The sequence below is a fragment of the Dehalobacter sp. DCA genome, from assembly GCF_000305775.1.
Taxonomy (GTDB): Bacteria; Bacillota; Desulfitobacteriia; order Desulfitobacteriales; family Syntrophobotulaceae; genus Dehalobacter; species Dehalobacter alkaniphilus.
The window spans coordinates 575,236-632,906 of the sequence record NC_018866.1 but is presented as its reverse complement, the minus strand read 5'-3'; the positions used below and the strand labels follow the sequence as shown (position 1 = coordinate 632,906).

Annotated in this window: 53 protein-coding genes (2 of these 53 only partly in view); 10 read left to right on the top strand and 43 right to left on the bottom strand. The window is 44.2% G+C overall.

Features of this window, described 5'->3' with window-relative positions:
• From DHBDCA_RS03100 to DHBDCA_RS03085, 3 genes are all read right to left on the bottom strand, one after another.
• Positions 1 to 121: the 5' end (the start) of an FMN-binding glutamate synthase family protein gene (locus DHBDCA_RS03100; protein ID WP_015042702.1), read on the bottom strand. The gene continues 1,370 nt to the left of window position 1, outside the view; 121 of the gene's 1,491 nt are visible here — the first part of the coding sequence; it begins with the start codon at positions 119 to 121; its stop codon lies beyond the left edge, outside the window.
• A 379-nt stretch (positions 122 to 500) separates the two neighbouring features.
• A protein-coding gene (locus DHBDCA_RS03095; RefSeq protein WP_144020267.1) for an IS3 family transposase occupies positions 501 to 1,621 on the bottom strand; the annotation gives its coding sequence in 2 pieces (ribosomal slippage) (positions 501 to 1,372 and positions 1,372 to 1,621; 1,122 coding nt in all).
• A gap of 270 nt (positions 1,622 to 1,891) precedes the next feature.
• The gene (locus DHBDCA_RS03085) at positions 1,892 to 2,089 is read right to left on the bottom strand and encodes a cold-shock protein (RefSeq protein ID WP_015042698.1); all 198 of its coding nucleotides are present in this window, start codon (positions 2,087 to 2,089) and stop codon (positions 1,892 to 1,894) included.
• Between the two features lie 111 nt (positions 2,090 to 2,200).
• Here DHBDCA_RS03085 and truA point away from each other — a divergent pair, with 111 nt between their 5' ends.
• The 4 genes from truA (at position 2,201) to DHBDCA_RS03065 (ending at position 5,963) form a co-directional block, all read left to right on the top strand.
• Positions 2,201 to 2,935, top strand: a complete 735-nt coding sequence (gene truA / locus DHBDCA_RS03080; RefSeq protein WP_193352134.1) for a tRNA pseudouridine(38-40) synthase TruA — start codon at positions 2,201 to 2,203, stop codon at positions 2,933 to 2,935.
• A gap of 296 nt (positions 2,936 to 3,231) precedes the next feature.
• On the top strand, positions 3,232 to 4,122 hold the full coding sequence (locus tag DHBDCA_RS03075; protein WP_015042696.1) for an efflux RND transporter periplasmic adaptor subunit: 891 nt from the start codon (positions 3,232 to 3,234) through the stop codon (positions 4,120 to 4,122).
• Complete coding sequence (locus DHBDCA_RS03070; protein WP_015042695.1) at positions 4,106 to 4,789, top strand: ABC transporter ATP-binding protein; 684 nt, start codon at positions 4,106 to 4,108, stop codon at positions 4,787 to 4,789. Before DHBDCA_RS03075 ends, DHBDCA_RS03070 begins: the two co-directional genes overlap by 17 nt.
• Before the next feature lies 1 nt (position 4,790).
• Positions 4,791 to 5,963 (top strand): ABC transporter permease, encoded by a 1,173-nt coding sequence (locus tag DHBDCA_RS03065; RefSeq protein WP_015042694.1) that lies wholly within the window; start codon positions 4,791 to 4,793, stop codon positions 5,961 to 5,963.
• On the opposite strand, the gene DHBDCA_RS03060 is transcribed toward DHBDCA_RS03065, so the two are convergent.
• Positions 5,964 to 6,896, bottom strand: a complete 933-nt coding sequence (locus tag DHBDCA_RS03060) for an arginine deiminase family protein (protein WP_015042693.1) — start codon at positions 6,894 to 6,896, stop codon at positions 5,964 to 5,966.
• A gap of 173 nt (positions 6,897 to 7,069) precedes the next feature.
• Between DHBDCA_RS03060 and DHBDCA_RS03055 the strand changes: the two genes are divergently transcribed.
• Positions 7,070 to 7,927 carry a DegV family protein gene (locus DHBDCA_RS03055; RefSeq protein WP_015042692.1) on the top strand — a complete coding sequence of 286 codons (858 nt, stop codon included), beginning with the start codon at positions 7,070 to 7,072 and terminating at the stop codon, positions 7,925 to 7,927.
• Positions 7,928 to 7,968: 41 nt separating this feature from the next.
• Here DHBDCA_RS03055 and DHBDCA_RS15375 read toward each other — a convergent pair whose 3' ends face one another.
• From DHBDCA_RS15375 to DHBDCA_RS03045, 3 genes are all read right to left on the bottom strand, one after another.
• Entirely contained in the window at positions 7,969 to 8,115 is a 147-nt protein-coding gene (locus DHBDCA_RS15375) for a hypothetical protein (protein ID WP_015042691.1), read from the bottom strand.
• A 676-nt stretch (positions 8,116 to 8,791) separates the two neighbouring features.
• Positions 8,792 to 9,019, bottom strand: a complete 228-nt coding sequence (locus DHBDCA_RS03050; RefSeq protein WP_015042690.1) for a hypothetical protein — start codon at positions 9,017 to 9,019, stop codon at positions 8,792 to 8,794.
• 2 nt (positions 9,020 to 9,021) lie between these two features.
• A complete protein-coding gene (locus tag DHBDCA_RS03045; RefSeq protein ID WP_015045119.1) occupies positions 9,022 to 9,441 on the bottom strand; it encodes an exoribonuclease R in 420 nt (139 codons plus the stop codon).
• 257 nt (positions 9,442 to 9,698) lie between these two features.
• Between DHBDCA_RS03045 and DHBDCA_RS03040 the strand changes: the two genes are divergently transcribed.
• Complete coding sequence (locus DHBDCA_RS03040; RefSeq protein WP_015042688.1) at positions 9,699 to 10,340, top strand: hypothetical protein; 642 nt, start codon at positions 9,699 to 9,701, stop codon at positions 10,338 to 10,340.
• 1,524 nt (positions 10,341 to 11,864) lie between these two features.
• Complete coding sequence (locus DHBDCA_RS03035; protein ID WP_015042687.1) at positions 11,865 to 12,410, top strand: DUF2284 domain-containing protein; 546 nt, start codon at positions 11,865 to 11,867, stop codon at positions 12,408 to 12,410.
• On the opposite strand, the gene DHBDCA_RS03030 is transcribed toward DHBDCA_RS03035, so the two are convergent.
• Together DHBDCA_RS03030 and DHBDCA_RS15185 are read right to left on the bottom strand one after the other, a co-directional pair.
• Positions 12,383 to 13,195 (bottom strand): M23 family metallopeptidase, encoded by an 813-nt coding sequence (locus tag DHBDCA_RS03030; RefSeq protein WP_015042686.1) that lies wholly within the window; start codon positions 13,193 to 13,195, stop codon positions 12,383 to 12,385. The two genes, DHBDCA_RS03035 and DHBDCA_RS03030, sit on opposite strands and share 28 nt — an antisense overlap.
• A 135-nt stretch (positions 13,196 to 13,330) precedes the next feature.
• Complete coding sequence (locus DHBDCA_RS15185; RefSeq protein ID WP_034378295.1) at positions 13,331 to 13,648, bottom strand: cell division suppressor protein YneA; 318 nt, start codon at positions 13,646 to 13,648, stop codon at positions 13,331 to 13,333.
• Positions 13,649 to 13,821: 173 nt separating this feature from the next.
• Between DHBDCA_RS15185 and lexA the strand changes: the two genes are divergently transcribed.
• A complete protein-coding gene (gene lexA / locus DHBDCA_RS03020) occupies positions 13,822 to 14,448 on the top strand; it encodes a transcriptional repressor LexA (protein ID WP_015042684.1) in 627 nt (208 codons plus the stop codon).
• Between the two features lie 190 nt (positions 14,449 to 14,638).
• Here lexA and DHBDCA_RS03015 read toward each other — a convergent pair whose 3' ends face one another.
• The 28 genes from DHBDCA_RS03015 to trxB all read right to left on the bottom strand — a co-directional run bounded on the left by DHBDCA_RS03015 (position 14,639) and on the right by trxB (position 48,918).
• The gene (locus DHBDCA_RS03015) at positions 14,639 to 15,733 is read right to left on the bottom strand and encodes a D-alanine--D-alanine ligase family protein (protein ID WP_015042683.1); all 1,095 of its coding nucleotides are present in this window, start codon (positions 15,731 to 15,733) and stop codon (positions 14,639 to 14,641) included.
• 187 nt (positions 15,734 to 15,920) lie between these two features.
• On the bottom strand, positions 15,921 to 16,454 hold the full coding sequence (gene lepB, locus DHBDCA_RS03010) for a signal peptidase I (protein WP_015042682.1): 534 nt from the start codon (positions 16,452 to 16,454) through the stop codon (positions 15,921 to 15,923).
• A gap of 41 nt (positions 16,455 to 16,495) precedes the next feature.
• Positions 16,496 to 17,770: a methionine gamma-lyase family protein gene (locus DHBDCA_RS03005; protein ID WP_015042681.1), complete on the bottom strand. Its 1,275-nt coding sequence runs from the start codon at positions 17,768 to 17,770 to the stop codon at positions 16,496 to 16,498.
• Between the two features lie 363 nt (positions 17,771 to 18,133).
• A complete protein-coding gene (locus tag DHBDCA_RS03000; protein ID WP_015042679.1) occupies positions 18,134 to 19,036 on the bottom strand; it encodes an AAA family ATPase in 903 nt (300 codons plus the stop codon).
• A 221-nt stretch (positions 19,037 to 19,257) separates the two neighbouring features.
• Positions 19,258 to 19,503, bottom strand: coding sequence for an RNA chaperone Hfq (hfq, locus tag DHBDCA_RS02995; RefSeq protein ID WP_015045117.1), 246 nt, complete (start codon positions 19,501 to 19,503; stop codon positions 19,258 to 19,260).
• 47 nt (positions 19,504 to 19,550) lie between these two features.
• A complete protein-coding gene (gene miaA / locus DHBDCA_RS02990; RefSeq protein WP_015042677.1) occupies positions 19,551 to 20,492 on the bottom strand; it encodes a tRNA (adenosine(37)-N6)-dimethylallyltransferase MiaA in 942 nt (313 codons plus the stop codon).
• Positions 20,489 to 21,319, bottom strand: a complete 831-nt coding sequence (locus DHBDCA_RS02985; protein WP_015042676.1) for a class I SAM-dependent methyltransferase — start codon at positions 21,317 to 21,319, stop codon at positions 20,489 to 20,491. The genes miaA and DHBDCA_RS02985 overlap by 4 nt, the downstream gene beginning before the upstream one ends.
• Before the next feature lie 91 nt (positions 21,320 to 21,410).
• Positions 21,411 to 23,456, bottom strand: a complete 2,046-nt coding sequence (gene mutL / locus DHBDCA_RS02980) for a DNA mismatch repair endonuclease MutL (RefSeq protein ID WP_015042675.1) — start codon at positions 23,454 to 23,456, stop codon at positions 21,411 to 21,413.
• Positions 23,446 to 24,777, bottom strand: coding sequence for a histone deacetylase family protein (locus DHBDCA_RS02975; RefSeq protein WP_015042674.1), 1,332 nt, complete (start codon positions 24,775 to 24,777; stop codon positions 23,446 to 23,448). The genes mutL and DHBDCA_RS02975 overlap by 11 nt, the downstream gene beginning before the upstream one ends.
• Positions 24,774 to 26,444: a hydantoinase/oxoprolinase family protein gene (locus DHBDCA_RS02970; protein WP_015042673.1), complete on the bottom strand. Its 1,671-nt coding sequence runs from the start codon at positions 26,442 to 26,444 to the stop codon at positions 24,774 to 24,776. The genes DHBDCA_RS02975 and DHBDCA_RS02970 overlap by 4 nt, the downstream gene beginning before the upstream one ends.
• A gap of 573 nt (positions 26,445 to 27,017) precedes the next feature.
• Positions 27,018 to 29,570, bottom strand: coding sequence for a DNA mismatch repair protein MutS (mutS, locus tag DHBDCA_RS02965; protein WP_015042672.1), 2,553 nt, complete (start codon positions 29,568 to 29,570; stop codon positions 27,018 to 27,020).
• Complete coding sequence (miaB, locus tag DHBDCA_RS02960) at positions 29,567 to 30,901, bottom strand: tRNA (N6-isopentenyl adenosine(37)-C2)-methylthiotransferase MiaB (RefSeq protein WP_015042671.1); 1,335 nt, start codon at positions 30,899 to 30,901, stop codon at positions 29,567 to 29,569. The genes mutS and miaB overlap by 4 nt, the downstream gene beginning before the upstream one ends.
• 212 nt (positions 30,902 to 31,113) lie before the next feature.
• Complete coding sequence (locus DHBDCA_RS02955; protein ID WP_015042670.1) at positions 31,114 to 31,971, bottom strand: DegV family protein; 858 nt, start codon at positions 31,969 to 31,971, stop codon at positions 31,114 to 31,116.
• Positions 31,972 to 32,101: 130 nt separating this feature from the next.
• Positions 32,102 to 33,637 (bottom strand): peptidoglycan DD-metalloendopeptidase family protein, encoded by a 1,536-nt coding sequence (locus tag DHBDCA_RS02950; RefSeq protein WP_015042669.1) that lies wholly within the window; start codon positions 33,635 to 33,637, stop codon positions 32,102 to 32,104.
• 125 nt (positions 33,638 to 33,762) lie between these two features.
• Entirely contained in the window at positions 33,763 to 34,848 is a 1,086-nt protein-coding gene (locus DHBDCA_RS02945; RefSeq protein ID WP_015042668.1) for a MinD/ParA family protein, read from the bottom strand.
• A 155-nt stretch (positions 34,849 to 35,003) separates the two neighbouring features.
• Positions 35,004 to 35,780 carry a DeoR/GlpR family DNA-binding transcription regulator gene (locus DHBDCA_RS02940; RefSeq protein WP_015042667.1) on the bottom strand — a complete coding sequence of 259 codons (777 nt, stop codon included), beginning with the start codon at positions 35,778 to 35,780 and terminating at the stop codon, positions 35,004 to 35,006.
• A 96-nt stretch (positions 35,781 to 35,876) separates the two neighbouring features.
• On the bottom strand, positions 35,877 to 37,604 hold the full coding sequence (gene pyk, locus DHBDCA_RS02935) for a pyruvate kinase (RefSeq protein ID WP_034378302.1): 1,728 nt from the start codon (positions 37,602 to 37,604) through the stop codon (positions 35,877 to 35,879).
• A 247-nt stretch (positions 37,605 to 37,851) separates the two neighbouring features.
• Positions 37,852 to 38,862 carry a type I glyceraldehyde-3-phosphate dehydrogenase gene (gene gap, locus DHBDCA_RS02930; protein WP_015042665.1) on the bottom strand — a complete coding sequence of 337 codons (1,011 nt, stop codon included), beginning with the start codon at positions 38,860 to 38,862 and terminating at the stop codon, positions 37,852 to 37,854.
• A 207-nt stretch (positions 38,863 to 39,069) separates the two neighbouring features.
• Positions 39,070 to 39,615, bottom strand: coding sequence for an HD domain-containing protein (locus tag DHBDCA_RS02925; protein ID WP_015042664.1), 546 nt, complete (start codon positions 39,613 to 39,615; stop codon positions 39,070 to 39,072).
• A complete protein-coding gene (locus DHBDCA_RS02920; protein ID WP_015042663.1) occupies positions 39,566 to 40,291 on the bottom strand; it encodes a putative ABC transporter permease in 726 nt (241 codons plus the stop codon). The genes DHBDCA_RS02925 and DHBDCA_RS02920 overlap by 50 nt, the downstream gene beginning before the upstream one ends.
• A gap of 77 nt (positions 40,292 to 40,368) precedes the next feature.
• Positions 40,369 to 41,118 (bottom strand): nickel pincer cofactor biosynthesis protein LarB, encoded by a 750-nt coding sequence (gene larB, locus DHBDCA_RS02915; protein WP_015042662.1) that lies wholly within the window; start codon positions 41,116 to 41,118, stop codon positions 40,369 to 40,371.
• Positions 41,119 to 41,135: 17 nt separating this feature from the next.
• Positions 41,136 to 42,140: a M42 family metallopeptidase gene (locus DHBDCA_RS02910; protein ID WP_015042661.1), complete on the bottom strand. Its 1,005-nt coding sequence runs from the start codon at positions 42,138 to 42,140 to the stop codon at positions 41,136 to 41,138.
• A 213-nt stretch (positions 42,141 to 42,353) separates the two neighbouring features.
• Positions 42,354 to 43,409, bottom strand: a complete 1,056-nt coding sequence (locus tag DHBDCA_RS02905; RefSeq protein ID WP_015042660.1) for a M42 family metallopeptidase — start codon at positions 43,407 to 43,409, stop codon at positions 42,354 to 42,356.
• A 1-nt stretch (position 43,410) separates the two neighbouring features.
• Positions 43,411 to 44,469, bottom strand: coding sequence for a M20/M25/M40 family metallo-hydrolase (locus DHBDCA_RS02900; protein WP_034378292.1), 1,059 nt, complete (start codon positions 44,467 to 44,469; stop codon positions 43,411 to 43,413).
• 38 nt (positions 44,470 to 44,507) lie between these two features.
• The gene (locus DHBDCA_RS02895; RefSeq protein ID WP_015042658.1) at positions 44,508 to 46,535 is read right to left on the bottom strand and encodes a penicillin-binding protein; all 2,028 of its coding nucleotides are present in this window, start codon (positions 46,533 to 46,535) and stop codon (positions 44,508 to 44,510) included.
• Positions 46,536 to 46,713: 178 nt separating this feature from the next.
• Positions 46,714 to 47,313: a rhomboid family intramembrane serine protease gene (locus tag DHBDCA_RS02890; RefSeq protein WP_021315403.1), complete on the bottom strand. Its 600-nt coding sequence runs from the start codon at positions 47,311 to 47,313 to the stop codon at positions 46,714 to 46,716.
• 165 nt (positions 47,314 to 47,478) lie between these two features.
• Positions 47,479 to 47,913, bottom strand: coding sequence for a LysM peptidoglycan-binding domain-containing protein (locus DHBDCA_RS02885; RefSeq protein WP_015042655.1), 435 nt, complete (start codon positions 47,911 to 47,913; stop codon positions 47,479 to 47,481).
• A 90-nt stretch (positions 47,914 to 48,003) separates the two neighbouring features.
• Positions 48,004 to 48,918 (bottom strand): thioredoxin-disulfide reductase, encoded by a 915-nt coding sequence (trxB, locus tag DHBDCA_RS02880; RefSeq protein WP_015042654.1) that lies wholly within the window; start codon positions 48,916 to 48,918, stop codon positions 48,004 to 48,006.
• A gap of 196 nt (positions 48,919 to 49,114) precedes the next feature.
• On the opposite strand from trxB, the gene DHBDCA_RS02875 reads away from it, so the two are divergent.
• Positions 49,115 to 51,985, top strand: a complete 2,871-nt coding sequence (locus DHBDCA_RS02875) for a UPF0182 family membrane protein (RefSeq protein ID WP_015042653.1) — start codon at positions 49,115 to 49,117, stop codon at positions 51,983 to 51,985.
• Positions 51,986 to 52,013: 28 nt separating this feature from the next.
• A complete protein-coding gene (locus DHBDCA_RS02870) occupies positions 52,014 to 53,246 on the top strand; it encodes a mechanosensitive ion channel family protein (protein ID WP_015042652.1) in 1,233 nt (410 codons plus the stop codon).
• A 7-nt stretch (positions 53,247 to 53,253) separates the two neighbouring features.
• Here the strand turns inward: DHBDCA_RS02870 and DHBDCA_RS02865 are convergent, their stop codons facing one another.
• The 6 genes from DHBDCA_RS02865 to DHBDCA_RS02840 all read right to left on the bottom strand — a co-directional run.
• Complete coding sequence (locus DHBDCA_RS02865; protein WP_015042651.1) at positions 53,254 to 53,658, bottom strand: ferritin family protein; 405 nt, start codon at positions 53,656 to 53,658, stop codon at positions 53,254 to 53,256.
• 112 nt (positions 53,659 to 53,770) lie between these two features.
• Entirely contained in the window at positions 53,771 to 54,469 is a 699-nt protein-coding gene (locus DHBDCA_RS02860) for a hypothetical protein (protein WP_015042650.1), read from the bottom strand.
• Positions 54,470 to 54,506: 37 nt separating this feature from the next.
• Positions 54,507 to 55,577 carry a hypothetical protein gene (locus tag DHBDCA_RS02855; protein ID WP_242824955.1) on the bottom strand — a complete coding sequence of 357 codons (1,071 nt, stop codon included), beginning with the start codon at positions 55,575 to 55,577 and terminating at the stop codon, positions 54,507 to 54,509.
• Positions 55,574 to 56,578 (bottom strand): phosphodiester glycosidase family protein, encoded by a 1,005-nt coding sequence (locus DHBDCA_RS02850; protein ID WP_015042648.1) that lies wholly within the window; start codon positions 56,576 to 56,578, stop codon positions 55,574 to 55,576. Before DHBDCA_RS02850 ends, DHBDCA_RS02855 begins: the two co-directional genes overlap by 4 nt.
• Entirely contained in the window at positions 56,575 to 57,141 is a 567-nt protein-coding gene (locus DHBDCA_RS02845; RefSeq protein ID WP_015042647.1) for an ANTAR domain-containing response regulator, read from the bottom strand. The genes DHBDCA_RS02850 and DHBDCA_RS02845 overlap by 4 nt, the downstream gene beginning before the upstream one ends.
• A 198-nt stretch (positions 57,142 to 57,339) precedes the next feature.
• Positions 57,340 to 57,671: the 3' portion of a hypothetical protein gene (locus DHBDCA_RS02840; RefSeq protein WP_015042646.1), read on the bottom strand. The gene runs 223 nt beyond the window's last position; only the last 332 of its 555 coding nucleotides appear in the window; its start codon lies off the right edge, out of view — the gene reads right to left on this strand; it ends in the stop codon at positions 57,340 to 57,342.

Here is a 57,671-nt window from a genome sequence, read left to right as displayed (position 1 = left end):
GGCGGATTTTTAGGGACTTTTGTTCTTTGTGATGGCCAATTGCGTAACCGGCTGTTAAAATGGCTGCAATGGAGCAGAGACTCTTAAATGAAAAATTGAAATCTCGCGAATCTTTATTCATGTAATGTTACCTCACGTGTAATGCTTAGTTCGAAGAGTTCGAATACCTTTTTATTATGTTTCATTGATTGATGAGAGCCCGGCTGTTATAGTAAAGAAAGTATTTTTATGTTATAATGAACTTAGTTTAATAAAGCAAAACTAAGAGGTTCGATTCCGAACCCTTTTTCTTTTCCCTTATTAAAGAACTTGGATTCTGGACAACATAACATTAACTTTTTTGTGGAAGTGAAAAAAATGAGACATCAAAAATTAAGACGCAGTAATGCTCAAGGCTATCTTAAAGGTCATCAGGATGCTGAATTTCAACGATGTGAATTCTGTAATGTGCCGATATTCCGTAACGCTTGTAGTGATGAAAGTGGATTGTCAACAGTAAACTAGACAGATTTGTTAAGGTAAATGGTTTTATACTCCAGAGGACTAAGGTAGCCTAGTGTTGAATGAATTCGCTTTTCATTGAACCACTTAATATAAGACTTCAATTCATTCTCTAGGTGTTCCAGTGATACAAAGCGTCGGTTTTTCACAAACTCTGTCTTAACTAGTTTGAAGGTAGCCTCGGATACGGCGTTATCATAAGGACAGCCCTTCATACTCAAAGAACGCTGAATATTAAAGGTTGAAATTACTTCATCAATTAGCTGGTTTTTAAACTCGCTGCCACGGTCTGTATGAAACATCCTAATATTATGTAGATTGGACTTCACGCTAGCAAAAGCCCGATATACCAGGGCAGCGTCTTTCGCTTTGCCACAGCTCTGTCCAATTATCTCCCGATTAAATAAATCAACGAGAAGGCAGATATAATGCCATTTGGTTCCTACTCGAACATATGTCAGGTCGCTAACAACGGTCTCCAATGGCACCGCTTTTTCAAATTCCCGATTCAATTCATTCTTGATTTCAGCTTCGTTGCATTTGGTTTTGAATGGCTTATATTGAGCTACTGTGTATGTTGAAACTAAGCCATTTTTCTTCATCAATCGACCGATTCGGCGACGAGAGACTGTTAAATTCTTCTTTTGAAGCTCAATCTTAATCTTTCTGGTACCATAGACCCGTTGATTTGATTCAAAAATCTCGATAACGTGCTGCTCAACATCGTCTTCAACTTCCTGATAGGTTGATTTGTAGTAATAACTACTGCGATTCACTTGTAGGACTTTACACATTGCTGATACCGAGTATTTGTGGGCATTTTGCCTTATCACGTCTACTTTCGTCCCATGATCAGCGCGGCTTGCTTTAAAATATCATTTTCCATCAACAAGCGCTGGTTTTCTTTGCGAAGTTTTATGAGTTCTTTCTGTTCATCACTAAGATTATCTTTTTCACGAAATGAACCTGTTTTCTCATGTTGTTTCGTCCATCTGTCAAAGGTTGAACCACCTATATCATATTCCTTCAGAATTTCGGCTCTCGGTTTGCCGTTCAGATATAACTGAACCATTTGATTCTTGAATTCATCGGTAAAAGATCTTCGTTCTCTTTTGGTCATTGTCTTTTGCTCCTTTGATTATTACTTTTAATTTACAAGACCTTAAGAAAACTGTCCAGTTTAGTGTAGCCTATTCAAAGAAGTATTAGTGCTTTTCAAGGTAAAGGAAAGATACTATGTAACAAATGTGCTGACATAATTGGAAATATGCCTGAAGAACAAGCACTTCAGGCTTTGAATAACGCATCTGAGACTTACCCCAAAAGAGTACCATAACCGGAAAAATAGCACCGTATAAAAAATAAACAGTGCTATTATAAAGATATATTTTTAAGAAAGAGTTACATTTGTTGCCTGGAGCCCGCGTTGTCCTTTTTCTACATCAAATTGTACTTTTTGACCTTCATTGAGTGATTTATATCCTTGGGATTTAATAGATGAAAAATGAACAAACACATCCTGTCCGCCATCTCCTTCGATAAATCCGAATCCCTTTTCAGAGTTGAACCACTTAACAGTCCCATACATGGAACACACCTCCAAATTGTTTTTATTTCATTATTATTATGTTGATCGTTGTAGTAAGTTATTCTAGGGATAATTAAGACATTTAAAAAAATATAGAAAGGCAGACTCTAAATGAGAAATTTAAGAATGACAATCGCCTATGATGGGACCAAATATAAAGGTTGGCAAAAACAAAAAGATACCGATCTGACGATTCAAGGTAAAATTGAAACTGTCTTAGCAAAAATGGCAGAGGAGAAGATTCAGGTTATCGGCTGTGGAAGGACAGATGCCGGGGTACACGCCGAAAATTACATTGCTAATTTCCATACAACATCTACCTTCAAGACCAAGAAGATCTTAGCCTATTTGTATGAATTTTTACCGGAAGATATTGTTGTAAAATCAATGGAAGAAGTATCTGAAAGATTTCATGCCAGATATAACGTCAAAGCAAAAACGTATGTTTATACCATCAATAATAATAAATTCAGGGATGTATTTAACAGAAAATATACCTATCACTTAGCGGATAAGCTGGATCTGGAACAAATGAGGACTGCTGCCGAACTGCTCATTGGAACGCATGATTTTCAGAGCTTTACAAATGAGCGCAGTGCTAAATCCACTGTTAAAACGATCAATTCTATTTTGATTAACGAAAATAAAGGCCTTATTAAAATTGAATTTAACGGTAATAGCTTTCTATGGAATATGCTAAGAATTATCGTTGGAACGCTGCTCGAAGTAGGAAAAGGCACGCTGCAGCCGAACGATGTCGAAAAAATCTTACAGGAAAAGAAACGTTGGGAAGCACGGCCCTTGGCTCAAGCCAAAGGTTTATGCTTAGTCGATGTACAGTACTAACTATTATTATAGTAAAGAGGATAAAATTTAAGATTTACAAATATAAACTGAGGAAACAAATATAAACCGAGTAAGCAAAAGGCAAGAATCAACTGTATGGTTCTTACCTTTTTTATTTGCCTACAGATGGCCTTATACCTCACTCCATGGATGGTAAGGAGCGGAGATTATGTAATCATAATGAATTAATTGAATTGAACTTTTTCGCTCATACTAAGCTAATGAACAAAAAAATATTTAAATATTTGAATGCTTCTAAATAAATGGAGGCACTTGCTAAACGGGAGGCACCTGAAATGAAAACAAAAAGAAAATCAAAAATCCGCAAATGGATGATTTATAGCTTGATCACCCTTGGCGTTATTAGTGCTGCGTCGGCTTACCTCTTACGACCAGAACCTTTTTCCTATGATAGTGTAACTGCCCAAAAGAGGGATATCACGACCAATTATACATTTTCTGGAAATATCGAAACCCAAAACCGTCAAACCGTCATGTCAGAAAAAATAATGCAGGTTACAAAGCTTAATTTTCAAGAAGGAGATACGGTTAAAGAAGGAGATATCTTACTTAAAACAACAACCGGTGAGGCGATAAAAGCCAAAATTAATGGTGAAATAACAAACCTGACCGTGGAAGAGGGGTCCCAGGTCATGGCCGGTACAATTCTCATGGACATCGTTGATTATGACAACCTTCAAATTAGTATCAAAGTCGATGAATATGATCTCCCTGCCATAAAGACAGGCAACGAAGCAAATATTGAAATTGCCGCTATTCAAAAAAAACTGAAGGGAACAATCTGCAGTATTTCCAGAGAAGGTACGGTTGCAGGTGGTGTGACCTACTTTACGGCAGCTGTAGACATTAATAAAGATCCAAGTCTACGCATCGGCATGACGGCAGAAGTAACCATCCAAAATCAAAAAGCAGTCGGAGTGGTTACCTTGCCCATGTCCGCGATCCAGTTTGACGCTAACAACACGCCCTTCGTCTTCAAAGAAGGGGAACGCAATACCGTCGTGCATACGGAGATTACTACCGGTGTTAATGACGGCCAAACCGTAGAAATCAAAAAAGGGGTAGCCGTAGGAGAAACTATCTATTATCCCAAAACAACGACAGCAAATAATTTGACCTTTGGCGGCAGAATGCAAGGAGGCCAGATCAATGACGGAAATCTTTAAGATGCAAGATGTTTGTAAAAGCTACTTCATGGGAGAAGAAGAACTTGAAGTTTTGCATCATGTCAATCTTACTGTTCGTTCAGGCGAATCCTTATCCATTCTTGGTCCCTCCGGTTCAGGAAAAACTACGCTGATGAATATCATCGGCTGTTTGGATGTCCCGTCAACCGGCAAATATTTTCTATCCGGCAACGATATCGACGATTTGAATGAGATTGAATTGGCCAGAGTACGGAACAAAGAGATTGGCTTCGTTTTTCAAAACTTTCAACTTTTGCCGCGCATGACTGCCCAGCAAAATGTTGAGCTTCCACTCATTTATAGCGGTCTGTCTCCCGTGGAACGCCTAAAACGCTCCAAGGCTATTCTCACGCGTGTTGGGCTTCAAGACAAGCTAGAAAGCCTCCCCAATCAACTTTCCGGCGGACAACAACAACGGGTGGCCATCGCCCGGGCGATCGTTACCGACCCGACTATTCTGCTTGCGGATGAACCAACCGGAGCCTTGGACCAAAAAACCGGCAATCAGGTCATGGATCTTTTCGAAAAATTAAATCATGAAGGCAGAACCATCATTATGATAACCCATGATCAAAATATTGCGCGTCACGCCAAACGCCTTGTTCATATTTTGGATGGAAACTTAACAGAGGGGGAGGGAGCTTGATATGCTGTGGGAAAGTATCAGGATGTCCTGGAAAAACATCGTCACCAATAAACTTCGCTCGTTCTTAACCATGCTGGGAATTATCATTGGCGTGGCCTCAATCATTGCCCTTATAACCATTGTTCAGGGTGCGACCAACAGCATCAGTCAACAAGTGACCTCCCTCGGCGCTAATAAAATTACGGTCAATGCAATGGGTACTCCGCTGAAACAAGGACTAAACGAGGAAGATATGAAAAATATTGCTCACCTTAAAAATATCAAAGGCGTATCACCGACTGTGTTAACCAAAACCAATATTGTTTACCAGGACCAAGTCAAAGAAGATATCAATGTTCAGGGAAAAAATGAGGTGTACTTTCAATCGAATAAAAGTCTGCTCCAATCAGGCAGAGCCATCAATATCCTGGATATTCAGAGTAAAAACCAGGTTGCCGTTATCGGGCAGGAACTTGTAACCGCACTCTTTTATGGTGTCGACCCCCTTGGAAAAAACCTGATCATCAATGGAACAACTTATCAGATCATTGGTACAATGGCTCCATCAAGCGGTTTTAGCGCCACCTCCACAAATGACACAATCGTGATCCCGTATACGACTGCACTTCGCAGTCTGGGTGTAAAAAACATCACTGCTCTTGATGTCTTTTTAGTGGATACAAGCTTAGCCGATGATACGGTATTGGACATTAAAGGGGTTTTAAACGCTGCTTTTAACTATAACGATCAGGCTTACTCTGTGTTTAACATGGGAGATATTATTGCTTCTTTTCAGTCTATGATGGGGATGATGTCACTGCTCTTAGGAGGAATTGCCGCTATTTCCCTGGTTGTAGGCGGGATTGGGATCATGAATATGATGCTGGTATCGATTACCGAGCGCACGACGGAAATCGGTTTGCGCAAAGCCCTGGGAGCCACCCCGAATAGAATCCAGGTGCAATTTTTAATCGAATCGATCTTTCTCTCCATTTTTGGCGGGCTCATCGGCTTGATTTTGGGAAGTGTCATCGCCTTTATTGCTTCCACCCTGATTGGTGTCGGTTACACCATGCAATTATCCACCGTTATCTTAGCGGTAGGGTTTTCAGCTGTCGTCGGAATTATCTTTGGCTATATGCCTGCGAGAAGAGCCAGTAAATTAAACCCGATTGACGCTCTGAGAAGTCTTTAGTTAAAGATTAGAGTCTCGCCAAACACGCAAAGTCAGGCAGCGGAGACTTCCGCCCCCAGCTAATAAGGCCTCAGGATGGAAGGGGATCATTTCCACCCCTCTGCGGCTCAGCTCATTTTGAGTTCTAAGATTTAAGGCAATATCATAATGGATGAGAATATTGGCATCCACAGAAACAAAACTGCAGCCCCATAACTGCTGTTCCTGGTCGGAAATATCAATAAGTTCCATTTCCCGGCGAGCAAGATAATCCCGTATATTAATTTCCGTGCGCTGCTTTTCGGTAATCAGATATGTTTTCAAAAAAGCCGGCAAATAAGCTAAGGCCAGACTTTCACTGATTCTGCCAAAAATCATATCAGGGTGCATATACCGTCTTTCCTGGGGAATCTCCGCATAGATGATCTGCGGAAAAAGATGGAGTGCTTTATTAAAAAATTCTTCGAGTGTTTTTTGAGCATGCCGCTCGGTATCCGCTAAAAAAAGAATTTCAGGCGAAATTGCCAGACACCCTTCAAATTGATCCTCACCCTCAAAGGCATGAAAGATGGGAATGCCGAGATTCTCCAGAGCTTCTCCGACAACCGTTTCTTCGCCTGCGCGGCTGCCAGGGCACATCTTGGAGAGGATAGCTCCTTGACTTGTAATCAGGCAAGTATCATTAAGATAGGGTAAATTCGGTAGAGAATCCATGAGCGTTCTATTCTTCTGTACATAATCCTGAAGGTTAAGTACCTCAATTCCTTGAGAGCGCAGAAGGTCAGCATACCGGTCATGTTCCAACTGATATTGAAAAATATCAGGGACAAAATTAAATAAGCATTCCTGATAATTCGCCGGATTGACTAAATTCAGAGACTGTTGGGGCTTATGAAGAATGACTTTACGTAAACGAGCTAATTTTTCGGTACCAAATACTTTAATATGTTTCAAACGGAATTCCCCCTTAAAAAGCAAAATTATATGGATGTAGTATTCACAATAATAGGTATTTTAGAAGTGTATTTTGAACAATAATAGACAAGTGGTGTTTAACATTATATGATAAAAAAGAAAAATAATTGTCGAAATAGAAAATAGGCCAATAAAGAAAGTGAGATAAACAGATGGCAGTACAGGTTCTAACTGACAGTACAAGCTATATAAGTAAGGAAATCAAAGAAGAACTAAATATTAGAATGGTATCTTTGAGCCTTTCATTTGGGAGTGACAGTATACGAGAAGTAGATATCGATAACGATCTGTTTTATAAAAAAATGGCTTCTTATGGAATTCCGACATCTTCACAGCCTTCTATTGGCGAGTTATATAATGAAATGCTTGCGGTAATCGAGAAGGGAGATAGCCTCTGCTGTATTTTCTTATCTTCAGAAATGAGCGGGACCTTTTCGACAGGTCAATTAGTGAAAGAGATGGTATTAGAGAAGCATAAACATGCCAGGATAGAGATCATTGATTCTAGGTCAAATTCTATGCAGTTAGGGTTAGCGGTCATTATGGCTGCAAGAGAAGCAAAAGCGGATAAAACGCTAGAGGAAGTTAAAGAAGCAGCGTTAGAAAATATTCAAAGAAGTAGGTTCTTATTTATTCCTGAAAATCTCAAATACCTGAAAAAAGGCGGCAGAATTGGCGGGGCCAGTGCTTTAATTGGTGATTTATTTGGGATTATTCCGATTCTGACTGTGGAAAACGGCATAACAACCGTTGTGACAAAAGTAAGAACGAAGAAAAAGGCAGTATTATCGATGATTAATATCATGCTGGATAACATAAGCAAATATGGTTTAGGAGAGATCATTATTCATCATATCGATTGTCTGGACGAAGCAAAGGAACTTGCACAACTGATTAAAGATAAGTTGAAAGTTAACATAGATATCATAGCTATCGGACCGGTCATTGGCCTGCATGTTGGTCCAGGTACCATTGGCATTGTTTATTACACGCAAAAAGCATTAAGGTAATAAAAATAGCTAACTAAAGCCAAAAGATTCTTGAAAGAGCATTATTTACTCTTTTCATGTTTGCCATCATGTACACCAATTTTATTGCCGTCAATAATTCCTACATCTGCGTTATCTTTTGGTTTCATTTTTCTTAATTCAGCATTGCTTTTTTCTCTGTCTTTGATTCTATTTTTATTATTATCCATAATAATCCCTTCCTTTCACTGAATGAGACTAAGTCAATTTAATATTTGTATAAAAGAAATGAATTATTCAAAGAAAAATAACAAGGAATTTGATGAGAAAGAAAATCGAAAGTCTTAAATCCCCTTACAGGTGATTCAGGAAGGGGACGTAGTAAAAATACAAATGCTCAAAAGGGAGACGCCGAATGGCTGGAATCCATAACGGATGAAGAATATTACAATTTAAAATAACCTGCAAAGTATATTAATTGATTATAAACCGCTAACAAGTTAGCGGTTTATGTTTTGCCGAAAAAGGAGCATAAAAAATATATGAGAGAGAAGGAAAACTATGGAAAAATGTCGAATGAATGAAAATATATAATATGTTAGGAAGTGATTGGGAAGACCTGGACGTTAGTGCGCCATGCAAAGCTTGGTACTTCTTGCAAGGTGAAAGTCCTTGCTGGGAAAGGTCTAGCCAACCACCCATATTGCGTGTTGCGCCGAAGCTGGAAACAGCAAGGTGAAGCGTACACAGAGAACCATATAGGCCATAGGGAGAACCGTAACTCCTGAAGCACATGTCCCCAGCCCCGTTAACAAGATAAATGCAGATGGCGACGTGTTTAACGTCACGGAAGCCAACACAGAGGAATCGACAAACGGCAAAAAAAAACCTATTGGGCTTGGGCCATTATTTGAGGCCCTGCCAAAAGGAAGTTTCACTTATTTGAAGTTGTTTTTGCCTGATTCTTTCCCATAAATTCTTTGGAATTTCTTTACTAATGGCATGGCTTATCTTCGTTCTTAGAACGGTCCCATCAATCAATACCTTTTCATAATACCAATGGTCAGTATTTCGAATCATCACCCAACCATTTTTATCGCAGTAACATTTTAAATCTCCAAATTTTGGTGCCATATTTATAAACCTAAGAGTTTACGAATTTCATCATCATTGTCACAAAGCAAAACTTTTAAAACATAGGGAAAGTGATATTTACGGTTCGGTGATTGAAGAAAAAGTTGAGAGCGATCCATGTAATCTTTAGAATATAATTTGAGGTCTTCAATTAAATCGCTGGCAGCTAAATCTAAAGTTAAGTTATTTGAGTACAGTTCCATAGAATCCAAGGCAAGAGTAATTGAATCATCGTCTTCCTGAATAATTTCAGGGTTTAATTTATAATCTTCTAAGACCATCTTTAAAAGATCTACTCTGAGCAAGGCAACTTGTTCTGTCTGTTTTCTATTTATAATAGTAGGATTAAAAGAGTTAAATACAGAATCATAAAGAGTAGAAAATTGGTTTCTAGCCTCAGTGAATTGTAGTTCCGATAACATTGTCATTCCTCCTTCACCTCCAATATATCATATGATGTACATTGTGTATAGTATGACCATTATGTACATAATATATAAATTTTTTGGAGGGACACTTACATAATAGCGCATTCCCAAAATCCAGGAGAATAGGCAGTAGTAACCAGACTTCGGGAATACGCGGGACGTTCTACGATTGTGCAAAGACCGCGCCGTCCATGGTGCGGTGAATGAATAGCACAGGTGCTTCGTATACATAGAACAAGGAGAAAGAGAAAATGAAAAATGCATTTCATATATTTTTAATAACATTGATAATAGCAGGTTTACTGTTAGGCTGCAGCAGCAAAAACATCACCAGTGTAGATAATTCCAAGCCTTCAGTGCTTGCGGAACCATTAGAACAGGCTTTAAAATTACCAGATGATAAACTGATAGATAAGTTCTGTGCTGGCGTAGATCTCTGCCTGGGTGATAGCTTATTATTTGACAACGGCAAAGATATTTCTTCCGAAACATTATTTACCTTTTTCTGCTATATAACCTCTAGCCAAGAATATGGACAGGATTACCAAAATAAATGGGAAAACAAAGCTGATAACAATTACAGAGTGCCAGTGGCTGATATCAAAGAAATTTTGAACCGATATTTTGATGGCATTAATTTTGACTCTACTCAAGTTGATGGTTATCAGGCGCAAACGGAAGAGATTGTCATCGGTGGCCTTGGAGGATTCGGCGGAGGGCGATTCCCGGAACTTATTAAGAAAGAACAACTGAATAATGATACTTTGAAGCTAACGGTTGATTATTATGATGATCAGTATAAAACTGTTTTTTACACTAAAGCATATACCATTCGATTTACTGCTAATGGCTATCAGTATCTAGCCATTAAAAAGGTATTTGCGAAGGAATAAAGATCACAGAAGATATTTATCCTAAAGGTGAACTTCATATTAACTATATTCTCCAAATATAGGAGGCACCTGAGTGAACACTAATAAACATATGATTTTGAAAAATGGCGAGGATATTACCTGTGATGTAACTTTTTGCAAGTACAATTCATGTGAAATTATTAAAACGGCGTATGTGAGCTTTAAATACTGACGGCCTGTCGGGTCTAAAATAAGAATACACCTGATTCTTCTTAAAAAATCAAACACTTTGTAAAGATTGATCATAGAGTCTTGATAGGGCAGGGGCTTTAAATTATTTTATTTTGATAATCCAGTTTTTATATAGATTCGAAAATAAAGATATCAGAGAAAATAAAATAAAGAGACATATCAGAATTTAGTTGAAAAGGAGGTATTAGTAAAAGATAAGGCCATGTGAAATAAATCACTTGAATAAAGAGGGGAAACTTAAAACATTGAGATCTTTTAATAAAATGTATGTGTCACTTTTAGTTAGTAAATATTTTATCTTATTGACCTATAAACGATGAAATAATCTTATCAACTGAGTGTCCGATTGAAAATCCTATAACTCATTTTCCATTTATATTTATATTTATATAATTGACTGCATCTAAATAATTCTAACAATTTATGAGGATAAAATTACTTCAGGTTAAATATAACGAAAATTCGTTGTCAAACTATATACTAAAGTTTAAGCGATGCAATTAAACAAAATCTGGTTATAATTCGTAAGAGAACTAAAATTGCCTGGAAATTGATTAACTCAAATAAGAGTACAAAAATCCCAAGGTACAAATACCTTACCCAATATATTTTAACGCCTTACAGGGCAAATATGGGACTGCTATTCAGAAGCATTTTTAGGCAAATACAATAAAAAAACAGAACAGCAATTAATACGATAAAATTACGATAAAAGATTAAAAAAATGACCGATAAAGTAAAATAGGCCAGGCAGATAAAGCGGAGATAGAAATAAAAAAATACAAGCGCCATGAAAAAGATATGCGAGCGACAATAATGTAGGTTATATAAATAAGAAAGCCACAAAATAAACAGAAGCTTAGTGAAACAAGAATCCAAACAAGCGCAAATAAGATAATTTATGACAAACAATAAATCAAAAACACTTGAACAGCGCGATGACAACAGATTTATTGCTGATTACAAACCGCAACGCATAATCCCATCTTTGTATTACACTTTAGTTTACATAATATTTATTATCGGACGCAATGATCAAAAAGCTATTCAACTCAATTCATTTTTATAGATAATTAAAACCATACAATTCTTTTATAATAAAATGTAAATAGTATTTCATACCAATTAGATTAACAGTGTACTGCTTTAAGTTCCCTAACCTTTTGTATCTTTTTAAGTTTAACTTATAAAAGCATAATGGCAATAATTCCATTACTTACTTTTACTTGGATTTATGGTACATTATAAATTGCTTGTAATTCTTTTGTAATTCTTTATGATATATTTAAAGCAAGGAGATCCGTAATATCGATGAATACTATTGACTATAATGAACTTAAGGAAAAAGCCCTGGAATTCGGCTTCAGTCATGTTGGCAACCTCGATGCAGATACGATCGTCGTCAGAGAAGAGGTTCGCTCAGACTGCGCCAAAAATAAATGCAAGGTGTATGACAAGAATTGGTCTTGTCCGCCGGCTTGCGGTCCTTTGGAAGAATGCGCGAGTGATATCAAGAAATATAAAAACGGTCTGATTCTGCAAACGACCGGCCAGTTGGAAGATTCCTTCGACATTGAGGCCATGGCAGAAACACAGGAATTGCACAACGAACACTGCAATAAATTTTCTGAATATATTCATAAAAATTTCCCTGACAGCCTTTTTCTGGTCGCCGGCGCATGTACCCGCTGTAAAGAATGTACCTATCCAGATAAGCCTTGCAGATTCCCCGATAAGATGAATTCGTCCATGGAAGCTTACGGGCTTGTGGTCAGTGATGTGTGTGCAGCAAATAATATTCCTTATTATTACGGACCCAATACCATCACCTATGTTGGATGTGCGCTTATCGAATAGGTGTGATATTCCCACACCTTAAGCCAAACATAGGGATTGACCCATTCCCCATTAGGAAGTTCTATGCCAAAATGCAGATGATCCGGTGTTGTCAATGCATCACCTGTGTTCCCCATCGTACCGATCAGTTCCCCCTTTTGGACAGGATTACCGACAGTCAGTTCATTATTTATCGTATCAAGATGAGCATAGTAATAATAATTACCGTCTTCCCCGCGAATGCCGACCCGTTCCCCGCCCAACCGGTTCCATCCTGCTTTTTCAACATTGCCATCGCAGACACTAAAGATGGGTGTACCTTTTTTATTAAATATGTCTGTGCCTTCATGCTTTCGCTGTCCTCCCTCCCTATCGGCACCATAGGTATCTGTATAATGCGAAGGTTCCTGAAGTGGGAACTGATATTCTCCCGGCGTAAAGAACAGATACTGATCAAGTAAATGACGGTAGTATTTTACTTGTTTGAATTCTTCGCTATTCAGTCCGGACCAGTCAAGATTATTGAAGTTAATTCCATTATCCAGCTGCTGAACAAGGCGATTTGCTGTTGGACCGCAAACATGAATAACAGCCACATAGTCCTTCCATGAGTCCGGTTTTACTTTCTGAAAATGAATAACAACTTCCGAAGATATAAGTGAAAGATCGCTATAGTCGTCTGATTTTGATTCATCATGGATAACTACTTGCTTGACAATAATGGCGGTGATAGCAATCATCACAAAAATGATCAATATGATAGAATTAGGCCATATTGTCTTTCTGAATTGTTTAATGAGTTTCATATGACAATAACCTCCATAGTTGTATATATGGAGGTTATATTAAAATATAGACTAAAACATAGGCAATATAGAAACATAATTAAAGTTCGTAAGAATTGAAAGATCGTTATCGTTAATGATAAACTAAATTCTAAATTATGACCGAACCGGAATATAGATCACCTGTCCTGGTTCAATATACGTGCTGCGTAGGTTATTATAGCGCATGGTTTTATCCACCAGTGCACTGATATCACTGCTGTAGTTGGATTCTGCAGCAAGTTCCCACAACGTATCTCCCTGTTGTATTGTGATCGCCTTATATGATGTAGGGTTGGAATTTTCAGCAGTTAGATAATTTACCACCAGAGACATTAAAAGTGCAGCAATAATTGTTAGGCACAGCCCCAATACAAATACAATTTTAGTTGAATTTCTTCTATAACGCATATAGGATCTGGATACTGCAATCATGATCATCAACCTCCATTAGATCAAACGTATGTTCTATTTATGTTTTGATTATAATACGAACAAATGTTCGTGTCAAGAAAAATCACGAACATTTGTTTGCTTTTTTCCAATTTTTATGTTACGATCTAGCTAGACCAAATATTGATTCAAAATAAATAATCAGGAGGGATGTCATGACTTCGGATCTGTCCTCACGTCAGATGCAGATTTTGGATATTATCAAGAAGGAGATTGCCTTAAAAGGTTATCCCCCTTCGGTCCGTGAAATAGGCGAAGCTGTTGGGCTCTCATCAAGTTCGACTGTGCATAATCATCTGAACATTCTCGAAGAAAAAGGATATATCAGACGAGACCCTACGAAGCCAAGGGCCATAGAAGTCCTCGATTCCTTCGGCGAATATAATTCCAGAAAAATCGTTCACGTTCCGGTAGTTGGACATGTTGCCGCCGGTGAACCGATCCTGGCCATAGAAAACATTGAGGATTCCTTCCCTGTTCCGTATGATATGGTAAAATCAGACACGGTCTTTATGCTCAAGGTTCAGGGCGAAAGCATGATCGATGCCGGTATTTTTGACGATGATTTAATTCTGGTCAGACAACAGCAGAATGCCAGTAACGGCGATATTGTTGTTGCTTTAGTCTCAGACGGCCCCGAAGACGGCGCTACAGTCAAGCGTTTCTACAAAGAAAAGAACCAGATCCGGCTCCAGCCGGAGAATCAGTATATGGAGCCGATATATTCCGATCACGTAACCATTCTCGGCAAAGTGATCGGACTGTTCCGAGATATCCACTGATACATAATATGCGGGAGAAAGCGAGGGCGCAGCAGAAATATTTATCTGCTGCGCCCTTTTTGGCGGGTAGACTTGAAGTATTACCTGTATATCATTTTATATGATTATCTTAATTTCAGATAAGAAGAAATTCTTGTTTGAGGTCACCTGATTAAGGATAGACTCCCTTAACTCCCTTTAGAAGATGTACTCAGGAAAGTCTTCTTTCGGCATCATCTCTGAATTTTTCAAATCCAAGTCTGATCAGTTCATCAAGCAGCAGGCTGTAACTTAAGCCGCTGGCTTCCCACAGTTTTGGGTACATCGAAATTTGCGTAAAGCCAGGCATTGTATTGATTTCATTAATAAAGATTTGCTCGTCTTCAGTAACGAAGAAATCAACTCTACTTAGCCCCGAAGCGCCGACGGCCTCAAAAGCAATCACTGCATAGGACTGAAGCTGTTCAATCAATTTCTGGCTCAATATGGCTGGAATAATCAATTCTGAGCTATTATCCAGGTATTTAGCTTCATAATCATAAAAATCTTTGGCCGGTTTAATTTCACCGGGGATGGAGGCTTTGGCACTTTCATTGCCAAGGACGCTCAGTTCAACTTCCCTTGCCTTCACACCTTTTTCGATCACAATTTTCCGGTCAAATTTTGCTGCGTAGATCAAAGCTTCCAGCAGTTGCTTACCGTCTTCAGCTTTGGAAATACCGACACTGGAACCGAGATTGGCTGGTTTGATAAAACATGGAAAACCAATGCTGTCTGAGATGCGTTTCACCGCTGCTTCGGGTGCAGCATTGATTTCACTTCGAAGCAAGGTAAGGTGCGGCACTATCGGCAGCCCGGCTTCTTTGAAAACGGCCTTCATCCGGTCTTTGTCCATTCCGAGAGAAGAACCCAGCACACCTGAACCTACATAGGGGAACCCCGCCATTTCGAAAAGCCCCTGAATCGTACCATCTTCCCCTTTGGGGCCATGCATGACCGGGAAAATAATATCACATCTGCCCTGATCCGGCAGTTCACTTCCGTCTATAGCCTGAAAGTAAGGTTTTTGCGGGTTTAAAACGACTGCGACCTGTTTGGCGCCGTCCGTGATATCTTCTTTGGCTTCCTTCCACGCTTCCGGTCTTGCCCCCCAATACCAGCTTCCTTCCTTGGTGATCCCGATGGTCTGAATCTCATACCGGTCAGCATGTAGCGCTTTGATGACTGACGCTGCAGAAATGACCGAAACTTCATGTTCCCCCGATTGACCGCCAAAGATAACAAGCACTTTCGTTTTGTTGTTCATTTTGATTGTACTCCCTTCAACTCATACCGTGTCTAAATTCCCGGTTATTTTTTACGATAGATTCCAGGTAAAATTAAGATTCCAGGTAAAATTACCCTTAATCATTCTTATTCATATGTTCCGTTCCTTACATCTTGTTAAGTAAAAATAGTACCTTGTCAATCTAAAATGATGGATTGACATGGCCCTACAGGATTTGAACACTGCTCAGCGGCCAGTAGCAGAACAGGGCTTTGCCTTCTATGCTCTGAATCGGGACACTGCCGAATGAACGGGAATCATTCTTACTCGCCCGATTGTCATTCAACGCAAAAACATGGTCTTCCGGCACAACAACCATTGAAAATGTATATGCCTTTGGTGTATTGGCATAAGGTTCGTAAATTGGTTTGTTATTAATATACGTATAACCGTTTTTAATTTCTACTTTCTCACCTGGTAAGCCGATTACCCGTTTGATGCTTTCTACACCGTTATCTGAATAGAGAATGACATCTCCCCTGTCCAAAGCGTCAATGCTGCGGTAAAAATATTTTTCAACCAGCACCTGGCTGTCCAGTGAAAGTGTCGGCATCATTTCCGCTCCTTCAAGATGGGCAAACCCGATCAGATAAGTTTTTAGCAGCCAGGACAAGGCAAAAACGATCAGAATAATCTCAATGATTTCCTGAAGAAATTGGCTATACGGATTGTTCATCATATCGCGTCTTATTCTTACCATATTGACGATCCCTGCTTCCGGCGCATTATTGGCTTAGACCGTTATAACAGATGATTTTGTTCAAGCATTTGCGCAGCTGAAATATTAGCGTTTTTCACATAGATATGAGAAATCGCGCCCTGCATATATACGGCATAAGGGGCTCTAATCGGACCATCGGCAGAAAATTCGCTCGTGGCTCCCTGAATGAAAGTTCCTCCGGCCATGATCACTTCGTCCGTATAGCCTGGCATCTCCGAAGGCAGCGGCAGAACATGCGAATCGATCGGCGAACCTTTCTGGAGACCCTGGCAAAAGGCCAGCATCTTTTCTTTGGAATTCAATTTTACCGCCTGAATGATATCCGTCCGCAGATCCTCCGGACCCGGATGGACTTCAAAACCCAGTCTGGACCAAAAGGCCGAGGAAAAAACTGCAGCTTTGATCGCTTCACTGACCGTCAGCGGGCTGAAGTACAGTCCCTGGTACATGAGCCGAAGATTATCGAGGGTTGCTCCCACATCGGCATTGATGCCGGGTGCGGTAAACCTGGCCGCGGCTTTCGTGACCAAATCTTCTCTGCCGGCAATGTAGCCGCCTGTCGGGGCCAGCGTGCCTCCGAGATTCTTGATTAGTGATCCTGCCAGCAGGTCTACCCCCACATGTCCGGGTTCCTGGTCTTCAACAAGCTCGCCGTAGCAATTATCGACGAAGATATCGATCTCCGGAAAATGCGTTTTGGCATAGCCAACAAATTCACTGATCTGGGCAATGGAAACAGAGTTTCTCCATTCATAACCCTTGGAACGCTGGATGATAAACAGCTTCGTTTGCGGAGTCACCATCGCAGCCAGTTTTTCCATTTGAATCTGACTATCAGCATCCAAAGGCAGGATATCAAAAGACACGCCCCAGTCAGCCAGGCTGCCGGAAATGTTGTTTTTAATTCCGATCACCTGCTGAAGCGTATCATACGGCATCCCGGTAACAGAAATAAAATGATCTCCAGGCCGGAGAACACCAAAGAGCGCTGATGCAATCGCATGGGTACCCGATACAAACTGGTGCCTGATGATGGCTTTTTCAGTACCCATGATGGATGCGGTCACCGTATCAAGTTTTTCTCTCCCGGAATCGCCAAGTCCGTAGCCGGTTGTTCCGTTCAGATTATAAGCTGAGACTCTGGCCTCCTGGAAAGCTTTGAGGACACGTTGATGGTTCTTCTCAATGATTGGATTTATGATACAGGTTTGTTTTGTCAAAGCCTGTTCAGCATAGCACAGCGCGTCTGTAATTTTCGCGGATAAATTCAAATCGGACAAAAAACGATCCTCCATACAAAAAACGATCCTCCATTAAAAGGTCTTCTAAAATACTACATCGAATTGGCTTACTTTTCAATATACGAAAAAATATTACTTGACGATCAAGGCAAAGACACATAAGACTTCATATTCACGCTGCATTTGAGCTCCAGTATTTTTTCTTCGATGATTTTGGCCGTCTTAATATATTCTTGGCGATGGCCTCTGCCATTTGTGAGCGGAGGAGTTGTGAACACAGACAAAGGCTACTTTTATCTTTTCCGGCATTGGTTAAGTCTCTCCTTTATGTCTACGTGGCCCACCTTTTTGTTTATGCGGCTATAGGCATATTGTATCTTCTTCTCGTTGATATGTAAAAGGGCAAACGCCCCCCGATCAAGAAATATCCACTTCTTTGATACACATTAAATCTTCCCTGGACAGATTCGCCTGCCTGTAGAGTCTGACGGCTTGCTTGCGAATCGCTTTTTCCACGAAATTGCGCACCATCCGGGCATTACCGGAATAAGGCTGCATGTCATTCATATCCTGCAGGTTTCTTCGAAACACAATTTTTGCCTGCGGAGAAAATGTATATTGCCTGTCTGTCAGCATCTGCTCACCAATAGACATCAGTTCATCCAGAGAGTAGTCCGGGAAATCGATATGGAGCGGAAAGCGCGACCGCAAACCAGGGTTTGTCTTTATAAATGCATCCATTTCAACCTTATATCCGGCAAGGATAAGGATGAGGTTATCCTTATGGTCTTCCATTGCTTTGACTAAGGCATCAATTGCTTCCTTGCCAAAATCCTTTTCCCCACCCCTTGCCAGGGAATAGGCTTCATCAATAAACAGGATCCCGCCGAGCGCCTTTTTAACCAATTCTCTGGTCTTATTGGCTGTATGTCCGACATACTCCCCAACAAGATCTGCTCTTTCACATTCGATAATATGTCCTTTCGGCAAGACGCCCATTTCCTTGAATAATCTTCCGATCAGCCTTGCGACCGTGGTTTTTCCTGTACCCGGATTGCCGCTGAAAACCGTATGTAAGACTAAAGGTTCCGTATTCAGTTTTTCTTTTTCCCGTCGTTTGCAGATTTCTACAAAAGCATACAACTCATGAATCAGTTTTTTTACTGACTCTAAGCCAATTAAACTATCGAGTTCCGTGATGATTTCTTCAGTCATTTTGTTACTGCTGCCGGCATAGTCCGGCAACTCAGGTTCTGATGTCATTGGCTGGGTTTGGAGCACCGGCGGAAGATTTGATCTGAAGGTTATCTTAATGGACACAAAAGAAGCACCCCCCATAAGAACGTCATTATATATATATAGCGCAGTGCAAAAAATGTGAATCATTAATCTGGGAAAAATATAAATAATAAGAAAAATAAACATCGTGCTATGTAGGGTACACAACACGATGTTCTATTTTATTTCATTCTGTTCTGTTCGATGTCTCAGTGCTATCTGTCAGCTATATGTCCCAGTCCAATGATGGCCACAGCAGGAAATTACTCAGTCATTTCCCCGACTAAGGCATTTAAATTGACTTGTCTCATTGGCATTATGGTAGAAATGGCATGTTTATATACCATTTGTTGTTTGCCTTCGTAGTCCAGAACAACCGTAAAATTATCAAAGCCTTTGACTAATCCTTTAAGCTGGAATCCATTGACCAAATAGATCGTAACAGGTATGTTATCCTTGCGGATTTGGTTCAAGAAAACATCCTGCAAGTTAATCGGTGATTTATTCATTTTATTTTTTACCTCCATCACCATTTTTCTTATTGTCTAATTTTACCTTAGTTTCCATCACTTCGCAAGTCAAGAGAATCGCAAATTTCGTCAAGAATTTGTTGAGACGAACATTCTGTCAAGTCATACCATTTGATTCTGGGATCCCTCCTAAACCAGGTTAATTGTCTTTTAGCAAAGTGTCTTGTATCTCTCTGAAGCAGACGCAGCATTTCTTTTTGGGTGACCAAACCTCTCAAAAAATAAACGACATGACGGTAGCCGATGGTTTGAAGAGATTTTAGCCTTGGTGAATAGCCCTCCTGGAGTAAACATAAAGTTTCTCCGATTATACCACAATCTACCATTTTATGGCAACGTTCATTGATTCGTTCATAAATCACATCTCTTGGAGCCGTCAGCCCTAAATAAATGACCGATTCATCCAATTCAGCGTACATTTTTTCCTTGTATGACCTTTGTTCAGATAATGGTTTACCGGTTAATTCAAAGATCTCCAGGGCCCTGACGATTCTTGCCGTATCGTTCACATGAAGTTTTTCGGCAGAAGCCCGATCACATTCCGCGAGTCTTTGATGCAGCTCCTTATTGCCATACTGATTGGCATAAGCCAGCCACTTTTGCTTGATTGGGTCCGATCCTTCTTCAGGAAATTCAAACTCATCCAAAATTGAACGTATGTAAAGTCCCGTTCCGCCAACGACAATCGGGATTTTCCCTTTGGCTTGAATATTCTCAATCCATTTTCTGGCCTGAGACTGAAATCCTGCCACTGTAAATGGTTCAGCCGGGTCAAGCAGATCGATCAGATGATGCGGCACACCCTTCTGTTCAGCCTTCGATGGTTTTGCTGATCCGATATCAAGCTTTCGGTAAACCTGAACGGAATCTCCGGAAATGATTTCTCCGTTCAGCCTGAGTGCCAGTTCGACGCCAAGAGCACTCTTGCCGACTGCTGTTGGTCCGATAATAACGATCAGGGGCTTCATTGGAAACCCTCCCCCACCCTGGCTAAATCAATGATACCAAAATCCACAGGGCTGTATTTATTCTTCTCTTCAACATAAAAACCAAGCCGGGCAAATTCACTGCTGCCTTTTCGTTCTTTCAACACAACTCTTTTCCTGGCCACGCGGCATGCCTCTCGGATTGTGCCTTTGTCCAAAGGATTCGGATCGGACCATTTCTTCAGCGGCCGGATCGAGGAAGATTCTCTAACCGTAACACGGAACATTGGGTCAAAATAGACGACATCCACAGATGCATCCGGCTGCTCTTCCAATATCCTGGTATGATCTGCCCAGACCGTTTCAATGTGGGAAGCGGCCCGGCTCAATTCTGTCCAGGCCTGAGTTTTTTCCTGAGATATTTTCTTGGCAGGTTTAAACTGGTTGACCTGATCCAGACCATCCTGAACCAGAAAATGGATTAACGGCGAGCTTTCCACAGCAATCACTCTGCCTTTGCCGCCTGCCGCATACGCAGCAATCAGTGTATCCGAGGCAAGACCCATGGTCGCATCAAGAAAAATATCCCCAGCCTCAAGATTCACTGCCTGAAGAAAACGGTCCGGCACGCCGCGTAAGATATTGATCATCCTTAACAACGCCATACTTGGATGGAAAAAGAGTCTTTCTCCATCATCTTCAAGGCAGAGCTTCTGTTTAACGTAACGAAGTATCGGGAGACCATCAGCTTCTGATAAGGCATCCATCGGAACAATTTTTATCCCGGATTGCATACTGAGCTTTTCAAGCCGCAGTTTAAGTTTTTCATCTGACCGTTTATAGGCAATCACATTATCTGTTTGATCCATTCTATTATCCTATCAATCTATTTTCCTGTCTGCGCTCATTGATCTTATTTGATCACCTTTAATTGATTATTATTTCGAAATTAAATTCTTTTCATTCCCTCTCAAACTTATGATTGAGTTCTTTCTCGGATATCTGAATGATCGTAGGGCGGCCATGGGGACAGGAGTAAGGATTATCTGCTCTGCCCAACTTTTGTATGATCTCATCCATCTCCTGAACCATTAAGCGCTCTTTGCCTTTGACAGCCGACCTGCAGGCCAGCATCATGATCCACTCTTCCAGAAGCTTCTCCAAGGATGGAGAAAAAGATGTGTTCAGGATTTCATCGATAAAGGCCTTGAACATCTTCCCCGGTGATTCCAGGTTCTCCAGCAGCGGAACCCCCCGCAAAAAGTACGTCCTGTCTCCGAAGTGTTCAAAAATGAAGCCCATTCCATGTAGTTCGTCAAAATGCGCAAGCAGGATCTGCTCCTCCTGAACTGTAAGTTCTACCGTTTCCGGAATCAAAAGGAGCTGGCTTGCCGCTTCGCTTCGTTTGGCAAGTCGGAGCAGGCTTTCGTATCTGATCCGTTCATGGGCTGCGTGCTGGTCTATAATATACAGATTCTTGTCGTCTGCAGCAAGAATATACATATGAAAGACTTGTCCAACAGCTTTCAGTTCCAGGAATTTCGAGACGGTTTCCTTATCCTGCTGCGAAGTGTGAGATACTTCAGTCATTTCGTCCGGGAAGATCTTCGAAATATTGTCGGTGATGCGCCCACGATCGCGGTCTGAGGCAATCTCTGGATTACGATCAGAAATCGTGTCGGGAGTGCGCTCTGGAACCCGATCAGGTATACTTTCTGGTATACCCCCGGATAATCTGTCAGAAATGTAGTCCGTCTGGTCTGACTGTGGTTCAGACAGTTGTTCTTTAAGGTATGGGTAATGATGTTCTTTTATCTTCTCTACATCTCTGAAAGACTGAGTTTTGGGGATGATTGGTATATCACTATCGTACGCCGGAGAGCTTTGATCTGACCTATTCGGTTCCAGCGGCCGGTATAATATCTTGAGTTGTTCCCAGTGAGACGGACTGGATTCAGACGGAGCCGATTCTGAGGCCCTTGTTTTTCCCGTAAAGGAATATTTCCGCATTGGAAAACTGTCCAGAAGGTTTTTCTGGATAACCTCCGTAATCTTCCTGCTCAATTCTTTTTCTTCTTTAAATTTGATTTCCAGTTTGGCGGGATGGACATTCACGTCATAATCCGAAGGAGGCAGGTTCAGCGAAATAACACATACCGGATAGGTATTGGCGGGAATCAGCGTATGATAACCGTCTTTAATGGCCTGATTCATTAACTGGGAACGGATCACCCTGCCGTTAACAAAAAAGGTAAGACCGCTGCGTGACGACCTGACATGCTCCGGCATGCTGACATAACCGAAAATCTCAAGGCTTTCATCCTGGTAGGATATCGGCAGCATTTTACGGGCAGCATCATTGCCACTGACGGCTGCTATGGCCTCGATAAGACTGCCGTTTCCAGGCGTATGCAGTAAGATATTATTCGGGTGACGCAGGGAAAAAGCAACATCAGGTCTGGCTAGGGAAAGTCTGCCGACCATGTCGGAAATCCAGCCAAACTCCGTAACGGCTGAACGCAGGAACTTGTGTCTGGCCGGTGTATTATAAAACAAGTCTTTGACAGTTACGACTGTACCCGGCGGGCATCCGATTTCCGTCATGGAAAGGAACGTGCCGCCCTCAACTTTTAATTCCTGACCTGCAACATCATCCGGTGTCCGCGTCATAATACTCAATTTGGATACCGAGGCGATGCTCGGCAGCGCTTCTCCGCGAAATCCCAATGTTCTGAGGTCATCGAGGTCTGTAATTGCTGATATTTTACTGGTAGCATGCGGAAGAACTGCCAGACGCAAATCTTCGGCCAGAATTCCGGCGCCGTCGTCTTTCACTCTGATTAGCGCTGTACCTCCACCCTCTATACTGATATCTATTTTTCGGGCACCGGCATCCAGTGCGTTTTCAACCAGTTCTTTGACTACGGAAAGAGGCCTTTCCACAACCTCGCCGGCTGCAATTTGATTGATGCAATGCTCCTCAAGGAGCTTAATTCTAGCCGCCAAATGGATTCACCTCCCTGCCGTCCCTCCATAAATGGACTTGATCTCTCAATTGATTTTGCAGTAGAACGGTCTTTTCCAATTTCTTAAAAGTCTCTGCCAGATCGTATCCAGCCTGTTCGCAATCGGGACATGCTTCAAACGGAATTCTGGCAAGCACCGCTTTTTGAAAAGCCGACGTTTTTTGGGATATCATCAGCACCGTTCCCCCGCAATGACTGCATTTGCGGATGTATTCCTTGCGGTTTTCTTTAAATCCATCCGTATCATAATAAATACTTTTTTCGGAATATACCCAGTCACCTGCCGGCAGAAACTGTTCTTTACGGAAAACCCAGGAAGGCCGGACAGCCTTATTCGTTCTTTTCAGATCGGTCAGAAAAGAGCGGATCGTATCACCGCCAATTTCAGTATTCTGAGGTTTCTGCGACTCCACCACCCCGGAATAATCTTCTCCGGCCAGCGCCAGGAAAATAGCCATATTGATATAAGGCAGCGCACCTTCAATCGCGTATCCGCCTTCCAATACTGCAAGATCGGGCTTGATCATTTCAGTGATTTTGCCATAGCCTCTGGCCGTTACATTCATCGAAGCCAACGGATCCGTGAAATGGTTGTCCTGTCCGGCGGAATTGATGATCAGATCCGGTTTAAATGCTTCCACTGCAGGCATAATCCAGTTTTCCAGCGCATAGAGGAAACCTTCATCACCAACTCCCGGCAGAAGCGGGATATTCAGTACCGATCCCCAGGCATTCGGCCCGCCTTTTTCTTCCGTAAATCCGGTTCCGGGAAATATGGTTCTGCCGTCCTGATGGATCGATATATATAAGACATTCGGATCATGATAAAAAATATCCTGCGTCCCGTCACCGTGATGAACATCCGTATCAATGACGGCAATCTTTTTGATGCCGTATTTGGCCCGAAGGACATTAATTAAAATAGCTTCATTATTCAGGGTGCAGAATCCTCTGTTTCCCCAGACTGTCGCTCCGGAATGATGGCCAGGCGGGCGCACCAGCGCAAAGCCGTTCGTAATTTCCTTTTTCATCAGCGCGTTGCCCAGAACCAGCGAACTTCCAACAGCGATCAGATGGGCATCGAGATTATGCTGCTGGAGATCCGGAAAAATCGCCTGGGTTCGTAAAACATCAAAGAGATCCGCCACCCCGGGAGAGTATTGCCTGACCTGGGGAAGATCCATGATCCCTTCTTCAAAGATCTGTTCCTGGGTATAAAGCAAGCGTTCTTCCCGTTCCGGATGGAATTCCCCAAGAGACCAGTCAAAAGCCGGAAAAAAGATAATTCCTGTCTTGTTCATGACCGTATCCTCCCAATGACTCCCGGCGGAACATGCATCGCACCTTTGACAATCTGGCCGACCGTATGATAATTCTCAACCAGCGGAAAGTAATCAAAGATCTCTTTCTCCAGGTCGTCTGTTTCTATTCCAAGACCGACTGCCTGTTTTTGCGCTAATTCTTTCAAAAAATCTTCTACTTCCCGATGGGGTTTTTTGGGTCCGGTCCAAATACCCTGCTCCCCGGTTTCCTCTATCCTGTAAATGGAGAACTTCGTATCCAGGTGGAGCGTCCAGGAAAAGGTTGGTTTAGCCATCGCTGCTCCGATCGCATTCGAGACTTCCGAGAATTCTGTCAGAACCGTCCGCAGCTTCATCCGGTCCTCCAGCGCTGCTTCAAGCCCCGGTGCTCCTCCTCCGCTGAGCTGGATATAGAATTTAAAATCATCATGATGATGGATGACTTCCCAGACCTTATAGGCCGGCTCGGTTTTCCATTCCTCTAGCAGCTGCTCAATGGCCCGAGCAATTTTTTCAACCATTTTCTCAACGATGATCTCTGCTGTCCGGCGCAGATCAGATGCTGTTCTTTGGTTCTCGGGCAGGAGCATGCCAAGCGCTTCTTCAGCCCGCTGCAGATCACCGTAATCCGTCAGATTCAGGTAGCGCAGCGCATCCGTAGGTGTCGGGCTGATTCCTCCTATGCAGTAGGCAGGACCTAAGCGGTACTCGGCCAGCATAACCTCTCCCTGATCCAGACAGACAGCTGAATCCCCTCCAATCGAGACTGAACGTACAGCCAGCGAGCGGACATTCGTCAGGAAGGGTCCGATCTGCGCGCCGTGGGTGCTGATTAACGGAGATCCGGATAATACCAGCCCTATATCAGTCGTGGTTCCGCCGATATCGACAACGACATAGGATTCCTCCGGATTGCTCTGGGCGAGCGTTCCAAGTACACTTGCCGCCGGTCCGGAGTAAATCGACTCAACCGGTCTGATCTTTGCCAGCGGCAAGACCCCGCCATCCGCCTTTAGCACCCGGATCGGCGCCCGGCATCCCCTTGCCTCAACCGCCATCTTCAACTGATAAGCAAAATTCTGAAACAATTCTGTTGCGGCCAGGTTCAGATAAGTCGTCAGACTTCTGCGGTAGAAATTGGCCTGCCCGGACTGACTTCCCAGAGCCGTTGTAATTCCGGGCACCTCTCGATGCAAATATGCCGCCAGCTGCTCCTCAAAGACATTGTTGCGATGGGAGAATTTGCTGACAATGGCCGTAAGTGGCTTAACAGACTGTTTGTTCAATTTTTCAGCAAGCGTCTGCCACTCTGATTGATCCGCTGGCACAACGACCCTTCCCCGATAATCCAAAACACCGGTCAAAACACTGTAATCCACCGGCCATGGCAATGAGGAAAGCTTCATGCCGGTCCCCGGGAAAAGGATCAGTTCGACCTCAGGCAGGTCTTTTTGCATAATCGCGTTCGTTACAAGCGTCGTACTGACGGTGATCGTTTCGATGTTTTTAGCCTTGGAAATTTGGAGATAATCCAGGGCGCTGATGATTGTATTCAGAATGTCATCCTGATTGGTCGGGATTTTACCCTTGCGCTCGATCACGCCATTTGTGATCATGACAGCATCGGTAAATGTTCCGCCCACATCGATGCCAATAAGGCTGGCCATTGTTATCTCCTCCTTCTAAAAAGCATTAATCTGTGTCATTTATTCGATACATGTTTGTGTAAATAGTTTATATATGTGTTTATTGCTCAAATCATTTTTGTATGGGGTTGGTCTGCGCAATCAGTATTATTATCAAATTATGTATTGTTTCAAGTTTTTGCATGCTATCCTTTCTAATGAGACTTGAAGAGCTGGGTTCTGGGTTTGAGCAAACATTATCAGATGCGTCAGGATATATTCGTGTATGTATCACGATAGATTATGTATAAGGCTATTATGCATATCTCAAAGCTAAGATATTATTCATAAAAGGAAATCTACATTAAAGCATATTCTGATAAGCGTACGACCCTAACATGCTTATAATCAGTCTGTGGGCCACAGTTCCGCGACAAGCGGAGCATGGAGTGCGCAGCGCGGCCTTTTGCGCCACGGAGGGCGCAACGGCCGAAAGCGGTATTGTGGCCCACAGACAGGCCACATACAGGGATTTTTCGTTTTCGAAAAGGCCACATAACATTAGAATGCAGAAGGTCTCATTAAGATATCACACAATAACACACAGAAATACTGTTAAATAATCTTGGTCGCCTTAACGCGGCTGACCAGATCATAGAGGTAATCCATCGCCTGACGCGGTGCAAGATTATCCAGATCGAGTTCTTCAAGCTCCTTGAAGATCGGATGCGTGCTCTGGGTATCAAACAGTGATGGCTGCAGCATATTGGCGTCAACAGCTTTCACTATCTTGCGCTGGGTCGGGGAATTTTCGAGCTCACCGAGAATGATAGCCGCCCTTTTTAAGAGATGAGGCGGAAGGCCGGCAATTTTCGCCACATGAAGGCCATAGCTCCGGTCAGCTTTGCCGGGAAGTATTTTATGCAGGAAAACAACATCGTCCCCCTGTTCCCTAACAGCCACATGCAGATTAAAAACTTCAGGATAACGTTCTTCTAATTCGGTTAGCTCGTGGTAATGTGTCGCAAATAATGTTTTGGCTTTAATGTTGGTGTTTTCAACCAGATATTCGGCAATGGCCCAGGCCAGACTGAGACCGTCAAACGTGGCTGTTCCCCTACCGACTTCGTCCAGAATAATCAGACTGTCCGCCGTGGCATTTTTGAGGATATGGGCGACTTCGTTCATTTCGACCATAAATGTACTTTGCCCTGCTGCCAGGTTATCGGCGGCTCCTACCCGGGTAAAAATACAGTCGGCGATCGAAATGGCGGCCTTCTGAGCCGGCACGAAGCTGCCGATCTGGGCCATTAAAACGATCAGTGCTACCTGGCGCATATAGGTCGATTTCCCGGCCATATTGGGGCCGGTAATCAGTGCAAGGTGTTTATTACGGGTAAGATAGGTATCATTCGGAACAAACGTATCACAGATTCTTTCCACAACCGGATGCCGTCCCTCAACAATATGAATGATCCCATCGGAACGTATTTCCGGTTTGACATAATTGTTCTGAATAGCGGTTCCGGCCAAGGATACAAAAACATCGATTTCGGCCAGCGACTGGGCCGCGTTAATGATCAGCAGCGAACAAGCTAGAACCTTGTCCCGAAGCACAGAAAACAGCTGATATTCGAGATCGCTGAGTTTGTCCTGCGCAGTCAGGACGCGCTGCTCGTATTCCTTTAATTCCGGGGTGATGAATCGCTCGGCATTAACCAGCGTCTGTTTTCGCTGATAATCATCCGGAATCAAATGAGCATTCGCATTGGTGATTTCAATAAAGTACCCAAAGTTCTTATTAAAGCCGATCTTCAACGAACGGATTTTGGTGCGTTCTCTTTCCTGGTTTTCGAGGCGGGCAATCCATTCTTTGCCACCGGACGATATCGCCCTTAAACTATCAATTTCTGCGGAATAGCCGTTCTGAATAATATTTCCATCTTTCGGTGAGTACGGTGCTTCAGGGTTTATGGCCGCAAGCAGTTCCTGCGCAAGGTCATCAAGTCCTGCCAGGGACGGCAGATATTTAGCCAATTTTTGAGAATCGTTGTCAGTGATGCAATCTCTGACCTTGGGCAGGCAGGATAACGTGCTGCCCAGCGCCAGCAGATCCCGGGGACTTGCTTTGCCGAGGGACAGCTTTCCAAGCAGCCTTTCCAGGTCATACACTGTTGTCAAAGCTTTTTGTATATCTTGGCGTAAAAAAGTATTCCGTGTTAACTCTTCGACGGAAGCCAGCCGTTCATTAATGCTTTCAGGATCGCGTAAGGGTTGCTGCACCCAATTTCTGAGCAGTCTAGCACCAAAGGCCGTTTTGGTTAAATTCAGGGTGGAAAATAAGGTCCCCTTCTCATCGCTGGTCCGCAGTGATTCAACAAGCTCAAGATTTCTTCTGGTCCATTTGTCGAGAACCATTGCCGTGCTGCTTTGGCTCACTGAAATGCGCAGGATATGTTCCTGTCCCGAGTTGGGGATATTCTGACTGATATACTGCCAGAGTCCGGCGGCAGCTTTACAGGCAACCGGCATTTGCTGCAAAAGCTCTGCCTGCTCCTTAAATCTTTCACGAAGTTCAGCCGTCCTCAGGAACAAATTTTTTTCGATCGCTGTCAGATAATAATCCGTAAATAGCTTGGACAGCATCGCAATGTCCTTGGGCAGGATAAGTTCTGAGGGTGCAATACGGTTTAATTCTGCCTGCAGTATTTGAATGGACGGCGTTTCCATGATCCGGAAATCACCCGTTGTGATGTCGAGATAAGCGAGCGCCCACGTTTTCTCCTTATAGACACACGCTAAATAGTTGTTCTTTGTTTCCGAACTGATATTGTCCAGCGTACCCGGCGTCACAATCCGGACAATATCTCTTTTGACAATCCCTTTACTGGCTTGAGGATCTTCCATTTGTTCACAAATGGCAACTTTAAATCCAGCAGCGACCAATTTCAGAAGATAACCGTCCACCGCATGATGCGGAACTCCGCACATGGGTATTTTCTGGCCCTTGCCTGCGTCCCGTGCCGTTAGCACAATTTCCAGAACTGGAGCAGCGGTCTCGGCATCCTGGCCAAACATTTCATAAAAATCGCCAAGCCTGAAAAACAGGATCGTATCCGGTACCCTGTTCTTTATCTTTTGATATTGCTGCAGCATGGGTGTATTCATGGTTCACTTAGCTCCCCAAAAAGCGTCCAGGAATTTGCAGATCTGATTGTAACCGAAACAAGTGAACCAACCAAGTCCTCCCTGCTTTCAAATACAACAATCTCATTTCCTCTGGTACGGCCTGTTAAATATTTAGAATCCGACTTGCTGGGTCCTTCCACCAGAATTTCATAGCGGTTGCCAATCATTTTCTGGCGCCAACTCAGACTCTGAGAATTTTGAAGCACCATCAGGCGCTGCAGACGGTTCTTCTTGATGTCGAGCGGAACCTGATCCGGAAGCAACGCCCCCGCCGTCCCGGATCGTTTGGAAAACATAAAGGTAAAGGCCTGGTTGAAAGGCACTGTATTGACAAGCTCAAGCGTCAGTTCAAAATCTTCTTCCGTTTCCCCGGGAAACCCAACAATAATATCGGTTGTCAATCGGGCCTCGGGTACAATTTCCAGAATACGCGCAATTCTTTCCAGGTAATATTCCCTGGTATACCCTCTATTCATCGCCGTCAGCACTTGATTGCTTCCGGCCTGGAATGGCAGATGGAAGTGTTCACAGATATGCTCGCCGCGGGCTACCGTTTCGATCAGCTTATCACTGAAATCTTTGGGATGAGAGGTCATAAACCGGATTCGGTAAAGCCCTTCAATTTTATCGATTTCATTCAGTAAATCGGAAAAATCATAGGCAAAACCGTCTTTTTTCCCGTAGGAATTGACATTCTGGCCAAGCAAGGTAACATCACGGCAGCCATTTTCGACAAGTGTCCTGATTTCGTCCAGAATGACGTCCATCGGACGGCTGCGTTCTCTTCCCCTGACATAAGGAACAATGCAATAGGCACAATAATTGTCACAGCCATACATGATGTTGACATTGGTACGAAGCTTTCCTTTTTCAGCTAAAGGAACAACCTCAGTGGTTTCACAGGCAGCCTCGGAAACAAGTGAGGCTTTGCCGCCCTGATCCGCTGTTTTCAGCAAATCTTCAAATTGATGATGATCAAAGGTCCCTGTCCAGATATCAACATGAGAGGCCTTTTTTTGCAGTTTTTCCAGCAGGCCGGGCTGTTGGATCATGCATCCGGCAACCGCAATCTTAAGCTGCGGTTTTTTTTCTTTTAGATTTTTTAATTGACCGATTTTGCCAATAATTTTATTTTCTGCGCTTTCTCTGACACAACAGGTATTAATGATAACCAAATCGGCCTGTTCAGGGTTGTCGGTACGCTCGTACCCGTTTTTTTCCGAAATGGCCGTCAAGGTCTCGGCATCCCGCTCGGACATTTGACAGCCATACGAAATCGTACACACTTTCTTATTCATTTTGTTCGACATATATTCAATCAATCCTCTGCTTGAAAGCGTTCATATAATATTTATGCAGATAAAAACTGTTGCTATGAAGACTTACTTATAAAACTTATGATCAGTCTGAAGGCCACAGTTCCGCTGTGAGCGTAGCAGTATTGCGAAGCGCGGCCTTTTGCGTCAAGGAGGACGCAAAAGGCCGGAAAGTGGTATTGTGGCCTTTAGACCTACCCGGTTTATTACATCTTCGAAACGGACTGATAATACAGCGCCAGAGTTCCCGGTCCGACATGACTGCCTACAACACAGCCAATATCACTAATAATTACGTCTTTGACCTGCAGTGTATTTTTAATTTCTTCAGCCAGGGCTTCGGCTTCTTCCAGACATGCCGAATGAGAAATCCCGATCACTTGCTTTTCTGCTTCGACTATTTCATTTTTCATGATTTCGATGAGCTTGCGGATCGCCGCTTTTCTGGATCTGACTTTGTTGAATACGTCAATTTTTCCTTCCGTATTCATGTGCAGGATCGGTTTGACATCCAAAAGTCCGGCGACGAATCCGGCGGTTTTGCTTAATCTTCCGCCTTTCACAAGGTACTCCAGCGTATCAATGGTAAAAATGTACCGCATTCTATTTTTAATCTCCATGATTTGCGGTTCAATCTCCTGCCAGGTATCGGTATGCTTCAGTATTTCTGACGCAAGTATGGCCTGCAGCCCAAATCCCAAAGATGCACCAAGGCTGTCGATGATATGTATTCTCTCCGAAACGCTGCACATTTCCCGCACCATCACTGCCGTTTGACAAGTTGAACTTAAGCCGGAAGACAGGTGTATGGCAATAACTTCTTTACCTTCAGCCAACACTTTTTCGTAGGCACCCTTTAAGAGATTCAAATTAGGCTGCGAAGTCTTCGGGAGTTCTTTATAGTCTTTGAAGTCAGCATAGAATTTTTCCGGAAAAATATCGATTCCTTCTGCATAGGTGACCCCATCAATATTAACCGGCATCGGGACAACAACAATCCCAAGCTTTTCAGCTAGATCTCTCGGAATATCTGAAGCGCTGTCTACTACGATCTGAAATGGCATGCTATCACTCCATCCAAAAAATGATACTATAAATAATCCTACCAATTACATCCTGTTTGTCAAGTTTTTCTGATAGACTTAGACAGTTTAAAAAAAATAGCGCTTGTCCAAGCGCTATTTTATTCCTGTTTTAGAGATAGTTCAAAGGATTTACAGTACTGCCGTTAATGATTACTTCAAAATGCAGGTGTGATCCTGTTGAATTGCCGGTTGAGCCTACATTACCGATGTTTTGGCCTTTCGATACAGTTTGTCCGACACTGACAAACAGTTTGGATGAGTGACCATACCGGGTAGATACGCCATTACCATGATCGATCATGATGCAGTATCCATATCCGCCATCCCATCCTGCTTCCACAACGGTGCCGGAAGCTGCTGCATAATAGGGCTGGCCGGTAACTCCATCAATGTCGATTCCAGTATGGAAGCTTCCATGTCGAGAACCATAATAGGAGGTAATGCCTCCGCTGATGGGCCAGCTTAAACCGGAGATACTGCCCGATCCGCGGGATGTCCCCACATAGACAATTGAGCGGCCAGGACCTTTGGCAACAATCTGATTTACAGGTTTACTGACGACTTCTTCCTTGACAACCTGCTTTTCGATCATTTTACCATTTTCCTCAACATACGAATATGTAACGGCCTTTTCACCATCTTTACCAGCCTGCTTAATGATACTCTTGCCGTAGCCGATACTGCTGTCCGTCTTGGAAACCACATCAAACGGAACAATCTCACTGACTACTTTCGTACCTTCACTTCGTACTGTAAGGTAAGGCTTTGTTTGAACCAGCTTGATTTTCTGTCCCGGCTGAATTACTGAGTCTTCAGTAAATCCCGGGTTAGCAGCAATCACTTCGTCTGTCAGCATATTGTTCTTACGGGCAATCAGCCATAAAGAATCATCTTCTTGAATGGTATACGTGGTTTCTGCCACATCGCCTTTAACCAAGATTTCCAAAGCAGCATCAACTGTCTTGACTTCACTCGGATGAACCTTTGATGCAATTTTGGAGACCGGTTCGACAATTTTGACTAAAGAAACAGTATTATTTTTCGAAGGCTTCGTCTGATAATCCTCATACTTTTTCAACAAAGTATTGATATCTTGTTCGTTGGCTAAAGCAACCACGACTTTGCCATTCACCTGTAACCCAAAGCCATCGACATACGGCTTAATGGCATTTGCCAAAACATCTTTAGACACCGGCCCGGTATAATCTTCATTCTTTAATCTTAGACTTTTATATTCTATGGTATCGCTGGTCTGAGCAACGGTTCCAGCTGCGCTCCCCTGCTGGGTAAGAATCTCTTGAACCAGTTGTTTAGCCTCAGACTTACTTGCTGCATAACCAATGTTTTTACCGTTTACAACAATACCTACTGCCGGAGTTGTCGCGCTAAAATAAAAACAACCACTGAAAATCACTGCCAAAGCCAGCGCGGTGATCCCGATCGTCTTTGGAGATTTCCAGGAAATATTTTTAATCTTTGCTGCTGTCTTCGAAAAAATTTCTTTATATTCGATTTTATTTGCTAAGTTCACGACGCCAAATTTTATTCTTTTCGCTTGCTTAGCCAAAGCCTCTGCAGTATTCACTTTTTTAAATTTTTGTATGATTTTGTCCAGATAATTTTTGTTTATCTTTCTACTAATCATTCTCGCCCCCCTTGGCTTGTCATTCGTACACTGCTATATCATACCATTAATTAAGCCTTAAGAAAATACAGGAATTTTCCAATTCATTGACGCACACGTTTATTCCTTGAGAAATTCCTTATATTCTAGGCAAAATTTCTTTTAATTTTATTGATAAAGGACAAGATTCCCGTGGACCTTTCATGGGTGACTCTTTTCCCAAGAAGCGTTTTGGCGATACTGAGGACCTGAACTGCATATTCCGAATTAGGCTGGGATAAAAATAAGGGGTTTTGACTCTTTAAGGATTTTGTGACTTTTTTGTCATCATAAATCCAGCCAAGCAGTTCCGGCTGCAGCTTGAGATACTTGGACGAAGCTTTCTTAAATGTTTCACAGCACTTTATCGCTTCGGCTTCATCTTCACAGCGATTGATCACCAGGTAAGGACGGATATTCGAATTGCGGTACGCCAGCGCTTTGGTCAGTCCGTATGTATCCATCATCGCGTGCGGTTCTGTGGTGGTAATCAGCAACAGGTCATCCGCCGCCTCCAAAAATTTAAGTACGACTTCCGAAATACCCGCTCCGGTATCGATCAGAAAGATATCACATTCACCTTCCAGATCCGCAAATCCGGATATGATACGGTTAAACTGAAGAGGACTGAGATTTGTTAACGATGAAATACCGCTTGAACCCGGCAGAAGCTTAATTCCTCCCGGGCCGGGAGTCAGAATGTCCTTTAAGGTGCACTCTCCTTTCAGGACATGGGTAAGGTTCAGCGGATTATTCAATTTCAACAATAATTCGACATTGGCCATCCCAATATCGGCATCAAGGATAATAACTCTTTTACCAAGCTGGCTTAAAGCCATACTCAAATTGATGGTGAGTGAAGTTTTACCAACTCCGCCCTTACCGCTGCCGATCGCAATGACTCTGGATTTTTTTTGCTGTCTCTGGACAGTTGGAATCGTAACGCACCAGCTCTGCTGAGCAGGCTGCCGGGAAATCACTTCGGATGTAAGGACGGTTCTCGAATCGGAAACCAGCCAGCGTATCACGGTACCAATCGGGATCAGCAGCAGATAACCTTTATGTAAAGTGATTGCCAATTCCAAGCGGTCAGGGAATACATTCTTTATTTCTGCAGTATAGATGTCGTGAAACAATTCGGAGTTTGTCGTAAAATTAAGTTTTTGTCCTGCAAAGAATTGTGGCTGATTCATTAATTTCCTCCCGAATTCTGAACTGCTATATAATTTTCTACAACGAAGGACAAGTTCCCTTCTGGCTTATAAAAAAAAATGACTGCAATGGGCAATCATTTTATATTACCATAAGCAATTTTCAGGGCCAACGTGTAAAGAACGCTAAGGCTGAATTATGGAAGCAATACTTTAGGAGAAGCAATAATGACTTCTACACCGTATTGCTCGATTTTATCAATTTGCTCCGGAGATGCCCCGGCATCGGTGATAAACTTATTTACCTTTTCCCATTTGGCAAACGTATGGTAGAGAATGTGACCGAGTTTCGCGCTGTGAGCGACAAGAATAACTTCCCTGGCCGAAGTAATCATGGCCTGTTTGACTTCGGATTCGATCATGCTCGATGTCGAAAGACCTTTTTCCGTGCTGATGCCTGTCGCCGACAGAAACAGTTTATCCGCGTAGAAACCATCCAGGTTTTCCCTAGTCATCGGACCCAGCAGCGAATAGGTCGTGCTTTGCACTTCCCCGCCTGTTAGGACAGTCGTGATATCTTCACGCATACTGAGAATTTCGGCAACGGCAAGGGAATTCGTTACAACCGTGCATTTTATGTCAAGGGCGAGCGCAATCGACAGCGTCGTCGTTCCAGAATCCAGAATCACGGATTCTCCTTCATTAATCAGAGCAGCCGCTACTCGGCCAATGCTAAGCTTTTCACTTTGGGCTTCGCCAAGCCGGGTGGTAAAAACGGTATTTTTAATTTGAGGGTTTTGAGGATAAACGGCTTTGCCGTGTTCCCGCTGAATCAAGCCCATCAAAGCAAGTTGTTTAAGATCACGGCGTATGGTCATTTCGGAAACATTAAACTCAGCAGCCAGTTCCGCTACCGTCAAATGCCCGTGTTTTTGGAGCAAATATCTGATTTTTTCCTGTCTGCCTGCTGTCAACTACCCACCTCCAGCTTTACATATGCATTTCATGCTATATTGCCATATTAAAGTTTATTTAAGTATGACAAGGTATTAGATCTGCCAGTTCTTTGTTTATAGTATTGCAACGGAACCCTCATAGACAACACCAGACAAGGCGTCTACAGTAATTAAAACACCTTCCTGAATCTTCTGTACAGCGTCATCCGCTCCGACGATTGCCGGAATTCCATATTCCAAAGCGACAATAGCCGCATGTGAAGTCAGTCCTCCGCGTTCAATCACAACTGCACCGGCTTTCGCCATAACCGGAAGCTGCTCGGCATCCGTGAAAGGGGCTATAAGAATATCTCCTTGGCTGAATTTTTCCGGATCGCTAACTTTGCTTGCTTTTCCCGAATAAGCTCTTCGTCCGATCCCGGTACCTCTTACCAGCACATTCCCGACCGCCTGGACTTTGATCAGATTGGTCGTGCCAACTTTGCCGACTGGGACACCCGCAGTCAGCACCACAACATCGCCGGTTTGAATCAATTTCTGATCCAAAGATCTTGTCACGGCAACGGAAAGCAGTTGGTCCGTTCCTGTACTTTCCGAGACAATGATGGTATGAACACCCCAGCTGAGGGTCAGGCTTCTCGCTACTTCGGGATAAGGCGTTGTTGCGATGATCAGAGACTTCGGCCGGTAACGGGAAATCATTCTGGCTGTTTTGCCGGACTGGGTCGGCGTAATGATTGCGGCCGCGTTCAGATCCGCTGCTATGGTATAACTGGCATGACCGATCGCGTCGGCAATATTGCGTCCTTTTTCCAACGGGGCACTGGTCTTAAAAAATATCCCTTCAGCCTTGTGCGCTATTTTATCCATTGTTTGTACCGCTTCGACCGGAAATTCACCGGCTGCAGTCTCACCAGAGAGCATGATCGCGTCCGTGCCGTCTAAAATGGCATTGGCGACATCACTTGCTTCTGCTCTGGTCGGACGCGGTTGGTGCGTCATCGATTCCAGCATCTGCGTCGCTACGATGACTGTTTTGCCCAACGCATTGCATTTGCAAATAATCTCTTTTTGATAAATTGGGACTTCTTCCACCGGGATTTCCACGCCAAGGTCTCCCCGGGCTACCATAATACCGTCGGCAACTTCCAAAATACTGTCGATATTACGTATACCTTCATGACTTTCGATCTTGGCGATAATCTTTACCGCAGCGTTCGCTTCCTCGACGACTTTCCGCACTTCCAGAATATCCGAAGCCTTGCGGGTAAAGGAAGCCGCGATAAAATCAATCCCGTTTCGCAGCCCGAACTGAATATCTTCGATATCTTTCAGTGTGAGGGCCGGCAGCTGAATGCTGGCGCCGGGAACATTGACCCCTTTTTGGGATTTTAGCAGGCCCCCGTTTCTGACGATCGTCGTGATTTGTCCATTTGCAGCTGAGGCGACTTCCAGGTCAAGCAGCCCATCACTCAGCAGAATATGATTTCCGGGCACAACCTCGGTCCAGAGATCCGGATAGGTCACAAAGACCCGCTCCGCAGAACCAAGGCTTTCATCCTGATCAAGCATAAAGTTGCTTCCATTTTCCAGATGGACCCCTTGCTCAGGAACCAAGCCTGTACGAATCTCCGGACCTTTGGTATCCAGCAGGATCCCCAGATTAACACCGGTTTGTTCTGCAGCAGTCTTGAGGTTCACAATTGTTTTTCCATGCGTCTCATGACTGCCGTGAGAAAAGTTAAGTCTGGCCACATTCATGCCGGACTGAATCAGCTGTCTAATCTTTTCCGGATGCTCACTGGCGGGACCGATCGTACAAATGATCTTGGTTCTTCGCATCATATCGCCCTCTCTTGCTGAATTTGGCTAACAGCGACATACTTAATTTGCCTACGAAAAATAACTGTCATGCAAAGATTCATCTACATTACTCCAGATTTTGTCTGCGTGCCACAATTCCAGCGTCAAGCGAAGCAGGATGCGTAGCGCAGCCTTTTGTGTCAAGGAGGACACAACGGCTGGAAGCGGAATTGTGGCATGCAGACAGGCCCGAGATACTAAAAATGTTATTTACCCAAGATATTAATTAAAGCCCACGGGCAGCCATCATCTTGATCACATCGACCACCCTGTTCGAATAGCCGGATTCATTGTCATACCAGGCCAGGACTTTGACCATCTTATCGCCGATAACCATTGTGGACAGTCCGTCAACGATCGAACTGGCGTTATTGCCGTTATAATCGCTCGAAACAAGGGGCAGTTCGTTATAGGAAAGGATTCCTTTAAGCTCACCTTCTGCAGCCTGTTTAAGCTTGGCATTGACTTCTTCCTTCGTCGTCACTTTGCTGACATTCACAACAAAATCGACCAAAGACACATTCGGTGTCGGGACTCTTACTGCCAGACCATTCAGCTTTCCTTTGAGTTCTGGCAAAACAAGGGCCACGGCTTTTGCCGCTCCTGTGGTTGTCGGGATCATTGATTGGAATGCAGCTCTGGCTCTGCGCCAGTCGGAATGCTCAAAGTCTAGAATTCTCTGGTCATTGGTTACGGAGTGCGTTGTTGTCATCATTCCCTGCTCGATGCCAAATTCTTTCATAATCACTTTCGCAACAGGAGCCAGGCAGTTGGTGGTACAAGAAGCGTTGGAAATGATATGATGTTTGGCCGGATCATATTTATCGTCATTGACACCCATCACAATCGTGATATCTTCATCTTTACCGGGTGCCGAAATCACAACCTTTTTAGCGCCTGCTTTCAGGTGTTTACCTGCGCCTTCCCTGTCCACAAATCTTCCGGTCGATTCAATCACGACATCGATGCCCATTTCTTTCCAGGGTAGCTCTTCCGGGTTCTTTTCGGCCAGAAGTTTTATGGTGCTTCCTTTGACCTTCATCACACCATCTTCGACGATAACATCGTAAGGCAGTGTACCGTGGGTAGAATCATATTTCAGCAAATGCGCCAGCATATCTGCTTTGCCAAGATCATTGACTGCAACGACTTCCAAATCCCCTGAAGATTCAAGGAGAGCTCTCATACAAAGCCTTCCGATTCTGCCAAAACCATTGATTGCTACTTTAACGGACATAAATATCATCCTCCAAATGTTTATTTAAACATATATATTCCGTGTAAATGAACATATTCCTGCTTCAAAATGTTAATTCGCACATTTTTGTTTTGAAAATTTGCATATGAACATAGCGTCCCCAGAAAAAAACAAATCTTTCAGGAAATTTCAAGGATTACTGCATAAAAAAACCAGGATAGCTTAATGAGATACTATCCTGGTTTATCATTTTCTTTCTAATTGTGGTTGCTGATCATCAGCGTTTTTAAATGATCCTTCCTTGCTATCGCCGATTTTTGGAATAACGATTTCAAACAGTGCGCAGTATTTATCTGCGAAGGCGACAACAAACGATTCCGTATAGCGCGGCGGTTTCACAGTTAAGGGCCACATATGCTTGACAATAATGTCCTTTTCCACATCATTCAAAATAAAATACTTGCCGGCATTTTCCAGGGCAGCTGACGGATGCGTAAATCCGTGCAACCCCTTTTCCGGTTTCGTCGTATGCCAGTCATACAGAAAAAAGTCGTGCAGGAGTCCGCCCCGCGCCGCAGACCGGAAGTCGAGCCCCAGTCTACGGCAAAGCATAAAACTGGTGTAGGACACGGAAAAGCTGTGTTCCAGACAGGTAATATGCTTATGATGAATATACTTCTCCATGACATACAGTTTTTCGTTAATGATCAATTCCTGAATACAGTCCCGGTATTCATCGAAATCACTGGAATCTGTCTTTAAGTTCGATCTTAATTTTGTTAAGCCTTTCATTCAGGATGCTCCTTACATCACGGTTAATGATACCCGCATTCAAAACCATCAGGCGTGGAAAAGCCAGGAAAAACCGTTTGTATTTCAATACCTTTTCTCGATATTTGATTACGGGGACGTTGGCATAATTCAGAATGACTTCCCTGAGATTCAGCGCATCGCCGACAGATTTCACTGTATCTGCGAAAAAGTAGACAATAAACGCAATGACCAGATACACCTTGACTTCCGCCGGTATCAAGAATACCCTTGCCGAAATGACCGGATGAACATACTGGAGCAGCACAAAGGCCAGCAAACCCCAGAGTACAGAATATTCCAGACAGATATACCCCTTTAGATTGGCGGTTTTATTGCTGTAGTCCCACCATTTGTAGTGAAATATTTTTTCCAGAAGAAACCCTGTCAGATATTCCAATCCGGTAACAACCAGGGCAGCCATCAAAATACTGATCAGTACTGCGGCTGGTGAGCTTTCAAAGACGGAACTCGCCCATTGGGAAGAAAGAAGCACTAAAACAGCGCTAAAACCATAAAGCGGGCAAAAGAATCCGGCTAAAAAGCCCCTGTTGACAAATTTTCCATGGACGATGCAGGCAAACCCCGATTCCAGCATCCAGCCTAAAAAAGAATAGATTGTAAAGAATAACAGAATATCCATTTCGCTGCTTCCCATGATTCCCCCTCCTCTCCTCCATTTAAAACTAAGATTAATCACAATTATTAATAAATTCTTTTAATTTTTTAGCCTCGTTATATTCCCGCCTGATTAATCAGCGAAGCCAGATACCCGGCTCCAAAGCCGTTGTCAATATTTACAACGCCGATTCCTTCCGAGCAGCTGTTCAGCATGGTAAGCAAAGGGGCGAGTCCGCCAAAATTTGCGCCATAACCGACACTTGTTGGGACCGCGATGACCGGACTGGCGACCAGTCCACCGACAACACTTGGCAGCACGCCGTCCATCCCGGCGACAACAATCAGCACCTTGGCCTGCTGCAGCCGCTCCGACTGGGACAATAGTCGGTGAAGACCTGCTACGCCTGTATCATACATGCGTTCGACCTTATTGCCCATAGCTTCCGCGGTTACAGCCGCCTCTTCGGCAACCGGCAAATCTGAAGTACCTGCACTCACAACGAGGATATTGCCAACAGACCGTTGAACCCCTTTTCTGATCACAATCGTGCGGGAGGTTTCATTGAACTCAGCCGACGGGATCTCCCGGCAGACGACCTCATAGACTTCCCTGCTGGCTCTCGTTGCGAGTACGTTCTGATCGGAAACCTCATGCAGTTTTTTGGCAATCTGAACAATTTGGTCTGTCGTTTTGCCCGGACAAAAGATTGCTTCCGGAAAACCCTTACGATACTGACGGTGAGTATCCAAACGCGCATAGCCCATGTCACAGCTGTACATCTGCTCAAGCTGCTGCAAGCCTTCATCGATTGAAATCTGACTGTCCTGAACCTGATTCAGGATTTGTTTAATTTTATCTTTCATGTTATTCCTACTCTCTCTTATTCAAGTAAGGCAAGCAACAGCGATATACCGGATCTAATATCGTTTTTAGACGCAATTTCACCTGGCGTATGCAGATGCCGGACTGGAACAGCCAGGCCCCCGGTAGGGATCCCGCCTTTGGTCAGGTGAACCGGGCCGGAATCGGTACCTCCGTTTGTAATGATTTCCCATTGATAGGGTATCTCGTGCTGTTCGGCGATTTCGGCCATCCAGTTTTTAATTTGGGGAGATACGACGATCGATCTGTCCATCACTTTAATCGCAATACCTTTATTCAGAGAAGTCCGCGGCACCTCGTATTCCCTGGGCATATCAAAACTGAACGTCGTATCGATATTCAAAGCGAGATCCGGTTCCAGCGCGTAGGCAGCTGTTTTTGCTCCGCGCGCGCCTACTTCTTCCTGGGCAGTAAACACAAAGTACAAGTCATCCTGGCTGCTGACTCTTTTCAATACTTCCAAGGCGATAAAACAGCCTGCCCGGTTATCCAGCGCTTTGGAGATCATACAGTCTTTGGTCTCCTGATAAGCTCCGGAGAATACGGCCATATCGCCTTCCCGGACCATCGTTCTGGCCTCTTGCTCACTGGTTGCTCCAAGATCGAGGAACAGCCGTTCCGGTGAATTTTCATCCGGCTTCTTTTTCTCTTCACGGCTGACGACACCTACTGCTCCGTTGGCAAAAACAAAGCGCTGCGCGAGCAGAACATGATCTCGTAAACCGCCAACCGGTGCAAAATACAGATAGCCCTGCTTATTGATATGGGTCACCATGATGCCGACTTCATCCATATGGCAGGCAATCATCATTTTCCTTCCCTGGCCTTTTTTTCTGACAATCAGATTACCCAGTGTATCCGTATAAGCGGTATCCGCATAATTTTTTGTCTGGTCTAAAATCAGCGCCGCAACGTTGTGTTCTTGGCCTGAAGGACCAAAAGTCTGGGTGAGCTGCTGAAGTAAGGTGAAATCTAAAGGGTCTAAAGGTTTTGTATCTGTCATAAAGAGCCTCCTACTTCTTATCAGGGATTCCATTAGGCGTATTTTCTCGGGTAAGTCTGAGGTCCACAATACCGCTTTTCGGCTCTTGTGCCATCCTTGGCGCGTCGCTCCTTGCCATCCATGGCATCGCGACATTAGGCCATCCGTGGCCGTCAAAAAGCCGCGCTCCGCATCCAGCTTCGCTTTTCGCCGAACTGTGGCCCTCGGACTATGTTAAGAAATATTAAGATTTAAGAAATCGTGAATGTCATTTAAAATGCATTGAAGAAGCCGCACGCAGTGCTGATAATCATTCTTTGAAATGATGGAGCTCATGGTATGAATATTCCGGCAGGGTACACTGAGTGTAATCGTAGGTATGCCGATACCGGCCTGATGGATATTTCCTGCATCATTGGCCGCGGCAGCCCCTTGTCTGAATTGGAGCGGAATATTATTTTTTGCAGCTGCAGCCATCACTTTTTGGACGAGTCCAGGTTTATAGACGGTTGCGGAATCCATCAGCGAACAGGCCGGACCGTTTCCTAGTGTGACAATCCAGTTTTCCCGTTCGGATTCAGTAAAATCAGCAGCGCGTGTCGCCTCAACAACCAGTGCCAGATCAGCCTGAAGATAATTGCTTACCACTTTCGATCCGCGCAGGCCGACCTCCTCCTGTACTGTGAATACGGCTGTCAGATCACAAGGATAATCCTGTTCTAAGAGCTCCATGATCGCCGCACAGCCCACCCTGTCATCAAGAGCTTTTCCTTTGTACAGTCCTGAACCAATCTCTTCAAATATTGTTGGGAATGTGACGTAATCGCCCAGCTTCACAACGTTCTCTGCTTCTGCCTTCGAGGATGCCCCGATATCGATGTAGAGATCCTCAACATCTGGGATTTTTTTTCTTTCCTCCGTTTTCTGTAAATGAACAGCTTTCAAACCGATGACGCCCTGCAGACCGCCGCTGAATACGACAGTCTTAGCTATCAGGATCCCCGGTTCAATACCGCCGACAGTCTGAAACTTCAGATAGCCATCCGCAGTAATTTCCGTAACCATCAGGCCGATTTCATCCATATGGGCACAAACCAGGACTTTTGGCATTTTTTCACCGGAACCTTTTTCAATCCCTTTTTTCTCTATCAGTAGATTTCCGATTTGATCCGTCCTGCAGGAATTTAACTTTTCCTGGAGTCGGTATTTAAGATGTTCCAGAATAAAATCCCTGACAGTCTTTTCATTACCGGATACGCCGTTAAGTTCAGATAATTCTTTTAACAGCATGTTAGAGTTCCTCCAATTCTTCCGGCAACGACGCAATGAAATACGCCAGCAGCTTGCCGCATTCAACAATATCCTGCAGCGAGGCCGTCTCGACGGACGTATGCATATACCGGAGAGGTATGGAGACCAGCCCGGTCGGTATACCATAACCGGTCAGCTGAATTACTCTGGCATCGGTGCCTGTTGCCCCGGGGACCGCCTGCCGCTGACAGGCAATCCTGTTCTGCTGTGCACTGTCGGAGAGCCTGGCGTAGACCCAGGGATGGATATTCGGACCGAGACTGATCACCGGTCCTTTCGCCAGTTCAGCGGAAACCTGACTTTTGGTATCCAGCGTTTGGGCATGCGTCACATCAACGGCAACTGCCAGCGACGGCAGAAGTCGCTCTGAGCTGGTAAGCCCTCCTCTTAAACCCACTTCTTCCTGAACCGTAGCGACCGCTACCACATCATGCTGATGTTTCATACCCATCAGTTCGTTCAGGCATACAGCCAGTACTGCGACTCCAGCTCTGTCGTCAAGCGCTTTGCCGGATATTCTGTCGTTGAGCAGATGCAGTGGGCATCTTTTGATGCTGGCGATATCTCCCGGTTTGACCATTTGAACTGCCGCTGCATCATTAAAACCGATATCGATCACCAGATCCTCTATATCGAGGGTCTGCTGTTTTTTGCTGTCCTTGTGGGAAGATCCCAGGCAAACTACGCCCCGCAGCTCTTCCTTTCCGTGTACCAGGATTTCCTGGTAAAGCAAGGTTCTCTGGTCAATTCCGCCGAGCGTGACAAAGTGTAAAAATCCTCTTTCATCAATATGGGTGATCATCAATCCGATCTCGTCGATATGGGCAGCAAGCATTACGGAATGTTTCCCGCTGTGTTCTCCTTTTTTAACCGCATAGAAATTGCCGATAAAATCAGAGAAAGTCTCTGTCGATAGTGGCACAAAAATATCCTGAAGTGTTGTTTTTAAGCCCTGTTCATACCCGGAAACACCTGTCATTTCCGTTAACGAACAGGTAAGTTCCCGCGCAAGCTCGAAGGAGTTCCTTAACACGTGCATCCTCCTTTCCTTAGTACCCTGTTATCCCTCAATCGAAGCTACTTACCTGTCCCAAACAGAACTTCGATCGTATCTCCCCGATTGACAACTTTGCCGGCCTCCGGTGACTGTTTATAGGCGAGCCCGCTGCCGCCGAATTCATAGCGCAAATCCAGTTTTCCTAGTAATTCGCCGGCTTGTCTGATGGTCAATCCTTTTAGATCAGGTACAAGGACTTCGCCTTCCCCGGCCTGTCTGGCAGGAGTATTGTTCTTGTCTGCTGCCGTATTACCGTTTTTAGCGGCTGCTTGCTCCGCCAGAACGTCAGGGTCAACCTTGGTAAGATCACTCGGGGTCTCAGCGGAAACCGGCACGCCATAATATTGTAAAGTGCCCTCGATAATATTTTTAACGCGCGGTCCACCGAGTGTTCCCCCCTGGATGACCGGTGCATGTGGGGTATCAATAACTACCAGTACGGCTATCTTTGGATCGTTGGCCGGAGCATAGCCGACAAAAGAGACGATATAATCGGTATCCGAGTACTTCCCGGTTTCAGGATCAATTTTCTGGGCTGTTCCCGTTTTGCCGGCAACTTTGATACCGGAAATTTTAGCCCGGCTTCCGGTACCGCTGTCTACGACACTCACGAGGATATCGCTCATGGTCTTGCTGGTTGTCTTGGAAATAACCTGACGGACAACCTTCGGCTGGGTTTTACTGACGATCTCCCCGTCCTTATTCTTAATGTTTTCTACAATATACGGCTGCATGAGCTGGCCTCCGTTGGCCACCGCACAGATTGCCGTTAAGAGCTGGATCGGGGTGACAAGGTTGGCCTGACCGAACGACATGGTCGCCAGTTCAAGGCTTTTGACCCTGCTCTTGTCAATCAATAGGCCTCTTTCTTCACCGGAAATATCAATATCTGTCAGACTTCCGAAGCCAAAAGACTTTAAGTATGTATAGAATAGGTCTCTGCCTAGTTTTTGTCCGACCTGGGCAAGTACAACGTTGGAAGACAGCTTCATGCCATCGACGAAAGTAATGTTGCCATGCGCCTTTCTGTCGGAATCCCAGTTTGTGATCCTGCGGCCCCCGACAACCCAATAGCCTGGATCTTTGAAGAGCTGGGTCGTATTAATGGCATTTTCTTCGAGTGCTGCCGATCCGGTGATGATTTTAAACGTGGACCCGGGTTCATAAATCATGCTGATGGCCAGGTTTTTCCTTTGATCCGGTTTGGTGGAGGCATAATTGCTCGGATCATAGGACGGTCTGGAGCCCATACCGAGTATTTTGCCGGTCTTGGGATCCATGGCCAGGATAACCGCTCTCTGTGGCTTGGTTTCTGCCACAATATCATCCAGCTCGTGTTCAATGAGATGCTGAATGGTGGAATCGAGGGTCAGGGTTAAATTGTCCCCTGACTGTACATTATCCTGAATCTCATTGTTTTGATCCGTTTCTGCCGGATTCTCTAAATTTGCTTCCCCTTTAAGCTCGGCGTTGTAGGAATACTCCAGACCTTCAACCCCGTCTCCAGCCATATTGACGATGCCAAGTATAGCCGCTCCCATCTCCCCTGCCGGATAGCTTCTTTTATAATTATCACTGAAGCCGATCCCTTGAATATCAAGTTCTTTAATTTTTTCCGCCGTACTGATATCTACCTGCCGTTTCAAGCTGACCCATGCCAAGTCTTTTCGCAGCAGGGTAAGAATATCATTTTTATCTTCCCCCAAAATGGCCGCAATATTTTCAGCGATTTTCTCTTTTTTTTGTAATATTTGCTCGCTTGTCAGCGTTTTATCCTTGGCAATGGATTTATCCAGCATTCTCGGATCGGCATAGACATCCTTCACCGGCACACTTTTCGCCAGCACATTGCCCTGTGCATCCATAATGGCTCCCCGCTCATAAAGCATGGTCTGTCTTATCGCCTGGAAATCTGCACCTCTGGCCTTTAACTCTGCGGAATTGATAACCTGGAGGTAAAACAGTCTTCCTAATATTAAGACGCTCAAACCGATGAGCAGGCCATAGATAACCCACTCCCGGTAAAAATACTGCTTCGTTTTTTTCACGGTGTTGTTCCTTTCCTGTCATGATGCTCTGCTTCTATTTTACCATATGTTTTCAAGTTGATAAGATCCAAAACATCAAAAGCTCACATAATCTTAACTATCGATGGCAATTAAATAAAAACCACCTTGCTAAGATCTGTGAGCTTGAATCTATTCTCCCCCAATTAAACGAAAGCATTCATTGTAAATTTTGTCTTTGACGCTGCAAGAAAAGGAGAAGCGCACTGCTGACAGCGCCGCCAAAAAGTCCGCCTAAATGAGCGAAATTATCGATACCTGAAAAAACAACACCAAAGACCAAGTTAATACCGAGCACGATTGCAAGATTGGTAATCAGACCCGTTCTCCAAAACGCTGGTTTTCTGCAGCCATAAATGATAATTGCCCCCAGCAGGCCGAATATCGCTCCGGAGGCACCTGCCGACAATTCGGGTCCCCAGAGATAACTGATAAGTGACCCGGCCAGACCGCTGAACAGGTAAATCAGCAAAAAGCGGCCATGGCCAAACAATCTCTCGGCTAATTTTCCCAGAACAATCAGTGCGTACACGTTGAACAGAAGGTGGGTAAAACCGATATGTATGAACATACTGGTCAAAAGACGCCAGTATTGCCCTGCATCGATCAATGTATTCATTTTAGCCCCGAAAAAGATCAGGACATATGGGTTTTGCGTCCCCCCGGCCAGCTCCATGACAAGAAAAACAACCACATTGATCAGGACAAGCAAATAGGTTACATAAAAAACTTTGAATTCTTCCTTATATGTCGTATTCATTTCATCCACCATTCATCATAATGATTAAAAATGCCCATATTTATCGGCATTCGCTTGAAAATTTATGAGAAAGACGGCAGCCGGAATGTGTGCACCTTAAGAACCCTGAATGTGTATCCGGCTGCCGGTTTTGTCCTCCGCACCTGACGCGGGAACATGATTCACTTAATATCTGGGAGGAATAAAAAGTCTTTCACCGGGATAGATAAGATCGGGATTGCCTAAATGGTTATACCCAGCAAGTTCACGCCAATCCAGTCCATATCTCTGCGCGATTTTGTAAACGGTATCCCCTTTTTGAACGACATAAACTTCCGGCAGCGGCTTATGAACCTCCATGTGTTCATAATAAGGTGTACAGCCGCATGGATCGCATGGATCGCAGGTATACCCTGACTGCGTCTGCTCCGCATACATGCCTTCAGGACCCATCTGTTCATACTGAGACATCATTTCCGGGTTCATCATGCCCATCATATCCTGCTGGTTCATCATACCAGTCATCTCAGGCTGATTCATCATACCGGTCATATCAGGCTGATTCATCATATTTACAGCCGGCGGCTGATTCATATAGCCGGATTTTCTTCCGAAGTACATCTCCATACCTCCTTTTTGTTATAGGATATGGAGAAACACTGCTAAAGTGTCTGTACATGGTAATAATTGTCTGATTATTTTTACGTGTTTCTATTCCATTTTCGCCAGATACTTTTCAACCTGAACTGCCGCAAGCGCTCCATCCCCGACTGCGGTTGCAACCTGTCTCAAAGGGGTATTACGGATATCTCCGGCCGCATAGACCCCATTAATATTTGTTTTCAGCAAAGCATCTGTGATAATATACCCATATTGATCGACTTCGAAGTATTCTGACGTAAACTTGGTATTTGGTTCGGTGCCGATATAAATAAAGACACCGTCAACCTCGATTTCTTCCACAGCCCCGGAACCGGCATTCTTAAGAATTATTTTTTGTACTTTATCATTACCGGCGATCTCCTGAACAACACTGTCCAGGACAAACTTAACTTTCGGGTTTTCTTTCGCCCTTTGGGCTGCTACCTGCGAAGCTCTGAACTCTTTTCGGCGGTGAACGATATAGACTTCAGATGCAAACTTCGTCAGGTAGACACCTTCCTCCAGCGCGGCGTTTCCGCCGCCGATGACAGCGACTTTCTTTCCTTTATAAAACGCCCCATCACAAGTGGCACAATACGATACGCCGCGTCCGTGAAAGGTATCTTCTCCCGCTACGCCCAAAAAACGCGGCTTGGATCCGGCAGCAATGATCATCGCTTTCGCTTCGAGGGTTTGCTGTCCGGTCACAACCGTCTTTATTTCTTTCTGAAGATCCAGATGCAGGACCGGTTCGAAAATGAATTCGGCGCCCTGATTCATGGCTTGTTTATAAAAAGCATTCATTAAATCGAAGCCGGTAATCCCTTCCGGAAATCCCGGATAATTTTCAATTTTTTCCGTCGCCGCTGCCTGCCCGCCCGGCATCATGGATTCGACAACTGCTGTTTTTAATCCTCCCCTTGCCGCATAAATGGCTGCTGTAAGCCCTGCAGGGCCGCCTCCGATAATAATCAGATCATACATTACTGCACCAACCTTTTGTTTTATTCTTAGCTTAATTTTTATGTTTATTAAAAGTATAGCTCAGAAATTTATTTTCAGGAAGCCAATAAGGTGAATTTTATGATAAACTATGAATATATTGCCAACAATAAAAAATAAATATGCAGATGTTTACATACATTTCTGTGATTTGAACAATTTAACTCAGGAGGGAAATATGCGCGGGAAATCTATTTTAAAACCTGGTCTCAAGGTACTCGTTTTACTCATCATTATTATTGCTGTGCTTTCGGCCTTGAGCGGATTCTACGAAGACTGGCTGTGGTTTACCGACTTAGGGTACGCAACTCTATTCTGGACACCGTTCTTCAGCAAAGTACTTATTCAGGCCATTAACGGAACAATGTTGTTTTTAGTGATTTTCGCAACATTGATGTCGGGAAGACATGCGTTTACAACGTTTTACAATGAAAGATTCCGTAAAAGGATCAGACTGGTCGAAGAAGTCAACCTTCCGCCTGCTGTCAGTCCGCGCAGGGTTACCATTTCCTTGCTTGTCTTATCTGCCGTGATCAGTATTATAGTGAGCTTCATCGTCGGTTTTACCGGCTGGCTTGATTTTCTGTCCTTTGTGAATGCCTCTTCCTTTAATTATTCCGACCCGCTGTTTAATCAGGATCTTGGTTTCTTTGTGTTTAAGCTTCCTTTCTTTGAGACTATTTATAACGCATTTTTCTCTCCAATCCTTATTTTAACCCTGTTTACCGCACTTTTCTATATTATGACGGGGGTCGTCCGCTTCCATTCCATCCGGTTTTGGAAGAAAGATGCTGTTGTGATCAGTCCCACAGCCAGAAGGCATCTTGGAATTCTTTTAACCCTTCTTTTTGCGCTGAGAGGCTTTGGCTACTATATCAGCGCCTATGAAATCGTTTACTCGCATAGAGGCCACGTCGTCGGTGCCGGATACAGCGACATTTACGCTTCGCTTCCAGTCTTTAAAATCCTGGTCGTTGTGAGCCTGGTCTGTTTCCTGTTTTCCCTTATCGCTTTTTTCCGAAAAGATTCTCGTTTGTTGACCCTGCCGGTCTCGTTTTTGATTGTCTTTTCGTTTTTCACTTCCGGTATCTTTCCTACCATGCTCCAGTCCCTGGTTGTCGTTCCGAACGAGCTGCAAAAAGAAGCGCCGTACATTGCCAGCGAAATCCAAATGACCCGCTACGCCTACGGTTTGGATAAAATTAAGGAGCAGGATTACACCGGGGTTGAGAAGGTTACTGCACAAGACTTAAAAAACGAACTCGGAACGCTGAATAATATCCGCCTGAATGATCCCCGCCCCATGCAGCAGATCTACACGCAAAAACAAGGGATACGCCAATACTATAAATTTAATGATATTGATGTGGACCGCTACAAAATTGGTGATACATATCGCCAGGTTATGCTCTCGGCGAGGGAAATTTCACTTCAGGACCTTGATCCGAAAGCCTTGACCTTTGTTAACACCCGGTTTAAATACACGCATGGTTTCGGCTTAACCGCTTCGTTCGCCAATGCTGTCACCACCAAAGGGCTTCCTGCTTTTGCCGTAAGCAATGTGCCACCGCAAACAGACTATGCGGAACTGAAGATTACCGAACCGCGAATCTACTTTGGCGAACTGACGAATGACTGGGTCGTTGTCAACACCAATTCCAAAGAATTTGATTATCCCCTAGGCAATGACTTTGCGAAGAACAGCTATACCGGCAAGACAGGTATCCCGTTTACTGCCTTTAACAAACTGATGCTGTCTCTTCATCAGATGACCCCGCGTTTTTATCTGGCCGGAGAAGTGACCTCCGAAAGCAAGCTTCTTCTGTACCGGAATGTTCTGGAACGTGTCAAAAAACTGGCGCCGTTTCTGACCTATGACAATGATCCTTATGCTGTGATTGACAACGGCAGGATCAAATGGATCATTGACGCCTATACGACAACGAACAGCATTCCTTACTCCAGCAAATACTCCACCCAGGATTTTAATTATATCCGCAATTCCGTTAAAGTCGTTGTCGATGCTTACGACGGGACCGTTGATTTCTACGCGGTCGACAAAGAAGATCCTATTCTTCAGACCTATCAAAGGATTTTCCCGGGTGTATTTAAAAGTATTTCGGAAATGCACAATTCCATAAAATCGCACCTGCGCTATCCGGAAACGATGTTCAAAATCCAGTGTGACATGCTGAACACGTTTCATATGACCAACACCACTGTATTTTATAATAAAGAAGATGCTTGGAACGTTGCGAAGGAAATTTATGGTTCATCGGAACAAAATGTGGATCCCTATTACGTAATCATGAAACTTTATGGGGAAACAAAGGAAGAATTTGTACTAATGCAGCCTTTTACCCCGGCCTCAAGTTCTACGAACAGCCGGAATAATCTTGTCGCTTGGCTCGCCGCCAGGATGGACGGTGAGAATTACGGCAAACTCGTCTTATACAAAATGCCCAAAAATATGGAGATTGACGGTCCGTTCCAGGTTGAGTCCAGAATCGATCAGGATCCCGAAATTTCCCAAGAGTTTGCGTTATGGAACCAAAAAGGATCGAGCGTTCTCAAAGGAAATCTCCTGGTATTGCCGATTGGCGGTAATTTCCTGTTTGTAAAACCGATTTATCTGCAATCCACAACCAGCGGCAGTATTCCTGAGTTGAAACGCGTGGTTATCGTCTATGAAGATAAGATCGCGATGACCGAAACGCTTGAAGAAGGACTGAAGGAAATCTTTGGCCGTTATATCCCCTCTTTGGATACGCTGCAGGAAACGCCTGTTGATAATGCAGGGAATCCTGATCAGACAAATGCAACCGATCCCACGAAAACAGAGCTGCAAAGTGTACTGGACCAGATTAAGCAGATTAGGGGAATGCTTGACGCCTTGGAAAATCAGCTCACAACCATCAATAACGAAGGCCTTACTGTGGACAGCGGATTGGATACCAGTCAGGAGCTTCCGGCGGGTGATAATGCTGGTAATACCTCCGCCGGTTCTGCTAAAGATACAGCTAAAGCTACCGTGAACGCGGGCCGATAGGCACATCCACATTTGAAAGGTAGTGCGTATGATATTCAATCTGGACCAATGGCTGATTTACAAAGGAATTGAAGAAACGGCTGCAGTCCTGATCGCGAATGCCGCAGCGGTGGTGATGGTTCTGCTGGTCAGTATTTTGGCCTTCATCGTTACAAAGCAAGTATTCCTGCGAATCCTTGCTTTCTACATCCATCGCAACAAAATCCTCTGGGATGATAAGCTTCTTGGCAGGAAAGTCTTCAGACGCCTGGCGCATATGATCCCGGCAATTGTAATCTACGCCGTAGCCGGACTGTTCCCGGAATATTCCGGCTTCATTCAAAAAATAGCGATTATTTACATCATTGTGGCCGGCACATTGGCCATGCTCGCTTTGCTTGACGCGATTGACGATATTTATCGGACTTTTGAAGCTTCCCGGTTCAAACCGATCCGCAGCATCGTCCAGGCCCTGAAAATAGTCGTCTGGCTCATCGGCGGCATCTGGATGATTGCTACGATGATTGACCGTTCCCCTCTCCTTCTGCTAAGCGGAATTGGAGCAGTAACGGCAATCATCCTCTTGATCTTCAAGGATTCTCTTCTAGGTCTGGTAGCGGGGATTCAGCTGTCTTCCAATGATATGCTCAGGATCGGCGACTGGATAGAAATGCCCAAGTACGGCGCTGACGGTGACGTTACGGACATTTCCCTGAACACCGTCAAAGTCAGAAACTTTGATAATACGATTACAACAATTCCGTCGTATGCCCTGATCTCCGATTCCTTTAAAAACTGGCGCGGTATGCAGGAATCCGGCGGCAGAAGAATTAAAAGGTCTATTTTTATTGACAGTTCCAGCATCCGTTTCTGCACCGATGATATGCTGGCGAAGTTCAAGGAATTCCGATATCTTTCTGAGTATATCGAGAATAAAAAACGGGAGCTTGAGAAATACAACCTGGAACATGACATTGATCCTGCTCAGCTCGTAAACGGCAGAAGACTTACGAACATTGGTACCTTTCGGGCCTACCTTCAGACCTATCTTGAAAACCACCCGGAGATCCACCCGGAAATGACCAGGATGGCACGTCAGCTTCCGGTGACCGAGTACGGGATTCCGATCGAAATCTATGCGTTTACCAAGGATACATCCTGGGAAAGCTATGAAACCGTCCAGGCCGATATTTTTGACCATATCCTGGCCATTGTTCCGGAGTTTGAGCTGCGGATTTATCAAAGCCCCACCGGCTACGATCTGCGGCATATGGGGCTGTGAGCTTTCTTTAGACTTTTAAAAACCACAAGAACCAGACTGCATGGTTTTGCTCATCGGCGGCTGCTCTTTTGAATTGTTCCTTGATAAAAGGATCCTGTGTCTTTTCAGCCACATTATGATAGAAATCAACCGTATGCTGCTCATCCTGAAAGGCAGACTTTAGAGCTGTCCTGTAAGCGGCAGGACATTCTTCAGTCATCTGAGGGTTTGGTTTTGTCCCTGTGATTTCAGTAAATATCTGAGAAAATATGTGATAATGCCGCACCTCGTCCTGGCGGATCTCCAGGATTTGTTTTCTTATTTCCTGATTCGGCGCTTTTTCAGCCAGCTTGGCGTAACAGGCGATCGCGCTATACTCTCCGTTGATTGCCCTGACCAAATCCTGAGTTAATGAGCTTGTGCCCGGAACCATATAAGATACCTCCCCAACATCAATTGTTGGTTTATTCTATCTCATTAATTCACGGATCGTGCCTGGCTATTAATTTCCTGATCAGAAAATTTTAAGTACGCATTCGCCGCGTTCAGGCCAGCCGTTTTACACTTTCCGCCAGGGCACCCATTAGACGGTGAAACCCCAAGGCATTTTGAGCTGGAACCCGGTAATGTTTGTTGATCTCTATCTGTACTGCCGGAATTCCCAGTTCGTGTGAGACAAAATGGGAGACGGTATTCGCGCCGGAAGCGGCAAAAAAGTCCGTCGAAACTCTGGCTAAGCCGAAATCCCGGAAGTTTTGTTCCAGGATTTCCAAAATATTCGCCTTGCCAAGCAGGTTCTTCTTTTGATTTGTGCCCAGGTCCACATCGAAATCTCTCTCCCGGGCAGCCCCATGAATGTCCAGAACAACCTTTACTTTCTTTTCACGGCAGAAGCTGGCGATCCGGTCTTTATACAGGCAGGGATCGTCGGCATTCGGGTCTCCGCCGTAGAGCTTTGTCGCTGCTATGGCATGGCATCCCGTCAATTTGTTTAACAGGAAGACAACCGAGCCGGTGAACTGGTCCGACACCAGGATCTTTTTCTGCCTGTAATGCCTGACCGCATGCGGCGCGGACACCAGCACCGGAAGCTCCCCGCGCGTTAACAGGAACGGCTCTTCCTGCCGTGGATTGACGCGTTTGTCTGTTTTATAGAAATATACTTTTTCTATATTAACGGCTTCTTCATTTAAGCGGGCCCAATTATATTCATTTAAGACCTTTTCAGGCATATTCTCCATCATGGGACTAGTACCTCGTTAACTTTAAAATTGGCATGAACTATACTTCCCTCCAGTAATAAACAGACTTTTCGTTTCCCGGCAAAAGCTCCAGGTACAAATCACCCGTTGGAGCTAGGATGATGACCGCATTGGATTCTGTAGTGGACATATCCGGTAATCTCAGCCATTGATGTTTGCCGTTAGCGGAAATAACGTCCAGGCGTCCCCTGCTTTTGATTATGACCTGATTCGCACTGCTGATTTTTGTTTCTGTCTCCGCATACGGAATCTCCCCTTGCCAGACCACGGCTTCCGTCATCGCCGGGCCGGATGGCTGTACTTGATAAACGGTTACCTCCCGAAGGATGTTCCCGCTGATTTTGCCAACATAGATTTTGTCGTCACGACAGCCAAGCAGCGTATCTTCAGGGTCAACAGAAATAGGGTTCTTACTGCCGGCCTGATAAACATCAATCGTCTTGTCCGTCCCCATTCTGCTCTCTGCATAGATGCTGCCGAATTTATTGGAAACCGCAATGTTTAGGATTTCTTCTCCCTGCTGATTCACCCTGTTCAGGGTCTTCATAATATCCATTGTAATCAGCTGGTGAATCTGATTGTCATCCTTAAACAAGATAAATAGCTTGTTCGTATAGGTCGACATTTCAATTTGCAGCACCTGATCGACCGCAAGACTTAATTCCCTGTCCAGCATCGGTTTAAAGCTGTTCAATTCAGAAGAGCCGGTGCTGAAATCCACTGAATATAAGCTTGTCACGGCATTCTTGTTCTGCTCCCTGATCAGATAGACCATACCGTTCCGGTCCGGAAGCCAGGCGAAGCCAATAATCTTTGCCGTGTCCTTTTCCGGACTCTCCGCAAAAATTTTCGTGTTGGTCGTCAAGTCAATGACTTCAAGATAACGTCCAGTTTGATAAGCCAAAAACTTTTTATTGTATGACAGCATGAAACTATCAGCCTGACTGAGATCCGTCTTCAAAACATAAACCTGATTAATGTGCAAAGAAGGGTTTAACAGCTGATCTGCTTTCCAGTTCAGCAGCGCATAAACAGCAAGCTGTAAGACCAGGGAAAGCATTATAAGCCAGATCATCCATCGCCTTTTCAATTCTGCCCCACCCCACTCTGATTCTTTCCTGGCATGACCACAAAAGCTGTAGGCATATAACGTTCACCGTAGATGTTCCAAAGTTGATTGATAATCCGACCTTGATAGAACAATTCCGTTGAAGAACCGCCGTCAAGATTCACTGCATTTTCAGCCCCGTATTCTATAAATACATTCATCAGATCCCGCAGTGTGGCTCCCATACTCCAGTCAGGCTGTCTGCCGTCGATCACAACAAAAACAACCGTACCATCGGCTTTTTGCCCGATTCCTGTCCTGGGAGCAAGGCCCTGACCTCCGTCACCTTTGATCTGAGGTTCTCCGTTCAGGATAAGGTTTGGTTCGAAGCTGACCGCATGCCGAATCCCAAGATCACCGATAATCCCTGAAGAGATTTCCTTGGCAGAGACTGTCCGGAGGATCAGCTTTCCTTCCTTGTTAAAACCGATCAGATTCGCACTTTTAGCTGCGTTCAGGTTTTCATGAATGAGCTGCCCATCCCTGACGGTGATCCCATCCGGATAAGCGCCGTTCCCCTGAGAATTCGGATCATAAAAGCCTCCGCCATTTATACCGGCTACCGCACCCTCCGCAGTGACCAGTTCTGATAAGCGTTGTCCGGCTACGCCAATCTCTTTGGTAGCCGCTACTTCAATCTGAAGAGGATTACGTACGAGCATGACAATGCCTTTAAAATATTTACCTTCAATATTCTCTAGCCTGATCCCGTTTTCTTCATCCACAATTTGATGGTCAATATGCTGGATGACAGGTTCCACGGTAACTGATGTATTTCCATATTTCTGAGTGATTTCTGCAATTTTCTGCTCCGCTAAAAAAAAATCCGCGACTTGAGGATGGCGGGACGACAGAATCGTACTGACCGTAACATACGTCAACGAATGAAAAGGACCGTAAAAAACAATGAAAGGTCCTAAGAGGATAAACAACAGCATATTCCCAACGATGAACCGGATCACAAATTGTTTTTTTGTTATCAAGGTCTCCACGTTCCTTTTACGACTTCGGCAGCGATTGCCCGAATTGTTTTTCTTGAGGTCATCGCTTCTGTTCGAATCGAGGCATAGGCTGTTTCTTCATCCATCCCGCCTGCAATCAGGATTAAAATCGCCTGATACACCAGTTTTCTTGTTTTAAGCTCGTCATTTAATTTATTCATTTCTTTGCGCTGTTCTATTTCTCTGTTAAACTGGTGTTCAGCCTGGGCAATCCCGGAGACGACATCTATCGCTCTGAGCGGAGCCGTCATGATATGGTGGACATTGGTTTTCAGCGCAAAATCCAGGTTCACATAATCCTTTTGATCAAGCACGAAAATAACCGGACAAATATTGGCGTGTACGAGATTCTGAACAAGATCAAGCGGGGAAATCCCATGGATATCCCCTCCGCAAATGATCAGGTCAGGCTCAACCCGCTGCGCTATGCGCAGAGCCTCTATACCGCTGTCAGTCCTTGCAATGGCCTGATAATTGGCTAAAGGCAGGACGGCATTCAATTCATTGATTTGTTTTTCCTGGCTAATCAGTATGGCTCTTTTCATTTAGTCTCTTTACTCCATCAAGAAATCGGTCAACAATTCTATTATACTATTTGGCAAGGCAAAAAAAAATAAGTGCTTTGTACCAAGAATTTTTTGGATAACAAGGTACCAGGCACTTAATGATACTATATTTATAAGCTTCTAAGCAATGATTTTTCCTTACACTCCGTTTTACTACGGTGACATGGTTCGATAAAGTCAGGACTTTATCGACGAATCGACATTGAAAACCACCCTGGCTTCCGTATTTTGAGACGCACCGCCTTCGAGATTGGCTTTGATCGCCAGTACCATCTCATGCTGGCCTGCCGTCGCACTCTTGCCAGTTGCATCACCTAAGGCTTCAATATTTTCAAAGGCAATTTTAGCTGTTGCTCCGGGTTCCAGTGTCGGTATAATCCCTTCCTTGCTGACCTGCTTATTTTTATCTTCCAGGGACTGAATGGTCAGGACAACCGGCACATTGGTCATCGTGTTTTCAGTCATGTTTTGAATGATCGCAGAGACTTTAAAATGACTTGCCGGTAGGA

Coding starts and splice junctions, on each gene's coding strand:
- DHBDCA_RS03085 (WP_015042698.1), bottom strand. CDS start 2,089: ATGTATGGGACTGTTAAGTGGTTCAACTCTGAAAAGGGATTCGGATTT.
- truA (WP_193352134.1), top strand. CDS start 2,201: ATGAGAAATTTAAGAATGACAATCGCCTATGATGGGACCAAATATAAA.
- DHBDCA_RS03075 (WP_015042696.1), top strand. CDS start 3,232: ATGAAAACAAAAAGAAAATCAAAAATCCGCAAATGGATGATTTATAGC.
- DHBDCA_RS03070 (WP_015042695.1), top strand. CDS start 4,106: ATGACGGAAATCTTTAAGATGCAAGATGTTTGTAAAAGCTACTTCATG.
- DHBDCA_RS03065 (WP_015042694.1), top strand. CDS start 4,791: ATGCTGTGGGAAAGTATCAGGATGTCCTGGAAAAACATCGTCACCAAT.
- DHBDCA_RS03055 (WP_015042692.1), top strand. CDS start 7,070: ATGGCAGTACAGGTTCTAACTGACAGTACAAGCTATATAAGTAAGGAA.
- DHBDCA_RS15375 (WP_015042691.1), bottom strand. CDS start 8,115: ATGGATAATAATAAAAATAGAATCAAAGACAGAGAAAAAAGCAATGCT.
- DHBDCA_RS03050 (WP_015042690.1), bottom strand. CDS start 9,019: ATGGCACCAAAATTTGGAGATTTAAAATGTTACTGCGATAAAAATGGT.
- DHBDCA_RS03045 (WP_015045119.1), bottom strand. CDS start 9,441: ATGTTATCGGAACTACAATTCACTGAGGCTAGAAACCAATTTTCTACT.
- DHBDCA_RS03040 (WP_015042688.1), top strand. CDS start 9,699: ATGAAAAATGCATTTCATATATTTTTAATAACATTGATAATAGCAGGT.
- DHBDCA_RS03035 (WP_015042687.1), top strand. CDS start 11,865: ATGAATACTATTGACTATAATGAACTTAAGGAAAAAGCCCTGGAATTC.
- DHBDCA_RS03030 (WP_015042686.1), bottom strand. CDS start 13,195: ATGAAACTCATTAAACAATTCAGAAAGACAATATGGCCTAATTCTATC.
- DHBDCA_RS15185 (WP_034378295.1), bottom strand. CDS start 13,648: ATGATTGCAGTATCCAGATCCTATATGCGTTATAGAAGAAATTCAACT.
- lexA (WP_015042684.1), top strand. CDS start 13,822: ATGACTTCGGATCTGTCCTCACGTCAGATGCAGATTTTGGATATTATC.
- DHBDCA_RS03015 (WP_015042683.1), bottom strand. CDS start 15,733: ATGAACAACAAAACGAAAGTGCTTGTTATCTTTGGCGGTCAATCGGGG.
- lepB (WP_015042682.1), bottom strand. CDS start 16,454: ATGGTAAGAATAAGACGCGATATGATGAACAATCCGTATAGCCAATTT.
- DHBDCA_RS03005 (WP_015042681.1), bottom strand. CDS start 17,770: ATGGAGGATCGTTTTTTGTCCGATTTGAATTTATCCGCGAAAATTACA.
- hfq (WP_015045117.1), bottom strand. CDS start 19,503: ATGAATAAATCACCGATTAACTTGCAGGATGTTTTCTTGAACCAAATC.
- miaA (WP_015042677.1), bottom strand. CDS start 20,492: ATGAAGCCCCTGATCGTTATTATCGGACCAACAGCAGTCGGCAAGAGT.
- DHBDCA_RS02985 (WP_015042676.1), bottom strand. CDS start 21,319: ATGGATCAAACAGATAATGTGATTGCCTATAAACGGTCAGATGAAAAA.
- DHBDCA_RS02975 (WP_015042674.1), bottom strand. CDS start 24,777: ATGAACAAGACAGGAATTATCTTTTTTCCGGCTTTTGACTGGTCTCTT.
- DHBDCA_RS02970 (WP_015042673.1), bottom strand. CDS start 26,444: ATGGCCAGCCTTATTGGCATCGATGTGGGCGGAACATTTACCGATGCT.
- mutS (WP_015042672.1), bottom strand. CDS start 29,570: ATGAATACACCCATGCTGCAGCAATATCAAAAGATAAAGAACAGGGTA.
- miaB (WP_015042671.1), bottom strand. CDS start 30,901: ATGTCGAACAAAATGAATAAGAAAGTGTGTACGATTTCGTATGGCTGT.
- DHBDCA_RS02955 (WP_015042670.1), bottom strand. CDS start 31,971: ATGCCATTTCAGATCGTAGTAGACAGCGCTTCAGATATTCCGAGAGAT.
- DHBDCA_RS02950 (WP_015042669.1), bottom strand. CDS start 33,637: ATGATTAGTAGAAAGATAAACAAAAATTATCTGGACAAAATCATACAA.
- DHBDCA_RS02945 (WP_015042668.1), bottom strand. CDS start 34,848: ATGAATCAGCCACAATTCTTTGCAGGACAAAAACTTAATTTTACGACA.
- pyk (WP_034378302.1), bottom strand. CDS start 37,604: ATGCGAAGAACCAAGATCATTTGTACGATCGGTCCCGCCAGTGAGCAT.
- gap (WP_015042665.1), bottom strand. CDS start 38,862: ATGTCCGTTAAAGTAGCAATCAATGGTTTTGGCAGAATCGGAAGGCTT.
- DHBDCA_RS02925 (WP_015042664.1), bottom strand. CDS start 39,615: ATGAAAGGCTTAACAAAATTAAGATCGAACTTAAAGACAGATTCCAGT.
- DHBDCA_RS02920 (WP_015042663.1), bottom strand. CDS start 40,291: ATGGGAAGCAGCGAAATGGATATTCTGTTATTCTTTACAATCTATTCT.
- larB (WP_015042662.1), bottom strand. CDS start 41,118: ATGAAAGATAAAATTAAACAAATCCTGAATCAGGTTCAGGACAGTCAG.
- DHBDCA_RS02910 (WP_015042661.1), bottom strand. CDS start 42,140: ATGACAGATACAAAACCTTTAGACCCTTTAGATTTCACCTTACTTCAG.
- DHBDCA_RS02905 (WP_015042660.1), bottom strand. CDS start 43,409: ATGCTGTTAAAAGAATTATCTGAACTTAACGGCGTATCCGGTAATGAA.
- DHBDCA_RS02900 (WP_034378292.1), bottom strand. CDS start 44,469: ATGCACGTGTTAAGGAACTCCTTCGAGCTTGCGCGGGAACTTACCTGT.
- DHBDCA_RS02890 (WP_021315403.1), bottom strand. CDS start 47,313: ATGAATACGACATATAAGGAAGAATTCAAAGTTTTTTATGTAACCTAT.
- DHBDCA_RS02885 (WP_015042655.1), bottom strand. CDS start 47,913: ATGTACTTCGGAAGAAAATCCGGCTATATGAATCAGCCGCCGGCTGTA.
- trxB (WP_015042654.1), bottom strand. CDS start 48,918: ATGTATGATCTGATTATTATCGGAGGCGGCCCTGCAGGGCTTACAGCA.
- DHBDCA_RS02875 (WP_015042653.1), top strand. CDS start 49,115: ATGCGCGGGAAATCTATTTTAAAACCTGGTCTCAAGGTACTCGTTTTA.
- DHBDCA_RS02870 (WP_015042652.1), top strand. CDS start 52,014: ATGATATTCAATCTGGACCAATGGCTGATTTACAAAGGAATTGAAGAA.
- DHBDCA_RS02865 (WP_015042651.1), bottom strand. CDS start 53,658: ATGGTTCCGGGCACAAGCTCATTAACTCAGGATTTGGTCAGGGCAATC.
- DHBDCA_RS02860 (WP_015042650.1), bottom strand. CDS start 54,469: ATGATGGAGAATATGCCTGAAAAGGTCTTAAATGAATATAATTGGGCC.
- DHBDCA_RS02845 (WP_015042647.1), bottom strand. CDS start 57,141: ATGAAAAGAGCCATACTGATTAGCCAGGAAAAACAAATCAATGAATTG.